General features: G+C 67.9%; 50 protein-coding genes, 1 tRNA gene and 1 pseudogene (2 of these 52 running past the window's edge). 23 read left to right on the top strand and 29 right to left on the bottom strand.

Annotated elements, in window-relative coordinates; genetic code table 11:
* Positions 1-391, bottom strand: partial view of a GntR family transcriptional regulator gene (locus tag CW348_RS09850; protein ID WP_011293465.1) — the 5' portion only. The gene continues 287 nt to the left of window position 1, outside the view; the window shows 391 of its 678 coding nt (coding positions 1-391); its start codon is at positions 389-391; its stop codon lies beyond the left edge, outside the window.
* 655 nt (positions 392-1,046) lie between these two features.
* Between CW348_RS09850 and CW348_RS09845 the strand changes: the two genes are divergently transcribed.
* On the top strand, positions 1,047-1,886 hold the full coding sequence (locus CW348_RS09845) for a phosphatase PAP2 family protein (RefSeq protein ID WP_016189432.1): 840 nt from the start codon (positions 1,047-1,049) through the stop codon (positions 1,884-1,886).
* Positions 1,887-2,049: 163 nt separating this feature from the next.
* Here CW348_RS09845 and CW348_RS09840 read toward each other — a convergent pair whose 3' ends face one another.
* The 5 genes from CW348_RS09840 to CW348_RS09820 form a co-directional block, all read right to left on the bottom strand.
* On the bottom strand, positions 2,050-3,768 hold the full coding sequence (locus CW348_RS09840) for a GAF domain-containing protein (RefSeq protein ID WP_011293463.1): 1,719 nt from the start codon (positions 3,766-3,768) through the stop codon (positions 2,050-2,052).
* 152 nt (positions 3,769-3,920) lie between these two features.
* Entirely contained in the window at positions 3,921-4,424 is a 504-nt protein-coding gene (locus tag CW348_RS09835; RefSeq protein WP_011293462.1) for a universal stress protein, read from the bottom strand.
* A gap of 81 nt (positions 4,425-4,505) precedes the next feature.
* Entirely contained in the window at positions 4,506-6,920 is a 2,415-nt protein-coding gene (locus CW348_RS09830; protein ID WP_104612692.1) for a glycoside hydrolase family 65 protein, read from the bottom strand.
* Complete coding sequence (locus tag CW348_RS09825; RefSeq protein WP_016189430.1) at positions 6,917-7,699, bottom strand: HAD family phosphatase; 783 nt, start codon at positions 7,697-7,699, stop codon at positions 6,917-6,919. Before CW348_RS09825 ends, CW348_RS09830 begins: the two co-directional genes overlap by 4 nt.
* Positions 7,700-7,831: 132 nt before the next feature.
* Positions 7,832-8,557, bottom strand: coding sequence for a CBS domain-containing protein (locus tag CW348_RS09820; protein WP_016189429.1), 726 nt, complete (start codon positions 8,555-8,557; stop codon positions 7,832-7,834).
* A gap of 316 nt (positions 8,558-8,873) precedes the next feature.
* Between CW348_RS09820 and CW348_RS09815 the strand changes: the two genes are divergently transcribed.
* The 4 genes from CW348_RS09815 (at position 8,874) to CW348_RS09800 (ending at position 13,543) form a co-directional block, all read left to right on the top strand.
* Entirely contained in the window at positions 8,874-9,725 is an 852-nt protein-coding gene (locus tag CW348_RS09815; RefSeq protein WP_016189428.1) for a universal stress protein, read from the top strand.
* Between the two features lie 54 nt (positions 9,726-9,779).
* The gene (locus CW348_RS09810) at positions 9,780-12,497 is read left to right on the top strand and encodes an HAD-IC family P-type ATPase (RefSeq protein WP_104612690.1); all 2,718 of its coding nucleotides are present in this window, start codon (positions 9,780-9,782) and stop codon (positions 12,495-12,497) included.
* 257 nt (positions 12,498-12,754) lie between these two features.
* Positions 12,755-13,108 carry a helix-turn-helix domain-containing protein gene (locus tag CW348_RS09805; RefSeq protein WP_011293456.1) on the top strand — a complete coding sequence of 118 codons (354 nt, stop codon included), beginning with the start codon at positions 12,755-12,757 and terminating at the stop codon, positions 13,106-13,108.
* A gap of 147 nt (positions 13,109-13,255) precedes the next feature.
* On the top strand, positions 13,256-13,543 hold the full coding sequence (locus tag CW348_RS09800; RefSeq protein ID WP_234351634.1) for a UTRA domain-containing protein: 288 nt from the start codon (positions 13,256-13,258) through the stop codon (positions 13,541-13,543).
* 629 nt (positions 13,544-14,172) lie between these two features.
* Here the strand turns inward: CW348_RS09800 and CW348_RS09795 are convergent.
* Genes CW348_RS09795 through CW348_RS09780 form a run of 4 tightly spaced genes read right to left on the bottom strand, consistent with a single transcriptional unit; the run spans position 14,173 to position 17,417 of the window.
* On the bottom strand, positions 14,173-15,063 hold the full coding sequence (locus tag CW348_RS09795) for a universal stress protein (RefSeq protein WP_011293453.1): 891 nt from the start codon (positions 15,061-15,063) through the stop codon (positions 14,173-14,175).
* 27 nt (positions 15,064-15,090) lie between these two features.
* Positions 15,091-15,762, bottom strand: a complete 672-nt coding sequence (locus CW348_RS09790; protein ID WP_011293452.1) for a response regulator transcription factor — start codon at positions 15,760-15,762, stop codon at positions 15,091-15,093.
* 36 nt (positions 15,763-15,798) lie between these two features.
* Positions 15,799-16,743, bottom strand: coding sequence for a universal stress protein (locus CW348_RS09785; protein ID WP_011293451.1), 945 nt, complete (start codon positions 16,741-16,743; stop codon positions 15,799-15,801).
* Positions 16,740-17,417 (bottom strand): pyridoxamine 5'-phosphate oxidase family protein, encoded by a 678-nt coding sequence (locus tag CW348_RS09780; protein WP_104612689.1) that lies wholly within the window; start codon positions 17,415-17,417, stop codon positions 16,740-16,742. Before CW348_RS09780 ends, CW348_RS09785 begins: the two co-directional genes overlap by 4 nt.
* Before the next feature lie 264 nt (positions 17,418-17,681).
* On the opposite strand from CW348_RS09780, the gene CW348_RS09775 reads away from it, so the two are divergent.
* Positions 17,682-18,605, top strand: a complete 924-nt coding sequence (locus tag CW348_RS09775) for a universal stress protein (protein WP_011293449.1) — start codon at positions 17,682-17,684, stop codon at positions 18,603-18,605.
* A gap of 28 nt (positions 18,606-18,633) precedes the next feature.
* On the opposite strand, the gene CW348_RS15950 is transcribed toward CW348_RS09775, so the two are convergent.
* Complete coding sequence (locus CW348_RS15950) at positions 18,634-20,307, bottom strand: LLM class flavin-dependent oxidoreductase (RefSeq protein ID WP_011293448.1); 1,674 nt, start codon at positions 20,305-20,307, stop codon at positions 18,634-18,636.
* A gap of 187 nt (positions 20,308-20,494) precedes the next feature.
* Between CW348_RS15950 and CW348_RS09760 the strand changes: the two genes are divergently transcribed.
* The 4 genes and pseudogenes from CW348_RS09760 to CW348_RS09745 all read left to right on the top strand — a co-directional run bounded on the left by CW348_RS09760 (position 20,495) and on the right by CW348_RS09745 (position 22,626).
* The gene (locus tag CW348_RS09760; RefSeq protein ID WP_016189423.1) at positions 20,495-20,902 is read left to right on the top strand and encodes a CrcB family protein; all 408 of its coding nucleotides are present in this window, start codon (positions 20,495-20,497) and stop codon (positions 20,900-20,902) included.
* Positions 20,902-21,263, top strand: a pseudogene (locus tag CW348_RS09755) (fluoride efflux transporter FluC). Before CW348_RS09760 ends, CW348_RS09755 begins: the two are co-directional and overlap by 1 nt.
* 46 nt (positions 21,264-21,309) lie before the next feature.
* Complete coding sequence (locus CW348_RS09750; RefSeq protein ID WP_011293445.1) at positions 21,310-21,828, top strand: MarR family winged helix-turn-helix transcriptional regulator; 519 nt, start codon at positions 21,310-21,312, stop codon at positions 21,826-21,828.
* A gap of 150 nt (positions 21,829-21,978) precedes the next feature.
* A complete protein-coding gene (locus CW348_RS09745; RefSeq protein ID WP_104612688.1) occupies positions 21,979-22,626 on the top strand; it encodes an NADPH-dependent F420 reductase in 648 nt (215 codons plus the stop codon).
* 147 nt (positions 22,627-22,773) lie between these two features.
* Here the strand turns inward: CW348_RS09745 and CW348_RS09740 are convergent, their stop codons facing one another.
* The 3 genes from CW348_RS09740 to CW348_RS09730 all read right to left on the bottom strand — a co-directional run bounded on the left by CW348_RS09740 (position 22,774) and on the right by CW348_RS09730 (position 25,151).
* Positions 22,774-23,172 carry a heme-binding protein gene (locus tag CW348_RS09740; protein WP_011293443.1) on the bottom strand — a complete coding sequence of 133 codons (399 nt, stop codon included), beginning with the start codon at positions 23,170-23,172 and terminating at the stop codon, positions 22,774-22,776.
* An 11-nt stretch (positions 23,173-23,183) separates the two neighbouring features.
* Positions 23,184-24,326, bottom strand: a complete 1,143-nt coding sequence (locus tag CW348_RS09735) for a glutathione-independent formaldehyde dehydrogenase (RefSeq protein ID WP_011293442.1) — start codon at positions 24,324-24,326, stop codon at positions 23,184-23,186.
* A 66-nt stretch (positions 24,327-24,392) separates the two neighbouring features.
* Complete coding sequence (locus tag CW348_RS09730; RefSeq protein WP_016189419.1) at positions 24,393-25,151, bottom strand: DUF4389 domain-containing protein; 759 nt, start codon at positions 25,149-25,151, stop codon at positions 24,393-24,395.
* A gap of 248 nt (positions 25,152-25,399) precedes the next feature.
* Here CW348_RS09730 and CW348_RS09725 point away from each other — a divergent pair, with 248 nt between their 5' ends.
* Positions 25,400-25,912, top strand: coding sequence for a flavodoxin domain-containing protein (locus CW348_RS09725; protein ID WP_011293440.1), 513 nt, complete (start codon positions 25,400-25,402; stop codon positions 25,910-25,912).
* A gap of 101 nt (positions 25,913-26,013) precedes the next feature.
* On the opposite strand, the gene CW348_RS09720 is transcribed toward CW348_RS09725, so the two are convergent.
* Together CW348_RS09720 and CW348_RS09715 are read right to left on the bottom strand one after the other, a co-directional pair.
* Positions 26,014-26,102: transfer RNA gene (locus CW348_RS09720), tRNA-Ser, on the bottom strand.
* A 182-nt stretch (positions 26,103-26,284) separates the two neighbouring features.
* Positions 26,285-26,812: a SigE family RNA polymerase sigma factor gene (locus tag CW348_RS09715; protein ID WP_011293439.1), complete on the bottom strand. Its 528-nt coding sequence runs from the start codon at positions 26,810-26,812 to the stop codon at positions 26,285-26,287.
* Positions 26,813-27,128: 316 nt separating this feature from the next.
* Here CW348_RS09715 and CW348_RS09710 point away from each other — a divergent pair, with 316 nt between their 5' ends.
* On the top strand, positions 27,129-28,100 hold the full coding sequence (locus CW348_RS09710; protein ID WP_081430439.1) for a hypothetical protein: 972 nt from the start codon (positions 27,129-27,131) through the stop codon (positions 28,098-28,100).
* On the top strand, positions 28,097-28,867 hold the full coding sequence (locus CW348_RS09705; RefSeq protein ID WP_104612687.1) for a MauE/DoxX family redox-associated membrane protein: 771 nt from the start codon (positions 28,097-28,099) through the stop codon (positions 28,865-28,867). The genes CW348_RS09710 and CW348_RS09705 overlap by 4 nt, the downstream gene beginning before the upstream one ends.
* A gap of 213 nt (positions 28,868-29,080) precedes the next feature.
* Here CW348_RS09705 and CW348_RS09700 read toward each other — a convergent pair whose 3' ends face one another.
* Positions 29,081-29,800 carry a hypothetical protein gene (locus tag CW348_RS09700; RefSeq protein WP_011293436.1) on the bottom strand — a complete coding sequence of 240 codons (720 nt, stop codon included), beginning with the start codon at positions 29,798-29,800 and terminating at the stop codon, positions 29,081-29,083.
* 188 nt (positions 29,801-29,988) lie between these two features.
* Here CW348_RS09700 and hisC point away from each other — a divergent pair, with 188 nt between their 5' ends.
* Positions 29,989-31,074 (top strand): histidinol-phosphate transaminase, encoded by a 1,086-nt coding sequence (gene hisC / locus CW348_RS09695; protein ID WP_016189417.1) that lies wholly within the window; start codon positions 29,989-29,991, stop codon positions 31,072-31,074.
* A gap of 49 nt (positions 31,075-31,123) precedes the next feature.
* Here the strand turns inward: hisC and CW348_RS09690 are convergent, their stop codons facing one another.
* The 8 genes from CW348_RS09690 to fbaA form a co-directional block, all read right to left on the bottom strand.
* The gene (locus CW348_RS09690) at positions 31,124-32,380 is read right to left on the bottom strand and encodes a hypothetical protein (RefSeq protein WP_049755095.1); all 1,257 of its coding nucleotides are present in this window, start codon (positions 32,378-32,380) and stop codon (positions 31,124-31,126) included.
* 264 nt (positions 32,381-32,644) lie between these two features.
* Positions 32,645-33,940 (bottom strand): UDP-N-acetylglucosamine 1-carboxyvinyltransferase, encoded by a 1,296-nt coding sequence (gene murA / locus CW348_RS09685; RefSeq protein WP_011293433.1) that lies wholly within the window; start codon positions 33,938-33,940, stop codon positions 32,645-32,647.
* A gap of 389 nt (positions 33,941-34,329) precedes the next feature.
* On the bottom strand, positions 34,330-35,253 hold the full coding sequence (locus CW348_RS09680; protein ID WP_011293432.1) for a phosphoribosylaminoimidazolesuccinocarboxamide synthase: 924 nt from the start codon (positions 35,251-35,253) through the stop codon (positions 34,330-34,332).
* A 75-nt stretch (positions 35,254-35,328) separates the two neighbouring features.
* Positions 35,329-36,636, bottom strand: a complete 1,308-nt coding sequence (gene purB, locus CW348_RS09675) for an adenylosuccinate lyase (RefSeq protein ID WP_011293431.1) — start codon at positions 36,634-36,636, stop codon at positions 35,329-35,331.
* A 288-nt stretch (positions 36,637-36,924) separates the two neighbouring features.
* Positions 36,925-38,199: a phosphoribosylamine--glycine ligase gene (purD, locus tag CW348_RS09670; RefSeq protein ID WP_016189415.1), complete on the bottom strand. Its 1,275-nt coding sequence runs from the start codon at positions 38,197-38,199 to the stop codon at positions 36,925-36,927.
* Positions 38,200-38,319: 120 nt separating this feature from the next.
* The gene (locus CW348_RS09665) at positions 38,320-39,603 is read right to left on the bottom strand and encodes an adenylosuccinate synthase (protein ID WP_011293429.1); all 1,284 of its coding nucleotides are present in this window, start codon (positions 39,601-39,603) and stop codon (positions 38,320-38,322) included.
* A gap of 175 nt (positions 39,604-39,778) precedes the next feature.
* Positions 39,779-40,195: a DUF3151 domain-containing protein gene (locus CW348_RS09660; RefSeq protein WP_011293428.1), complete on the bottom strand. Its 417-nt coding sequence runs from the start codon at positions 40,193-40,195 to the stop codon at positions 39,779-39,781.
* Between the two features lie 103 nt (positions 40,196-40,298).
* A complete protein-coding gene (gene fbaA, locus CW348_RS09655; RefSeq protein ID WP_011293427.1) occupies positions 40,299-41,321 on the bottom strand; it encodes a class II fructose-bisphosphate aldolase in 1,023 nt (340 codons plus the stop codon).
* A 360-nt stretch (positions 41,322-41,681) separates the two neighbouring features.
* Between fbaA and CW348_RS09650 the strand changes: the two genes are divergently transcribed.
* Positions 41,682-42,092 carry a DUF4115 domain-containing protein gene (locus CW348_RS09650; RefSeq protein ID WP_011293426.1) on the top strand — a complete coding sequence of 137 codons (411 nt, stop codon included), beginning with the start codon at positions 41,682-41,684 and terminating at the stop codon, positions 42,090-42,092.
* A 32-nt stretch (positions 42,093-42,124) separates the two neighbouring features.
* On the opposite strand, the gene pyrE is transcribed toward CW348_RS09650, so the two are convergent.
* Positions 42,125-42,658 (bottom strand): orotate phosphoribosyltransferase, encoded by a 534-nt coding sequence (gene pyrE / locus CW348_RS09645; RefSeq protein ID WP_011293425.1) that lies wholly within the window; start codon positions 42,656-42,658, stop codon positions 42,125-42,127.
* Positions 42,659-42,711: 53 nt separating this feature from the next.
* Between pyrE and cutA the strand changes: the two genes are divergently transcribed.
* The 5 genes from cutA to CW348_RS09620 all read left to right on the top strand — a co-directional run bounded on the left by cutA (position 42,712) and on the right by CW348_RS09620 (position 47,604).
* On the top strand, positions 42,712-43,056 hold the full coding sequence (gene cutA, locus CW348_RS09640; RefSeq protein ID WP_016189414.1) for a divalent-cation tolerance protein CutA: 345 nt from the start codon (positions 42,712-42,714) through the stop codon (positions 43,054-43,056).
* On the top strand, positions 43,053-43,649 hold the full coding sequence (locus CW348_RS09635; RefSeq protein ID WP_049754994.1) for a hypothetical protein: 597 nt from the start codon (positions 43,053-43,055) through the stop codon (positions 43,647-43,649). Before cutA ends, CW348_RS09635 begins: the two co-directional genes overlap by 4 nt.
* Before the next feature lie 139 nt (positions 43,650-43,788).
* The gene (locus CW348_RS09630) at positions 43,789-45,339 is read left to right on the top strand and encodes an NYN domain-containing protein (protein ID WP_104612686.1); all 1,551 of its coding nucleotides are present in this window, start codon (positions 43,789-43,791) and stop codon (positions 45,337-45,339) included.
* 33 nt (positions 45,340-45,372) lie between these two features.
* Positions 45,373-45,927 carry a hypothetical protein gene (locus CW348_RS09625; RefSeq protein ID WP_011293421.1) on the top strand — a complete coding sequence of 185 codons (555 nt, stop codon included), beginning with the start codon at positions 45,373-45,375 and terminating at the stop codon, positions 45,925-45,927.
* 624 nt (positions 45,928-46,551) lie between these two features.
* Positions 46,552-47,604 (top strand): methyltransferase domain-containing protein, encoded by a 1,053-nt coding sequence (locus CW348_RS09620; protein ID WP_258076858.1) that lies wholly within the window; start codon positions 46,552-46,554, stop codon positions 47,602-47,604.
* A gap of 90 nt (positions 47,605-47,694) precedes the next feature.
* Here CW348_RS09620 and CW348_RS09615 read toward each other — a convergent pair whose 3' ends face one another.
* Together CW348_RS09615 and CW348_RS09610 are read right to left on the bottom strand one after the other, a co-directional pair.
* Entirely contained in the window at positions 47,695-48,759 is a 1,065-nt protein-coding gene (locus CW348_RS09615) for a ribonucleotide-diphosphate reductase subunit beta (RefSeq protein WP_011293419.1), read from the bottom strand.
* A gap of 69 nt (positions 48,760-48,828) precedes the next feature.
* A complete protein-coding gene (locus CW348_RS09610; protein WP_011293418.1) occupies positions 48,829-51,294 on the bottom strand; it encodes a ribonucleoside-diphosphate reductase subunit alpha in 2,466 nt (821 codons plus the stop codon).
* Between the two features lie 943 nt (positions 51,295-52,237).
* On the opposite strand from CW348_RS09610, the gene CW348_RS09605 reads away from it, so the two are divergent.
* The 3 genes from CW348_RS09605 to CW348_RS09595 all read left to right on the top strand — a co-directional run bounded on the left by CW348_RS09605 (position 52,238) and on the right by CW348_RS09595 (position 54,988).
* Positions 52,238-53,113: an SPFH domain-containing protein gene (locus CW348_RS09605; protein WP_011293417.1), complete on the top strand. Its 876-nt coding sequence runs from the start codon at positions 52,238-52,240 to the stop codon at positions 53,111-53,113.
* A 349-nt stretch (positions 53,114-53,462) separates the two neighbouring features.
* Positions 53,463-54,035 (top strand): putative glycolipid-binding domain-containing protein, encoded by a 573-nt coding sequence (locus CW348_RS09600; RefSeq protein WP_011293416.1) that lies wholly within the window; start codon positions 53,463-53,465, stop codon positions 54,033-54,035.
* Positions 54,036-54,220: 185 nt separating this feature from the next.
* Positions 54,221-54,988: a maleylpyruvate isomerase family mycothiol-dependent enzyme gene (locus CW348_RS09595; RefSeq protein WP_104612684.1), complete on the top strand. Its 768-nt coding sequence runs from the start codon at positions 54,221-54,223 to the stop codon at positions 54,986-54,988.
* 58 nt (positions 54,989-55,046) lie between these two features.
* Here the strand turns inward: CW348_RS09595 and CW348_RS09590 are convergent, their stop codons facing one another.
* A protein-coding gene (locus tag CW348_RS09590) for an MMPL family transporter (protein ID WP_287463498.1) crosses the window boundary here: on the bottom strand, positions 55,047-57,334 show its 3' portion. The gene runs 46 nt beyond the window's last position; the window shows 2,288 of its 2,334 coding nt (coding positions 47-2,334); its start codon lies off the right edge, out of view — the gene reads right to left on this strand; it ends in the stop codon at positions 55,047-55,049.

Genomic DNA, 57,334 nt, shown 5'->3' with positions numbered 1-57,334 from the left:
CGGCGGTGGCTTCGCGCAGCGCTTCCACTTCGCGTTCCAGTGGCCGGATGTCTTCCGCGAGGCGGGGAGCGGCGAGGCGGGCCGCGACCAGTTCCAGTCCGGCACGCACCGGATAGATCTCGGCCATGTCCGCGACGCCGAAGTCTCGGACCCGGGCGCCCTTGTTGGGCACTGATTCGATCAACCGCAGTGCTTCGAGTTCGCGCAGGGCTTCACGGACCGGGGCCTGGCTCACGTTGAGCTCGGCTGCCACCCGGCGCTCCACAATCCGCTCTCCCGGCTTCCACCGGCCGGAGAGCAAGCCGTCGACTAGGACGCGGCGGATCTGTTCGCGGAGCGGATTGCGATCCAGACGGGAGGCGTCCCCCGGTTTCTGGGAAAGTTCGACCATCGACGGCCTTTCTCTGCTTTGCTGTGTAGACGACGGCCGGGCGGGCTGATCAAGCGTGCCATATCGAATTTCGGTCGCCTCCCGCATACCCCCGCGGCCCGCCGAATGCGTGCCTTGGGGCGCTGTTGCTTCACGAAACGCTCACACCTGGGTCTCGGCCCCGTGAACAGTGCCCTAGCAGAACCCTGCCGGACATGAAAACACGAGGTAGGAGCGATCGTAGCCAATGGGTATCAGAGTCTCTTGACAGAGTCGCCAGGTATGCTCATCTGTCGGACATGTTCTGATCACCGGCCGCTTTCGGGGCGGAACCCCGCGTCGAAAGCGGCCATGCCGGTGCGCTGCCGACAGTTGTGCCCCCCGCATCCGTCGGTGGCGGCACTGGACAGGACAGCCGTCAAGTGGCCGGTTCCCCCAACCGGTCCATGCGTCCACGAGTGAAGGGCGTGGACGCATCCCTGCGACCCTGAGGACCTTCAGTAGCCAGCTATCCCCTTGTCCAACCGTGCCGCAGGCTAGCCCACACCTGGGAGAGAGCACTGAGCACATGATGCATACATCGCGGATCCGACCAAGACCGCACTACCCCGACGGAAGGCCCGTATCTGTCCCCAAGCGACATAGCGTCGACCACGGTCCCCAAGAGGGGAGGGTGATGACCCGCCCGACGGAGCCGAGACGGTCCGAGGTCGTGGAATGGCCCAGTGCGAGCGAGATCGCCTGGGGGCTTGCGTCGGACAAGACCGCGATTCTGTTGGCTGTGGTCCTGGTCACGTTGACAGTCCTGTCTGCGGGCGCACTCCAGCCGATCGACGTCATGATCAACACGCTGCCGCGCCCGTTCGAAGATGAGATCAGGACGTTTCTCATCTTATGGCCTGACACGGTCGCTTCGCGAGCCGTGGCCCTACCAGTTTTGGCAGTAGTCGCCCTGCACTTGGCGTACTGGCACCGCTCCTGGCGGCCCATTGTGCTCGGAACCGGCGGCGTATTCGGGATGATCTGCCTGGTTGCGAGCATGAAGCTCATCCTGGGCCGGTCACACCCGCGCACCAACGACCCCTCTTTCTTCACGGAGGGCGGTGTCTCGTTCCCGTCGGGGCACGGGGCGAACGCCATTCTCATCTACGGCCTCGTGCTGTTCCTCATCGTGCGCTACCGGGCGGTACGGCCGCATATCGTGCCCCGGTTGGCCTACTGCATTGCAGGAATCGCGTTCCTGCAAGCCGTGGTCTCGATCTACCTGCACTTCCACTGGTTCAGTGACCTGGCGACCGGCATGGTCGCCGGCGCTTTCGCGCTGCGGCTGACCATCAAGCTGGACGAAATGATCCCCGAAGGGCGCACGGCGCAGTGGTGGCCGTTCCACGGCCGGTCCTGGCCGTTTCTGTTCCGGAGAATGGACGAAGCGGGCTCCGGCCGGCAGCTCCCTCGCGGTCCCGACCGGCGGACCACAGCCGACGACTGGGAACGACCCCCTGATCATCCCCGCTGAATACGCGCGGAGACTTCCTGGTTTCCCGTGGAACGGGGCGTTTCACGGTCAATTCTGCCACGCTGCTCGGCGTGGCAGGAACGCGGAATCAGTCCGGGAACCGGCGGACAAATCCGGCCTGTACTCGAGAAGACCGCGGCGCACCAGCCCCGGAGCAGCGGGGTTACTCCCGCGGCAGCGGCACCTGCCAGCGCAGCATGGTGCCCCCTTCAGGGCGACGCGCCGCTTCGAAGGAACCGCCTAGGGATTCGGCGCGTTCCGCGAGGTTCCGTAGCCCGCTACGGCGCCCCTGCTCGGGAAGCCCCACCCCGTCGTCGGTGACGGTCAGGGTCACGTGCGAGTCCACCTGCACGACGATGTCGGCCTGGGAGGCGCGGGCGTGCCGGGCGACATTGGACAGGGCTTCCCGCAGCACGGCGAGCACATGCTCGGCGATAGAGTCCGGCACCGCGCTGTCAATGGGGCCGTCCAGCCGCACCCCGGGGGAGAAGCCCAGCGACTCGGTGGCGGCACCGACCACGTCGAGAATCCGGCTCCGCAGCCAGGCCGGGCCCCCTTCCGTGTTGTGCTGCAACGCGAAGATCGTGGAGCGGATCTGGCGGATCGTGTCGTCGAGGTCGTCGACAGCCTGCTGGATCCGCTGCGCCACCGTGTCGTCTTCGATCCGCCGCACCGAGCTCATCAGCGACATCGCGATCGCAAACAGCCGTTGGATCACCACATCGTGCAGGTCCTTGGCGATACGGTCGCGGTCTTCCAGGACGATGAGCCGTTCCGCGTGGCGGCGCGCCTCAGCCAGCTCCAAGGTGACCGCGGCGTGCCCGGCGAACGCGTGCAGCATCTGCACAGTCGGCATCGGGAAGGGGAGGCGTCCGGCACGTTTGCCGAGGATCAGCACTCCCCGGCGGGAGTCGGGGGCACCGAACGGCACCAGCACTACCGGGCCGATGTCGAGCCCGTGCAACAGGGTCGGGGAGGTAGCGGACTCGCGGGCCAGTTCGGTGATGATCGGGTCCGCGCCACGGAAGGCACGCCCGGTCAGCGATCCTTCCACCGGGGTGGAGCGGCCGCGGACCACGGACGCGTCCGGGCCGTCGGCGATCCGTACCACGAGCTCTTCCTCGTCCCGGTCGGGGGTGGCGATGGCGACGAGGTCGGCGTCGGCCATGTGCCGGGCTTTCTTAGCGACCAGGTGCAGGACTTCGCGGGGCGCGGTTCCGGAGAGCAGGCGCGTAGTGATCTCGTCGGAGGCGTCCAGCCAGGTTTCGCGGCGGCGTGTCTCCTCGTACAGGCGGGCGTTTTCGATCGCGATCCCGGCCGCAGTGGCGAGGGCGGTGACGATCGCCTCGTCTTCCTCGTCGAAGACCGCGTTGTTCCGCTTCTCCGTCAGGTAGAGGTTGCCGAACACTTCGTTGCGCACCCGGATCGGCACACCGAGGAAGGTGCGCATCGGGGGGTGTCCTGGGGGGAAGCCCGCAGACTCGGGGTGCTCGGAGATGCACGACAGACGCAGGGTCTTCGGCTCTTTGATGAGGATGCCGAGCAGGCCGCGCCCTTCCGGCCAGTGTTCGACGGCGGCGATCTCCTCGTCGCTCATGCCGAGGGGGATGAACTGTTCCAGTTCTCCCCCGGGGCCGATGACCCCCATCGCCCCGTAGCGGGCGTCCACCAGGTCCATGGCGGTGGAGACGATGCGGCGTAGCGTGCTCTCCAGGTCGAGGCCGCTGCCGATGGAGACGACCGCGTCGAGGAGGGAACGCACACGGTCCCGGACGAGCATGACGGCGTTGATCCGAACCTGGAGTTCACTGAGCAGCTCGTCCAGGCGCATCTGGGGGACGAACACGCTGCCGCGCTCGCCGTTGGGGGTGTCGTCGGCCATGCCTGCCCTCACCTGTGGGTGTCCGCTCCGTTGCGGTAGACGATTCTTCGTCCTTGGGGCCAGTCTAGGCATGCCCCCAGAAAAGTGATCGTGAGGTAGCGATTGGTTGGCGACCTCACAAGACGCCCGGAACAGGACAGCCGGGCGGTGGTTCAGGATCCGACGGGGGTGGCGGGCAGGAGGGCGAGCGGGCTCCGCTCCCCCACTGCCGGTTCGGGCACGTGCGAGACGATCACGACGGGGCAGCGGGCTTCACGCACGCAGGCCGCGGCCGTGGAACTGAGCGTGGGAGTGTCCAGGGAGCGGTGTTCCGGGGTGCCCACGACGAGCAGGTCGGCTTCTGCTGCAGCGCGCAGCAGGGCGGGGGCGACGAGGCTGCCGCCGACCACGAACGGGACAATACGCGGCCATAGGCGTTCCGCTTCGCGCACGGCACGGCGCAGGTGCCGGACGAGCCGGGAATGGCGTTCTGCGGCGGAGGGAGGCGCGCCCGCGTAGCTGGGCCAGGTGACTTGTTCTTCTTCAAGGACGTGCACGACCCACAGTTCGGAGTCTCGGGAACGCGCTTCTTCAGTCGCCCATTTGAGGGCAGCGAGGGAAATCGCCGAACCGTCGAACCCCACAACGATCCGGTTTTTCCGCTGTGTCGGAATCATCGGAAGTCCCCCTGCGTGCGGTTTTCCCACCCACTACCCAACCAATCAGGCGGGGTGACACCCGTCTACGGGAGAAGGGGGTCACAGCGGGGGACCTTGGTCCTGGGAAGCGCCGCCTCCCAGGACGAACACGTGGTCGCAGCCGGCAGGCACGCGCGCGGTCTGCCCCGCCACGTGCACGGTAACGGGGGGAGCGGTGGAAGGCGGCACGCTGATGCGCACCTCGTTGCGGTGGAACGACAGCCGGATTCCCCAATGGCCTTGGTAGGGCAGGACGAAGGAGAGGGAGTCGATCTCGGAGGGCAGCTCCGGGTCGAGGTGCAGCACGCCGTGGCGGATCTCCAAGCCGGTGTAGCAGCGGGTGACCAGGTCGACGGTGCTCGCCATCGCCCCCAGATGGATGCCTTCCGCGGTGGTGCCGCCTTGCACGTCGGCGATGTCGGAGCGCAGCGCTTCCACGAAGAACTGCCATGAGGCCGTGTGCCGGGTGCGGGCCATGACCCAGGCGTGGACGGCGGCGCTCAGCGTCGACCCGTGGGAGGTGCGGGCCAGGTAGTAGTGGATGGTGCGCGGGATGAGGCCGGGATCGTACTCGTAGCCCAGGTCGGTGAGGATGTCGGCGAACTCGTCCGGGGACAGCAGGAAGAAGAGCATGAGCACGTCGGCTTGTTTAGACACCTTGTACCGGTCGCAGGTGTCCCCTTCTGCTTCCAGGATCCGGTCGAGCCTGCGGATGTCGCCGTACGTGTTCCGGTAGTGCTCCCAGTCGAGTTCGACGAGGTGCTCATAGCCCGCGAACTGGCTGATGACCCCTTCGTGGAAGGGCACGCGCATGCGGGTGCGCACGTCTTCGAACAGCGCTAGCTCGTCGAGCCCCATGCCGAGGCGTTCCATGAGTTCAGCCCGGCTGCCGTCGGGCAGGATCCGCAGGACGTCGAGGGCCCGCCGCAGTACCCACACGGCCATGATGTTGGTGTAGGCGTTGTCGTCGAGGCCGGGCTCGTCCCGGTCGGGGTAGCCCTCGTGGTATTCGTCCGGCCCCATGACTCCGCGGATCACATACCGGTTCTGGGACCGGTCGAATGTGGCGAGCGAAGCGAAGAACCGGGCGATGTCCACGAGCAGTTCGGCCCCGAAGTCGAGGAGGAAGTCCACGTCCTCGGTGACCTGGTAGTGCTGCCACACGTTGTAGGCGATGGCGAGACCCACGTGGCGTTGCAGGTGGGAGGCGTCGGGAATCCAATGCCCGGAGCGCGGGTTGAGGTGCAGGCGCTGGGTTTCCTCCCGGCCGTCCATGCCGCTCTGCCAGGGGAACATGGCGCCGCGGTAGCCGGCGGCCCGGGCGGCAGCGCGCGCGGCGGGCAGGCGCCGCCACCGGTAGCGCAGCAGGGAGCGCGCGATCTGCGGGAACCGGGTGTTGAGGAAGGGGAAGACGAAGAGTTCGTCCCAGAACACGTGCCCCCGGTAGGCCTCCCCGTGCAGGCCGCGCGCGGGCATGCCCACGTCGAGGTCGGCGGTGTGGGGGGACAGGGTCTGCAGGATGTGGAACAGGTGCAGGTGGAGCACCATGGTGTGCTCGGGGTTGCTGATGGTCACGTCGCAGTGGCGCCACAGGTGCCGCCACGCGGTGGCGTGGCGGTGGAGCAGGCCGGTGAAGTCGGCGGCGTGTTCGACGGCGGCACGGGCCGCTTCCCTGCGGTTGCTGACCGCGTGGTCGAGGGAAGAGTAGACGGCCACGATCTTCTCCACCGTGACCTGTTCCCCTTGGGCTGCGGGAATCTCCAGGGTCTGTTCCACTAGTTCGTCTTGGCAAGTCACCTGGGTTTTCTGGGGTGCTGGTCCCGTGGTGACCGTGGTGCGGGCCGCGAGGACGATTTCGATGTCGGAGGTGGAGGTCCGGCAGCGCAGCCACATGCGGCCTGCTTCATCGCCCTCGGTGCCGCCTGGGCGCAGGTGGTCGCTGTTGAGGTCCCGGTAGCGGGCAACCCCGCTGTTGGTGACTCGCCCGTCCAAGCCGACTCGGACAGTGAGCGGCCCGGCCCAGTTTTCTGGGATGAGGGTGGTTTCCAATGCGGCGAGGTGCCGGTCGTCCATGGAGACGAGGCGGCGTTGGACGAGCCGGGTGCGGCGGCCTTCCTTGTCGACCACGGTTCCGGTGCGGGTCAGCACTCCGCGCCGCATGTCGAGTTCGAGCTGCTGGTCGGTGAGCTCGGCGCCGTCGCCGAGCCATGACCCGTCGGCGGCGCGGAAGGTGAACGGCAGCCAGTTGGGGATGTTGACGAGGTCTTCGTTGGTGACTTCGTGGTCGGCGACGATGGAGGTGAGCCGGTTGTAGCAGCCGGCAAGGTAGGTGCCGGGATAGTGCACTCCGTCGGCTCGGGATTCGGGGGCTGCGCCCCGGGTGGCGAACACGCCGTTGCCGAGGGTGCACAGCGCTTCCCGGAGTCCTTCCGTGGCAGGGTCGAAACCGTCGTAGCGCAGCAGCCACGGGTTCATGGCGATACCTCCGCACCAGTGAGTTCCAGGCTCGCCAAGCTGGACACGACGATGTGCGCCCCTTTCTCGTAGAGTGCGGCGCGCTGATGCGCCCGGTCGACCCCGATGACCAGGGCAAAACCGCCGCGTCGGCCCGCTTCGACCCCGGATAGGGAGTCTTCGACGACCGCGGTGGTAGCGGGGGAGACGTCTAACCGGCGGGCCGCTTCCAGGAACAGGGCAGGGTCGGGTTTGCTGGGCAGACGCAGCCGGGCCGCGTCAACCCCGTCAACCCGGACGTCGAACAGGTCGCTGATTCCGGCAGCGCGCAGCACTGCGGCGCAGTTGCGGCTCGCGGAGACCACGGCGAGGCGGATGCCCCGCTCCCGCAGGCGGTGGATGAGCCGGACCGTGGCAGGGTAGGCGGTGACGCCGTACTGGTCGATGTAGTCCTTGAAGTAGCGGTCTTTGCGGTCGCCCAGCGTCGCCACGGTCATGGTTTCGGGCCGGTCGGGTGGCGCGGTGTCAGGCAGGGTGAGGCCGCGGGAGGCGAGAAAGTCGCGGATGCCTGCGGTCCGTGCCTTGCCGTCCACATGGCGGCGGTAGTCCTCGATGAGGTCGAACGGCCGGAACGGGGGCCCGCCACTGCGGGACAGGTCGAGGAGGAACTCGTCGAAGGTCCGTTTCCAGGCGGCCGCATGCACGGACGCGGTGTCTGTGATCACCCCGTCCATGTCGAAGAGCACCGCGGTGATCCGGTCGAGCGGAAGAACCTGCCTGGTTGTGTCGCGCACCGTCACTGTGTTTCCTTCACGTCGTTCGAACAAGGTTCGGGGCGGCTGCGGCGAAGGCCGCGTTCCGGTGTTCCAGCAGCGCCGGGTGACGCCGACACGGCTGGCACGGGGCGAGGACGGTGGGCGTGCGGCCGCCACTCACCAGGAACTGCCGCGCCAGTGCACGTACTCGGGGACGACGTCGTCGACCCGCCAGTCGAGTTCGCTGACGACGTCCACCACGCCTTCCACGTGGCTGGCCCGCCGCACCAGGGTTTGGGCGAGGCTGCGCCGTTCCACGGTGCCCCACAGGGTGACGATCCCGTCGTCCACGGACAGGGCAGGCGGTTCTCCTCCCACGGGCTGGAGGGCTGCCACCAGTTCGGTGTGGACTTCTCTGGCAAGGTCCTCATCGCTGCGCAGGAACACCATGAGCAGGTCGCGGCGGGTGACCATGCCCACCAGGTAGTCGCCTTCGGTCACCACCGGCAGTTGTTTCACCCCGTGCCGTTCCATCACCCGGGCAGCCCGGGCCACCGATGTTCCAGGGGAGACCGTGACCGCGGGGTGCGACATCAACTGGTCGGCGCGGTTGGCAGCGGCTTTCTCCGCACTGTTGGCCCCGCCCGCCCCACTCGCCCCACTGATCCGGGCGCGGAGCCGGGCGCGCAGCGGCGGTGAATAGTCGTCGCCGCCAATGAACTCTTCTTTGTGGAGGAGGTCTCCCTCCGACACCACGCCGACAACCCGGCCCGCTTCGTCGACGACGGGCAGTGCGCTGACCCGGTGGTTGATGAGGGTTCTGACGATGGTTTTGAAACTGGTGGAGGCGACTACCGATGGTGGTTCGGCTGTCATGACATCACGGACGACGGTGCTGTCCATCTGTTCACTCCCTTGGACTTCGCGGACTCACCCCCCGGTGGAAGGCAGCCCTTCCGTGCGTTGTTGAGGCGCATGTCGTGCCGTGGACCGGGTAGTCCGCTCCCATCGCCCTCTGCCCACCACTGTGCGACTCGCAACACCTTTTTCGGTAGTGCCTTAGGGCCTGGGTGATCAGACCTTGGTGTCGCGGATGTCGTGGGAGGACGACCGTCGAGTCCGCGACTTTCGGGACTGTGCCGCCGGGCCGGACGGTGTGAGGATGAAAGCAGGCGGACCGGTCGCGGGAGGGGTAGTAGGGCGGCAACCGGAGGTCGGCATGGAGAAAGCGATCCTGGTCGGGGTCGACGGGTCCGCGGAAGCGTTGGACGCGGTTGCCTGGGCCGCTGATGAGGCCGCACGGCGGCATTGTCGACTGCTCGTGGTGAACGCCTATGTGATGCCGCGGGCGGAGGCCGCGTTCGGATGGTCGCCGGAGGCGATCAAAGAGGACGCGGCCAGCGTGATTCGCGCTGCTCGGGAACGCGCCCAGGAGGTGGCTCCCGGGCTTGCGGTCGACGACGCGGTGATCGTGGATTCGCCCGTGTCCGCTCTGCTCCGCAAGGCCCGGGACGCGGCGATGGTGGTGGTGGGCCTGCGGGGCCGCGGCGGGTTCCCCGGGCTGCGGATCGGTTCCGTGTCCTACCGGCTGGCAGCGCATTCGCCGGTGCCGACCGTGGTAGTGCCGGGGGTGGTGCCGCTGGGTGACACCGAGGTCGTGGTGGGGGTGAGCGGAGACCACCGCGCCGCCCCTGTGCTGGCGGAAGCGTTCGCCGCCGCCGCTGCGAGCAGCAAACGGCTGCGTGCGGTGCGCGCGTGGTCGGAGCCGATCCTGCCGTCGCCGGAGATGCGGCCGCTGCTGTACGACCCGGACGAGGTGCGGGGGTCGCACGCCCGGGAGCTGGCGGAGGCCCTGCGGCCGTGGGAGGAACGCTACCCGGATGTCACCGTGGTCCGCGACGTAGTGGAAGGCCAGCCGTCGGTGGTGCTTGCCGAGGCCGGGCGCGCGGCCCGGCTCATCGTGGTGGGCGCGCGCGGCGGCCGGGGGATCACCCGGCTGGCGTTGGGCGGGGCCGCCCACGGTCTGCTGCATAACGCGTCCCGGCCGGTCATGGTTGTGCCGGTCCAATGACCGGGGCAGACCGGCGGGACGGGTCCTGTTCCAGGCGTGGAGGGACAAAACCGGATGACTGGACCAGCGGCTGTGGACCGGCAGTGGCACACTGTGGCCGCCCACGAAGTATTCCCGGCCTTGGAGACGTCCCCGGACGGGCTCACCGAGGAGGAGGCGCGTCGTCGTCTCGCCGAGTACGGGCCGAACCGGTTGGAGGAGGCCCCGCCTCCGTCAGCCGTGGCGGTGTTCCTCCGCCAGTTCGCCAGCCCGGTCATCGCGATCCTGCTGTTCGCTTTGCTCCTCACGGTTGTCCTCCGTGAATGGCTGGACGCCGCGGTGATCGCGGCAGCGCTGCTGGTGAACGCGGGTATCGGTTTCGTCCAGGAGCGCAAAGCCGAACAGGCGGTGCGGGCGCTGATGAATCTGAGTCAGCCTCGTGCCCGCGTGGTGCGGGACGGCCGCCGCCGCGAGGTGGAGAGCACCGATCTCGTGCCCGGGGACGTGGTGTTCATCGAGTCCGGCAGCCGTATCCCCGCTGACATCCGCCTGGTGGAGGCGCACGCCCTGGAGGTCGACGAGTCGCTGCTGACCGGGGAGTCGGAGCCGGTGGTGAAGTCCACGGCGACGGCGGCCGCCGACGCCGGGGTGGGGGACCGCAGCGGCGTCGCGTTTTCGGGGACGATGGTGGTCAGCGGGCGCGGCATGGGGGTGGTGTACGCCACCGGTAGGCGCACCGAGCTGGGCGCGATCGCTGGGCTGTTGAAGAGCGAACCGGAGACGGCGACTCCGCTCAAGGAGCGGATGACGCGGCTGTCCCGGGTGATTGTGGCCGCCACCCTGGTGTCTGCGCTGCTGGTCATGGCGATCGGTTTGGTGCGGGGCGGCGACCCGATGGAGCTGCTGCTGGTGGCGGTGGCGCTCGCGGTTGCCGCGGTGCCCGAAGGGCTGCCGATCGTGCTCACGGTGGCTTTGGCGGTCGGGGTGACCCGCATGGCCCGCCGCAACGCGATCGTGCGCCGCATGCTCGCGGTGGAAGCGCTGGGCAGCGCCACGGTGATCGGCTCGGATAAGACGGGCACGCTGACCGAGAACCGGATGACGGTGCGGCGGTTGTGGAGCCCGGCGGGCGGGGAGGCCGGCCCGGCAGCGGTCACCCCCTATTGGGGGAATATCACGGAGCTGCCTCTCGAACAGGTCGACCCGTATGTGCTGCTGGTGCTGTGCGGGGCGTTGACGAATGAGGCCACGATGGCTTCCGAGGAGGGGAGGGAAGCTTCCGGGGATCCGACCGAGGTGGCGCTGCTGGAAGCCGCGTACGACGCGGAACTGCTGCACACGGCACGGGATGTGCGGTTTCCGAAGACCGCGGAGGTGCATTTCGAACCGGCCCGCCGTTTTTCCGCGACGGCCCGCCGCTGGGGGAACCGGGAGGTCTTGTTCGTCAAGGGAGCCCCGGAACGGGTGGTGGAGATGTGCGACGCCCAAGTGGGCCGGGTGGAAGCGGGACGGTGGCAGCCCGCTGCGCTGCGGCCCGGGGAGCTGCACGCGGCCGGGGAGCGGATGGCCGCGGAAGGGCTGCGGCTGCTGGCTTTGGCGGTGAGCAGACCGTACGAGCCGGGAGCCGCATCCGTGGATCCGCACGACCCGTCGGGGCTAGTACTGCTCGGCCTGGTCGGCATCATGGATCCGCCGCGCCCCGGGGTGCGGGAGGCGGTTCAGGACTGCCGCGAGGCAGGGGTCCGGGTGGTGATGATCACCGGGGACCATGCGGTCACGGCCCGCGCGATCGCCGCAGAGCTGGGGATCTGCGAGCCGGATGCGCCGGTGCTCACCTACCAGCAGATTGCGGGGTTGGACGACGAGGAGTTGCGGGCCGCGGTCGCCCAGGTGAACGTCTACGCCAGGATTCCCCCGGAAGGCAAGCTGCGGCTGGTGCGGGCGTTGGAAGCCAACGGCGAAGTGGTGGCGGTGACCGGGGACGGGGTCAATGATGCGCCCGCGTTGAAAGCGGCATCGGTGGGTGTGGCGATGGGCCAGGAAGGCACCGATGTAGCGCGGGAGGCAGCCGAGATTGTGTTGGCTGACGACAACTTCACCACGATCGTGCACGCGGTGGAGGAGGGGCGGGTCACGTTCGACAACATTCGGCGCGCCGTGTTCTTCCTGGTGTCGATCGGCGCGGCCATGGTGGTGGCGTTGACCGTGTCCACGCTGCTGGGGTGGCCGCTGCTCATGGTGCCCGCCCAGTTGCTGTGGCTGAACCTGGTGACGAGCGGGGTGCAGGACATCGCTTTGGTGTTCGAACGCGCCGAACCGGGCCTGCTGCGGCGGCCGCCGCGCTCGGTGCACGAGGGCATTCTCTCGCGGCTGCTGTGGCAGCGGGTGGGGGTGACGGGTGTGGTGATGGCAGCGGGCACGCTCGCGATGTTCTGGTGGGAGTGGCAGCGCACCGCATCGTTGACGGCGGCGCAGACGATGGCGTTGACGACCATGGTGGTGTTCATGGCGTTCCAGGCGGGGAATGCCCGGTCCGACACCCGGTCGGTGCTGGGGATGCCGCTGCGGTACAACCCTTACCTGGTGGTGGCCGTGGCCGGCTCGTTCGCGCTGCACGTGGCAGCGTTGTATTTCCCGCCGACCCAGGTTTTGCTGCGGGTGGAGCCGTTGGACGCTGCCGCGTGGGCGCGGATCGCTGCGGTGGCGGTCAGTGTCGTGGTGGTGGTTGAGCTGGAGAAGATGGTGCGCCGCGCGTGGGCGCGGCACGGGGAGCCATCAGGGGCCCGGCAGTAGCCGCGTGCGGCTGGCCGCTGATCTGTAGCCACGGGAGGCCGCGGGTTTGTCGTCACCGACAATGTCGGCCGATTTTTCTAGGGACCAGGTGGGGAGGCTGGCAGTAGCTCGGAGACGAAATCCGCGCTGCCCATGATCGACCGCTGGTGAGTATTCCTGTCATTCTTTGAGCAGCCGAATGCGTTGCGGTGTGCGCGTGTCCGCCTACCGCCTTTTTTACGGGGGATGAACATTCGTGAGCGGACAACCGACAGGGGATGATCAACGTGGACGTCAGGACGCTGCACGACATCGCAGCTCTACCCGATCCGCTTGACCAGGCCCGCGCCGCCTCAAACGCCATGGCAACGCTGCAGGGACAGTCGATTGAACTGTCTCGGATTCGCTGCCAGGCGATTGTCGAAGCCCAGCAGGTCGGGATGCGGCAGGAGGAGATTGCTCGCCAGCTTGGGGTGACACCGGGGCGGATTTCGCAGATGAAGAAAGCAGGAATGGAAAAGGACGCACACCGTCCCCCTGTCGCGGGGCTACCGGGCCCAAGCCGCGGGTTTTGGTGGAGCGTGCCCTGTCTACACCGCCGCGGGTGCGTGGTTCTCAAAACCTGTGCTTGACCGAGACAGAACAGCAAGGACTGGCGGCGGAACGGAAGATGCTCTATGTCGGCCGGGAACCCGCCAGTGAGCATGTTGCTGCCGGGCTGCGGATTGATCCCGGCGACGATGTCATCGCCCGCCGCAAAATGTTTTGTCCGTACCGACGTGGCAGAAGGCACCCGGCTTGCCGAAGACGGGTTCGTCCTCCCCAGCCTGCAAGCAGCGATCGAAGAGCTGGGACACCGGTTTTCTCGCGCTACGGAGACGCTGGTTGCGCGCCCGCCCACTCTGTACGAGGCGGACTTGTTGGAGGTGCCCGGCGAGTGGGTGGTGCAGATCCTGCGGGTGAGCGTGTCTACCGACGATGTGCCGATCCACGCTTTGGAGACAGTGTGCGCTGCGTCCCGCCATGTCTTCACTATCGGCCAGGTTGCTGGCTCCGACCAGTTCTAGACCCGCAGTGAAGCGTGGACACCAGGACTTTTTGTGGTGATCACCGAGGTGTTCTCCCAGGTTTCCTGACCGGTGGGGTTCACGGGGTTTTCTGGAACAGGGACACCAGTCGGCGAGGAATTCCTTACCAATGCCTGCCCAGGGATTCCTCGTTCGACGGGTGACTCAGGAACCGGCTCCCTGCAAGCGGATGTGCTCAGGCGTCGCATTTCTTGGCGTAAGGAGGAGAGGCTGTTCCCCGGATCCGAAGTCCGGGGAACAGCCTTCGTCTATTGCAAGGAAGTGCTAGAGCTGCTTCCTCATTGACCTCAGGGCTGGCTGTTGTCCCAGGTGAGGTGGGTGTAGACGCCGTGGTGTCGGGGCGAGGGTGCCCCATGTGGTGGCGAGCTGCTCCACCAGATACAAACCACGCTCGTGCTCGGCCAGCAGGTCCTCAGGTTTGGTCGCGTGGGGGAGGGTGCCCTGGGTGCGGGGCTCGGTATGCATCCCGCGGGTGTCCATGTTCACCGTCACATGGAATCCGCAACCACCCGCGCCTGGGGACGAGAATGAAGCATCCCATGCGCTGCGGGGGAAGGCGCCTCGCCGCCCCGAGACTGCCCCGGCAGGAATCCGGATTCCTTTGCCGGTCAACGCTTCTCGGCGTGCACCACCATGACCGGGCACCACGCGTGGGTCAGCACGGTCTGACTGACCGAGCCCAGCAGCATGCCGGTGAAACCGCCGCGGCCCCGGGACCCCACCACCACTAGATCCGCGTGCTGCGACTCGGTGACCAGTACCTCGGCGGGATGCCCGACGACCACTTCTTCTTCCACGGGCACGTCCGGGTAGCGTTCCCGGTGCCCGGCCAGCGACTCGGAGAGGAACCGGCGGGCCTCCGCCAAAGCTGCACCCTGCTCCGGAGTGCCCTCGGCGTCAGGGGTTTCCAGCGCGGCGAACACCCCGTGGGAGGCACGGGATGCTACCGCAACCGTCCGCACGGTCGCCTGTCGGGCCGCCGCCTCCGCGAACGCCCGTTCCGCCGCGGCCCACGCCGCTGGGGAACCGTCCACCCCCACCACGACACGGTTCGTCAGCGTCCGCTCCTCGCGGTCCGGCACGATGACCGCCGGACACTCCGCGAGCGCCGCAAGCTGGATGCCGACCGAGCCGAGCAGGACGGCGCGCAGCCCGGCAAGCCCGCGGGACCCCGCCACGATCACGTGCGCCCCCTCGGACTGCTGGACCAGTGTGGGACCGGGGGCGCCCACCACGTGCAAAGCATCCACTTCGACGTCGGGTTCCCGCTTCCGCACCCGCTCCACGGCCTCGTGTACGAGCTGCCGGGCGTGGCTTTCCGCGGTCCCCCCTTCAGCGTCGCGGGACGCCCGCTTCCGGAACGGATGGTCGACAACGTGCACCACCCGCAGCTTCCGGCCCCACAGGCGCGCCTCCTGCGCCGCCCAGTCGAGTGCGCGGAGGCTCCCCTCCGACTCGTCGACTGCCGCCACGATCAGGCCGCTGCTGGGTGTGGACATGGTGCTCCTTCGAAGGACCGGCGGGCGCTACTCGATGTGGCGGCGCGCCGCTTCCGCTTTCAACTGGGCCGCATAGGCGGCAGCCTGGGTGCGGCGCTGCATGTCCAGCTTGGCGAGGATGCTGGACACGTAGTTTTTCACCGTCTTCTCCGCCAAGAACACGCGCTCGCCGATCTCCCGGTTGGTGAGCCCTTCACCGATGAGTTCGAAAATGCGGCGCTCCTGTTCCGTCAGTTTGGCGAGCGGGTCCTCGCGTCGTTCCCGTTCGCGGAGGCGTTCCATGATGCGGGCCGTGCTCTGCGGGTCCAGCAGGGAGCCGCCGCCCGCCACTGTGCGGACTGCGCCCACCAGGTCCGAGCCGTGGATCTGCTTGAGCACATACCCGGAGGCCCCCGCCATCACCGCCTGGTAGAGGGCTTCGTCGTCGGAGTAGGAGGTGAGCATCAAGCAGGCCAGCTCCGGGAGCCGGGAGCGGACCTCGCGGCAGACCTCCACCCCACTGCCGTCGGGAAGCCGCACGTCGAGGACTGCCACATCTGGGCGCACCGCGGGGATCCGGGCGATCGCGTCGGCCGCGGTCGCCGCTTCACCGACGACTTCGATGTCGCCTTCGGACTCCAGAAAGGCGGTGATGCCACGGCGCACCACGTCGTGGTCGTCGACGAGGAAGACCCGGATGGGGTCCGCGGTTTCCGCCATCGGCTTGTCCTTCCCTCGTGTGGCCTGCTCCTGCCTTCACGCGGAGTGCGCAGCAGCCGGTGAACTCGCGGATGTGCTCGTCCACCGCTGGGGGACGACCGCCACCGGGCAGCGCGCGTAACGTAACACTCCGCAACTCACCGATCCCAATTCCTGAAGCACTTCCATGATGCCGTGCCCGCGTCCGTGCGAACCCACCACGAGAAGGTCCGCTTGGTCACTTTCGGCAACCAGCACCGGAATCGCTGCGCCCGGGACGACATCCCACTCCAGTGCCACATCCGGGTATTCGTCCTGCAAAGCGGTGAGAAAACCGGAGATGCGGGTGCGGGCCTGCTCGGGGGATGGGGTCTGCTCGGCGGGCCACGAGGGGTCCTCTTCGGTGAGCCAGGCGAACGCTGACGGATCCCACGCCAAGACGACACGCAACCGGGCCTGCCACGTGCGGGACAGGGTGAACGCCAGGTCGACAGCGGCACGCGACTGCTGTGAGGCATCGGTGCCCGCCACCACGCGGGAGAGGCTTGTGCGGGACGCTCCTTCCGGAACCACGACCACCGGGCAAGAGGCGCGGAGCACGAGCCGAGTCGTGGCTGACCCGGTCACCAGCGACTCCACGGTTCCGCTGAGACCGCGAGAGCCCACCACCATCAGCTCGGCCCGGCGGCTCTCCTGCTCCAAGCAGGCATCGCGCGGCCCCGACACCACCTCCCCGACGACGTCGAGGGCTGCGTCGGCTGCGCGAGCGCGCGCCACCCGGGAGTCCACGAGCTCTTGGGCGAGTTGGCGGGCCGCCTGCTCGCCGGCTCTTCGGCGCGCAGGGAACAGGCGGGCTAGCAGACTCGGCTCGGGCACGTGCACGATACGCAGCGGCCGCTGCGCCCGGATCGCGTGGCGGACGGCCCAGTCGAGGGCACGGTCCCCGTTGGCTGAACCGTCCACCCCCACCACGATCGGCAGAGACTGCGGTTGCGCGGTCATGGCATCGACTCGTGCTCGATGCGCCGCCCGGTGACCTGCTTGGGGATGATGGTGATGAACAAGTCCCGGTCCCCGGCCGCCCACGGCTGGACCGGCGCGGTCTTCCGCAGCCGCTCCAGTTCGACGGGGTCGCGGACTGGGCGGGCAAGTCCCACGACCAGCACGCTCCATCCTTCGTTGGTTATCCCGTCCAAGCGGTCGACTTCGAAGGAGATGTACTGGTTGGACGCGTGTTCGGCGATGATTCCGTGCCCTGAGGTGCGGAAGATGATGGTTTCGTTGCGGACGAGGAAGTTGACGGGAAGCACAGTCGGCGCGGCTTCACCGGGCATGGTGAAGGCGATACGCCCCACCCCGCCGGCTTTGATCAGCTCCATGCATTCCTGCGAGTCGATCTCCTGGAGCTTGGGTTTGGGAACCCGGGTGACGTGGGCTCCTTCGGGTTCGTCGAAGCCCATGCCGAGGAGTGCTTCCGGGGTGGTCTGAAGCGCGTCGGCGAGGCGGGAGAGCGCGCCCGGGCTCAGATTGGGCGGGTTGCGTTCCAGATAGTCGATGTACCCTGCGGCCATGCCCGCGCGTTCGGCCACTTCCTCCTGGGAAAGGCCCAGTTCGGCACGGCGGTAGGCAACCCGACGTCCGAGATCACCCCGGGCCCGTTGGTCCTTGATGTTCACGACATCCTCCCAGTTGTTGGTGCCTCACCTGCGCGACTAACCCCTTTCCCCTCGATCATGCTCGGCGCGCTCAGACCTGTAGCGGGCCGTTCGGGCCAAGTGGCCGAGACAGAAGTCCCTTCCCTCGGCGCCTAACGTTCCCCAGCCAGGAGAAATGGAAGGACGAACGTCCTGAATTGTCCGCTCCGATGGGCACTGTCAGCGGTAGGGCCGTTCGGGATAACACAGTGTGCGGAGGGAAAAACCGGGAGATGGAGGGGCCACGTGGCGACGAAAAGCGCGGAGCAGGGGGTGGAGCAGCACGGCGGGCGCACCCGGTTCGGAGTCGTCGTGGGAGTGGACGGTTCCGAAGAGAGCTGGCGGGCACTGGACTGGGCGGCCCGGGCCGCGGTGGAGCGCGGCACCGGGCTGGAGATCGTGTACGCCCTCGTCGACCCCCTGGCCGCGGACGCCGACGACACCCTCAACCAGGCCAGTGCACTCCTGGCCCGAGCGGAAAGCCAGGCGCGTGCCGCGTACCCGAGGCTGGCCGTGCAGACCACGATGGTCCCGGGAGGGGCAGTCAGCACGCTGAGCACCGCCTCGCAGACCGCGGAACTGCTGGTGGTGGGAACGCGCGGGCACGGGGCGCTCGCCTCGCTGCTGCTGGGGTCGACGAGTGTGGGGGTGAGTGCCCGGGCGTCCTGCCCGGTAGTGGTGGTTCCGCCCGGTGCCGAGGTGGATTACCGGTACGGCTGCCAGGTCGTGGTGGGTGTGGACGGCTCGGATGTGTCCACGGAAGCGCTGCGGTTCGCGCTTCGGGAGACAGCTCGGCTGGACGGTTCGCTCACCGTGGTGCACGGCTGGCAGTTGCCCGCACCCCTCGACCCCATGGCGTTGTCTGCCGCCGGGTACACCATGAACTTCACCGTGTTCGAGGAGCGCACCCGGAAATACATCGACGAGCTGGTTGAGCAGGCCAGGGCTGACGAGGCTGTGGACGTGCCCGTGGGGGTGCGGATCGTCTACGAGCACCCCGTGCAGGCACTGCTCGATGCCAGCCGGTACGCCGACCTGGTGGTGGTGGGCTCGCACGGGCGGGGGAGCGTGGCCGGGCTGTTTCTCGGCTCGGTGAGCCAGTCGGTGCTGCACCGTTCTGCTGCACCGGTCGCGGTGGTGCGGCACCGGAACGACGACTGGGAGGAGTGAGCAGCCGCCGCGCAGCGCCGCTCTCGTATCACCGGGGGGAGCGGCGCAGTGAGCGGACTTGCCCTTCGTAGAACCCGTAGCGGGCCAGCGGTTCCACGAGTTCCCGCTCTTCATAGGAGAGGTGGGACAGCAGCACGTCGGTGAGGACGTCGACGGCTTCCTGCAGCGGAGCGAAGTCGTCCGGCTGGGAGATGAACTCGACGAGGGCCCGGTCCACGTCGTTGAGGACCCGGTGGATGACCTGGTGCTCCTCGGTGAGCCGGTCGATGACGGGTTCCAGTGCCTCCTCTTGGGCGCGCAGGTGCGGGAAGACGGAGTCGTCTTCCAGGGTGTGGTGCTGGGTGACGACCCGGCAGTAGGAGGCGCAGTAGGCGCCCAGGCTCCAGTTGTGCTGGCGCAGGGTCATCTGGTTGATCGCGGAGCGGGCTTCCCCGGCGCTCAGCGTCCCCACGCGGACCTGGTCGATGAGTTCCCGTAGGCGGCGGAGTTCGGCGCGCAAGTGGTCGTGCACGTCGATGAGGTGCTGGCCGAGGGCACGGGAGACGTCGTCGTAGGCGACGTCGGGACCGGATTCGGGACGGCTGGGCCGCGTGTCTTCGTCGAGCAGTTCCCGGCTGCGCGGGTGGAGGCGCGTGCCGTCGTCGGGGGTGGGGGCCACGCCGAGGCGTTCGTATTGGCCCTGCTCGGAGGCGGCCGGTGCCTGGCTGGAAGCCGGTTCGGCGGCGGAAGGCTCGGTGACGAGGGCGGCACCCGGTGCGTCCGCGGGACGCGGGCGGGACCGTTCCGCGGCGACGAGTTCCCGGACCGCGGGGGCGACCTCGTGGGCGAACCGCTGGATTGCCTCCGGGTGGTCGGTGCCGAGCAGGAACACGCTGATCCCTTCGGTGAGGGCGAGTTCGGCGAGCTCCTCCACCCACTGGTCCACGGGCCCGTTGAGGAAGCCGTTGTTGGACCGGGCGAACACGCCGTTGATGTTGAGCAGGCGGCGGATCGCGGCGGGGTCGCGGCCTGCTTCCGCGGCGGCCTCGTCGATGATCGCGTTGCCGCGGGCGAGGTCGCCCAGGCTGGAGAGGTAGGGCACGCTAGGCAGCCAGCCGTCCGCGGCGCGGCCTACCAGGCGGAGCATGCGCGGCTTGTAGGCGCCCAGCCAGATTTCGATGGGATGGGCGGGGGCGGGGCCGCGTTTTGCGCCCGCCACCCGGTAGTGCTCGCCGTTGATGCGCAGGGCGCGCCGCTCCTCGGTGTTCCAGATCCCGCGGATGATCTCTATGGCTTCGGTGAGCGCCTGGACACTCTGGCCGGGGGTGAGGCGGCGGCCGCCCATGGCTTCGATCGCGTCCCAGAAAGCGCCCGCGCCCAAGCCCAGTTCGATACGGCCGCCGCTGAGCAGGTCGAGGCTGGCTACGCTGCGGGCCAGCACGGCGGGCTGGCGCAGCGGCAGGTTGAGCACGTTGCCTGCCAGGGTGATCCGCTCGGTGCGGGCGGCGAGGTAGGACAGCAGGGTCCAGGTGTCGAAGAACGCGGACTGGTAGGGGTGGTCCTGGAAGGTGGCGAGGTCCAGCCCGGACTGCTCGGTGAGCTGGGTGAGGCCGACTACCCGTTCGGGATTCTGGTTGCTTGGCGTGAGGAAGGTGCCGAAACGCAGTTCGTGGCCGTAGTCGGTCAAGAGCGGTCCCCCGAGGAAGCGGCCGGGGCGTCGCATGCCCCGACACCGTCGTCCATATCGTTGATTAATCAACCTTATCCGACGTGGGTGATCTATCAACCTAGGGTGGGTGTGGTGCCAGGCACCGGCACGCCCGCGACAACCCGCGGAAAGGAAACCCATGGCTGACCGGGGTCAAACCTCGCCTGCCGCCCCCGCCACGCCCAGACCCGGGCAGACCGCGATGTCCTGGCCGGTGCTGGCGGCTGTGGCCGCAGGCGGCGCACTGGGCGCACTCGCCCGCGCAGGGCTCCTCGCCGCCACCCCGCAGCATCCGGCCACCGCGGACTGGGGAACAGTCCTGGTCAACGTGCTCGGATGCGCGCTGATCGGCGTGCTCATGGAGACCCTTACCCGCCGCCCGAACCCCCATCCGCTGCTCCGCCCCTTTCTTGGCGTAGGCGTCCTCGGCGGTTTCACCACGTTTTCCGCTGCCATAACCGACGCCACGGACGCTTTCGCTGCCCACCAGCCAGGAGAGGCGCTGCTCGCCATCGCCGCCAACCTGATCGGCGCCCTCCTCGCCGTCAGTGCCGCGGCGGGCGCAACCGCGACGCTCCTCGACCGGGCCGCGCAACGGAAGAAGACGTGATGACAGCGCTGCTCACCGCAGTAGGAGCGGCTTTCGGCGCCCTACTGCGCTACTGCCTCAACTGTGCCGCAGCAGCCCGCGGCACCACCGGTTTTCCCTGGGGCACGTGGTGTGTCAACACTCTCGGCTGCCTGCTCGCCGGGGCGCTGGCCGCGCTGCCGCTGCCTGCAGCGGTAGCGGCTCTGGCGGGTCCCGGGCTGTGCGGGGACTCACCACCTACTCCACGTTCAGCTACGAAACGGTGCGGCTGCTCGCCGAGAGGAAGTGGACGCACGCGCTGGGCAACATCGGGGCGAACCTCGCCGCAGGGGTTGGCGCGGCAGTGCTCGGTATGGCTGCGGTCGGCTGGTTCCTGCGGTGACCGCGCAGCCCCAGGCACTGGATGATCTGTCAACTATTCTGGGGGCATGGGCGACAGCACCCCCCTCCGACCGCGGGAACTCCGCGCGTGGACCAGCTACCAGCGCATGAGCGCCGCGCTGTACGCGCACCTGCAGCAGACCCTCCACCGGGACACAGGACTGTCCTGGGCCGACTACGAAGTGCTGCGCGCCCTGCACTCCAGCCCGGAGGGCCGACTCCCGGCCCTGGACCTGCGCTGCGCTCTCGGCTGGGAGAAGAGCCGCCTCTCCCACCAGGTCCGCCGTATGGCCGAACGCGGACTGCTGTGCCGGGAACCCAACCCCGCCGACGCGCGCAGCGCCGTCGTCTGCCTGCTCGACAAAGGCCGCCGAGCCATCGAGAAAGCCACCCCCGAATATCTGGCGCGGCTCCGCGCCGACTTCCTCGACCTGCTCACCCCCGCACAGCTCGACGCGCTCACCGAGATCAGCGAGACCGTGCTCGCCCACCTGGTGTGCCGAGACCAGGAACCCCCTCGGGAGGCTGCGTCCGGCACCGGCCAGCCGAGCCGAGACAGCCGCTGAGCCCTGCTGCACAGCCGCGGCCGCCGTTACCGGACTGCCTTCCCGGGTAGTCGGCAGTCACGGCCGCGCGGTTCCCACGCCCAGCGCCCGTGCTGGGCGCTGTCGAACCGCAGGCCCTGTCCCTGTCACCTTGCGCGAGGAAGGCCAACCATGACCGGTATCACGATCATCGGCGCTGGCAGTATGGGCCGGGCAATCGGCACCCGTGCTGTCGCGGCGGGCCGCAGAATCCAACTCCTCGACCGGGACCCGGACAAGGCGCGGAGCCTCGCCGTCCAGCTAGGAGGAGACATCCTCACCGGAGCTGTCGGCGACGCCCCCGACGGGGACATCGTCGTGCTGGCGGTGCCCTTCGAATCAGCGAAAGCCGTGGTGCGCTCCTACGGGGACGCCCTGGCCGGACGGACCATCGTGGACATCTCCAACCCCGTCGACTTCGCCACGTTCGACTCGCTGGTCGTCCCACCGGGCACTTCCGCAGCCGAAATCATTGCCGACCTCGCCCCCGACAGTGCTTCCGTCGTCAAAGCGTTCAACACCACGTTCGCCGAGACCCTGACCGAAGGGAAAGTGGCGGGCCAGCCGCTCGACGTCTTCATCGCGGGGGATGACGCAGAAGCCAAACGCGCGGTCGCGAACCTGGTCGAGGAGATGGGGCTGCGACCCATCGACGTGGGACCGCTGCGCCGCGCCCAGGAGCTGGAAGGGTTCCAGTTCCTGATGATGACGCTCCAAGCCGATCTGGCGAAACAGGACTTCAACTGGAACACCGGGTTGAAAATCCTCACCCCCATCTGAGCAGCGCTCGGACACCCCGCAGCCGGAGGCGCTGCCTGCCGAGAAGCAGCGGGTGGGACGCGTGAGGGCAGGCAGCAGCCTCCCAGCCGACAGCAGAGGGCGCCCCACCCGGCGGGGCGCCCTCGTCGGCCTCAGGTGCGGCAGCGGTCAGAACGCGGCTGCGGCGGCCTCCGCCACCGCCTGGTCCTGCTCCCCGGTTCCGCCGCTCACCCCGACCGCACCCACGACCGTGCCGTTGCGCCGCAGCGGGACCCCGCCCGCGAAGATCATCACGCGGCCCCCGTTGGAGGCGTGGATGCCGAAGAACTGCCCTCCGCTCTGAGAGTGCTCGGCCAGCTCCTTGGTGGAGATGTCGAACGCTCGCGACGTGTACGCCTTGTTGATCGAAATGTCGATACTGCCGATCCACGCGCCGTCCATCCGGACATGCGCCACCAGGTTGCCGCCCGCGTCCACGACCGCGATGTTCATCGGCTGCCCGATCTCGGCTGCCTTGGCCTCGCCAGCTTCGATGACCCGGCGGGCCTCCGCCAACGTCACACTCACCGTACTCCCCCTCAGCTCTCCTGCTGCGGTTTGAGCAGGACCTTCGTCCAGCCTTCCTCCCGCTTGTCGAACTTCTCGTAGGCTTCGGGAGCCCGCTGGAGCGGGATCCGCTGCGAAACCACGAAGCTCGGCTTGGCCCGCCCAGCGATGATCAGGTCGCGCAACTGCCGGTTGTAGGCCTTGACGTTGGCCTGCCCGGTGCCCATCCGCTGGCCTTTCTCGAACAGCTTGCCCATCGCGAACAGCAGCTCGCCCTGCTTCGCGCTCTCCGACGGGGCGCCCGGGTCCTCGGTGACGTACAGGCCCACCACCCCGAGAGCGCCCGTGGGACGGACCGTGTCGACCAGCGTGTTGAGGACGAGCGCGGGCTGCTCTTCGCCTTCCGGGGCCGTCGCCTGGTAGCCAACCGCGTCGATGCCTTTGTCCGTGCCCTCGCCGTTGGTGTGCTCCTTGATCTGGGCGACCGGGTCCCCCTTGGAGTAGTCGATGGGGATGGCTCCGATCCGCTCGGCCAAAGACAGCCTGCTCGGCACCCGGTCCACCACGAACACGCGGGAAGCGCCGCGCAGGATCGCGGAGTAGGCCGCCATGAGCCCCACCGGTCCCGCACCGAACACGCTCACCGTCTCCCCCGGGCTGACCTGCGCCAACTCTGTGGCGTGGTAGCCGGTGGGGAAGATGTCGGCCAGCAGCGCGAAATCGTCTTCGAACTCGGTGCCCGGCGGCAGCTTCAGGCAGTTGAAGTCCGCGAACGGCACCCGCAGGTATTCGGACTGGCCGCCTTGGTAGGGGCCCATCGCCACGTAGCCGTACGCGCCGCCCGCGAAGCCCGGGTTGACGGTGAGGCAGAACCCGGTCTTGCCCGCAAGGCAGTTCTTGCAGAACCCGCACGCCACGTTGAACGGGAGAACCACCCGGTCGCCTTTGCGGATGCTCGCCACCCCGGAGCCGACCTCTTCGACGATCCCCATGTTCTCGTGACCGAACACCATGCCGGGGGTGGCGCCGGTGCGCCCCTCGTACATGTGCAGGTCGGAGCCGCAGATCGCGGACGTGGTCACGCGGATGATCACGTCGTTGGGATCCTCGATCCGCGGATCGGCCACCTCTTCCACTGCGACAGTGAACGGCTCCTTGTACACGACCGCTTTCACAGTTCCTCCTCACGCCGTTGCCGGTTGGGGGCCGGCTACCCGCGGTCGCTGCCCCCTATGCCCCGGTCACGTGGCTTGCCGGGTAGGTTGCGGTCCGGTGTTCGAGGTCGGGTCCGGGCCGCCCTGGTCGAGGCGGAACGGCGGATACTGGTCGGTCATCAGCGCGGCGTAGGCGACGACCCGCAGCGCCCAGCGGTGCAGGCCCAGCAGGAAGTTGAAGATGCCGCGCGGGTATCCGCCGGTGAACAGCAGCGCGAGCGCGGCGATCAGGACGAGCAGGCTCATCAGGCTGGGCATGAACCAGCCCTGCATCATCCACTGGCCGTTCTCCGACACGGTGGTGGTGCTGTCGCTGAACCAGTCCATGCCTCCGGACTTCCGGAACCCGCCGGAAGAGAACGCTGAGACCACCAGGTAGTGCGGGATCGCCAGCAGCCACCACTTGACGAGGACCAGCCCTCGGGACAGCCGCTGGGGATAGGCCACATCCAGTTGTGCTGGATAGTCCACGTCGGCGGAGAGCGAGAACGGCGGATAGCGGTCGGTGCCCAGTACCCCGTAGGCGTAGAACGTGACCCGCCAGCTCCAGCGCAGCACGCCCACGTTGAAGTCGAAGATGCCGCGCGGATAGCGGCCGGTGAACAGGATCGCGAAGAAAGCGACCACGGTCAGGACAGCGAACGCGATCCACAGGAAGAACAGCACGATGTAGTGCGGGATCGCCAGCAGCCATTTGACAAGCCACAGCCACCGGCTGACCCCGGGGTCGAGAGTGCCGCTGACATGGAGCGGATAGTGCCGGGTAGGAACCGCGAACTCGGACACCTCGCCACCTCCTCGAGGTTGTGCGGTAGGCACGCGGCTACCCAGCCGGATGACAACGATTCACCACTCCCGGTCCGCGCAGTCCAAGCAAGCAGCCAACACTCCGGAAAGCAGGCGCTGGGCGGGGCGCGGCAAAGAGCGGGTGCGCGAGCCCACTGGCGCGGTCGGCCTGTCCCGTGCCGTCGTACCAGGTCACAACCGGCCGACGCCGGGTAGGGGACACCGGACACGGTTTCGGGAGGCACGACATGCTGGTGATGATCGGATACGCGAGCGTGCACGGTTCCACGGAGGGGATTGCGCGGCGGTTAGCCGACCGTCTCCGCGCCTACGGCCACAGCGTGGACGTCCGGCCGTTGGACAAGCCCATGGATGCGCTCGTCCTCTACGACGCGTTCATCCTGGGCAGTGCCGTGCACGGCGGGTCGTGGCTGCGGCAGGCCACCGGCTTTGCTGAGCGGGAGGCGGAGATCCTGTCGCGGCGGCCCGTGTGGCTGTTCAGTGTCGGATTGGCGCGGGTCCTCGGCGGCCGGTTCGCTTCCGCCGGGGACGTGCCTAAAGGAGTGCCGGAGGTGATCCGCGACACCGGGGCGCGCGACCACCACTTGTTCGCGGGGGCGATCCAGCCCAGCCATCTGCCGGTGTTCGGCCGCTTCCTCTACAAGGCGATGGGGGGACGTTACGGCGACTTCCGGGACTGGGCAGAGGTGGACGACTGGGCGGAGAGCATCGCTGCCCAGTTGACCATGGTCACCAGGTAAGCCGGGGCGGGCCTGTGCCAGGGGGTCGGCTTGACCCGGGTGAGGCAAAGAGCGGGAAAAGCAGTGAGCCGGGACCTCGTGTCGAGGTCCCGGCTCTGTCGCGGAGGATCGGGGATTTGAACCCCGGAAGGGCTTACGCCCTAACCGCATTAGCAGTGCGGCGCCATAGACCGGACTAGGCGAATCCTCCTGGCTGGGACAAGGGTACAGAGAGAAGGGGCCAAGGTGCAAAACAAAACTGAGCACCCGTCCACCTACTGATACTTTAGCGGGGTTCTGCGGTTGGGGACAGTGGGACGGGAGACGGCTCCTGTGGCCGGGAACGCGCAGGTTGCTGGGGTGGGGCGGGGCCCAGCGGGGGCAGGCGTAGCGTCAGCCGGATCGTGGGCGGGAGGGCTGTTCCCGCACCAGGTCGGCGTCGTGCCGCAGCTTCGCCACGGCGCGGGAGACCGTGCTTTTCACCGTGCCCACGCTGATTCCCAGCACTGAGGCGATCTCTGCTTCGGACATGTCCTCGTAGTAGCGCAGGATCACGGCGAGGCGCTGCCGGTGCGGCAGCCGGTTGATGGCGCGGCTGACCGTGTCGGTCAGGTCGGTGCGCCAGCTCGGATCGTCGACCCGCTGCTCGGGGATCTCGTCGGTGGGGTAGACGTCGAGACGGCGGCGTCGCCACTCGGAGATCTGCGTGTTGACCATCGCGCGGCGCACATACTGGTCCCTGGCGTTCGGGCTCGTGATGCGGTCCCAGGCGAAAAACGTTTTGAGTAGCGCGTTCTGGAGGAGGTCTTCGGCGTCAGCGTGGTTGCCCACGAGCGACTGCGCCATGCGCCGCAGGGCAGGGCCACGGCGCCGCACGTATTCGGCGAACTCGTCGTGCGTGGCCTGCGTCGCTCTGTCCACATGACCACCGATCCCTGGGGAGAGTGTTTTCCGTCACATAGCCATAGTGTTCTCACTGTGGCATGGACGATGTCCGTGTTTTCCCTGCTCAGGGGCATTCTTTGGTAAAAAGGGAGGATATGCGCCCCATGGTCCGAAGCTGCCGAGATGAGGACATTGGTTCGGTATGTCAGGGCTGGACGGGCTCGCGTGGCGGCGCACGCCTCGAGAACAGCCGCCGTGCCGTTGCTGGGCACGGCACTAGGGGACAATGGGAGGGCTTTTCCCCAGCGTGTGGACAGCGGGACGCGCTGGTCCCCAGTGGAAAGGACACACGGTGGCAGCGGACCGGACAGGGTACATTCACGACCGTCGTCGGCTGACCGCTGCCCTCCTCGGCCCGGAGGCAGCCCCCGACCCCCATCCGGCCCCCGCCCACGTCGTCCGGGGGACGCTCACGGACATCAGCCCGCACATGCTCGGCCTCGCCACCCCCGAAGGCGAGCGGCGTTTCATCCTCACCCCGCAGACCACCTTCTGGTACGGGGGCGAATGCGCGCCCCGTGAACTGCGCCCCGGACAGGACGTCCTCCTCCGCTGCACTCCAGGGGCCGAACTCGTCGTGGAACGGGTCTGGGCGGACCTCGCCCGGGCCACCGGGGTGATCACCGCGGTCGACGGCGACACGGTGACCGTCGCCACGGGACACGACCGTGCCCCGGTCACCGCGGTCATCCCCTACCGGGCATCCGGGCGGATGCGGGTCCGGCACCCCCGCCTGGAACCGGGATACCTGTTCGACGCGGTGGGCGTGCGCGACGGGGACACGGTCCGGGCCCTCATCCCCGCCACCACCCAGCCGCCCTACCCCGTAGTGGAGACTCCGCGGCGGCCCCCGCAGCACCGCTCCAGCGCGCAGGTGGCAGGAATCGCCTCCTGGTACGACCCGGTGCGTGGACAGGACACGGACACCGACCCGGACGGCATGCTCATGGGGGTGGCCTACCCGGCCCTGGACCGGACGGGCGACTGCGGCCCTGCCTGCGACCGGGCAACCCCGTGCGCACCGCTGCCGCTGCTGTCCCTCGGGGCGACAGTCCGCGTGGTCAACGAGTGCACGCGTGTTTTCGCGGTCCTGCCTGTCGTGGCCTGCGGGGCGGCAGCCAGCCACTTCTGTGACCGCTGCACGGTGTGCGACGCCCCGGCCAGCGGTCGGATCGCGGAACTGACCCTTGCCGCCTTCGTGGCGTTGGGGGGACAGCCGGAATCCGGCTGCTGGAGCGCGACCCTGACCGTAGGTGGACTGTGAGCGAAACCCTCCAAGACGTCCAGTTGTGGATCCTGACCGCTGTCCTGCTGCTCGGCGCAGGAACCAAGGCGGTGGACCGCACCGCCCAAGGACCGGCAGTGCTGCTCCCGGTCTCGCTGCGGCGGCCGTTCACCGTGGCTCACGCGGCCGTTGAAGCGGGTTTAGCGGCGGGGCTGCTCTTCTGCTCCGGGGGCGCGGCATATGCCGTCAGAGGGGCGACTGCGGTTCTTTTCGCGGTCGGCCTGGTGGCGCTCGTCCGGTTGCGGCAGCGCGACCCGGAGATGGGGTGCGGCTGTTTCGGCGGGTTGAGCACGGAGCCCATCGGCTGGCGGGCACTGACCCGCAGCGGGCTGTTCCTTGCGGCAGCGGTCGCCACGTTCGGCCTGCCGCACTCCGGATGGGCGGCCCTCGTCCATGCCACGCCCTGGCATGGGGTGCTGTGCGCTGCAGAAGTCGCTGTCGTGGCGGTGCTCTCCCCGGAACTGCGGGAAGCCGTAGTCCGGTTGCGCTCCCCGGTCCCGTGCGAGCTGCGCGAAGTGTCCCGAAAGCAGATGGTGCGGCGGCTGCACGCCAGCCGGGAGTGGCACAAGCAGCGTCCCCTCTTGGCCTCCCCGGAGCCCGTGGACACGTGGCGGCACGGCTGCTGGTGGTTCGCCCGCTTCGCCGGTCAGGAAGGGGATCGGGAGTTCTCCGTGGTTTTCGCGGTTGAGGTGGGGCGGCGCCGCCCCGACGTGCGGTCCCTGGTCGTGGAACCTCCGGCGGAATAGGGGGTGCTGATAGTGGCGGCCCGCGGACGGTTGTGGGAGGCGAGGGGGCGGGGGCGGAGACGGCCCTGCCGTAGCGGACCGGGCGGCTGCCCGACCCGCCACGGCCTGCACGACCGGCCGGTGTCCGTCCCCCGCCGCTGGGGAACCTCCGCTCGCCTCACCACCGATGAGGGTGGAACGCGACAGTGGGGGCTACGTGAAGGGGGCGGTGCCTTACCCCAGGACCTGGTGCTGGTGCTCCAGGGCGGCGATGGCGAACTCGGTGAGCCGCTGCTCTGTCTCCGGGCCCCCGATCATGGACACCGACCCCAGACGCCCGTCCTCCCGGTAGAGGAGGCTGTAGAGCGCTATCGGAGCCCCTTCCGCGGACTCCATTTCGACGACCACGCCGCGGGACTGGTCGCCGACCGTCTCCACGTGGAACTGGCGCACCCGGTACGAGTGGGAGGAGCCGTCCTCCGTGGTCGCCTCGTAGGTCGCGCACTCGTCCGAGGGAACGGTCTCGACCGCTTGAATGGCCAGGTCTTCGGGGAGTTCCAGCAGCACGTGGGTGAGCGCGCCCTCCGCGCCGCGGAAGAGGGCCAGCGAAGCCGGCGCCTCCTGCACGTCGGGAAGCTGCTCCCACTCGTTCACGGCGTCCGCGCACTGCGGCTTGTCCAGCGTCAATGCCTCGCGCTCTTCCGCGGCTTGGCGCACCACGTCGAGCTCGCTGTAGATGCCGGTGCGGCTCTCCTCTTCGACGCGTTCGAAGCCTTGGAACTCGCTCAACTGGGCTTCGTGCAGCCGAGCCGCGGCTTCCTCAGCGGACAGGGAGTGGCTGTTGGAGGCCTCCGATGCGGTCTCCGACTCGCTTCCGCAGCCCGCCAGTCCGCAGACCAGCGCGGCGGCTCCCACGACTGCAACGGCAGTAGACAGCTTTTGGGGAAAGTTCATGAAACGTCATTCCTGTTCTGGTGTTCCGCCGGAGGCGGTACCGGGCAGCGACCGCGACGGGGTGTGCGGACCCCGAGAACGGACGCCCATGCGGTTTGCTCAGTGAAATGAGGGCGGTGTTCCTCCCCTGGGAGGCAAACACTGGTCATTAAGAGTAATCAAATGATTGCACAAAGTATTGAGAGAGGATGACGGTGTCGGAGCGGAAACCCCCTTACCTGAGGTCAGCGCTCGACTCGATCCCGCCCTACCGGCCGGGACGCAAGGTCGTCGGGCCGGACGGTCGGTCAGCGAAACTCTCCTCCAACGAGAGCCCGTTCGGTCCGCTGCCCTCGGTGCGCCAGGCCATCGCGGACGCCGCGGCAGACCTCAACCGCTACCCCGATCCCGCGGCAGCCGAGCTGACCGCTGCCCTCGCCCGCCGCTTCCACGTCCCCGAAGAGCACGTGGCGCTCGGCGCAGGATCCGTGGGCCTCCTCCAGCAGCTGCTGGAAGCCACCGCCGAGCCGGGGGCGGAAGTCGTCTACGCCTGGCGGTCCTTCGAGGCGTACCCGCTGCTGACCGGTCTTGCCGGGGCGACCCCGATCCACGTCCCGCTGCGCGAGGAGACCCACGACCTGGAGGCGCTCGCCGCGGCAGTCACCGACCGCACCCGCATGGTGTTCGTCTGCAACCCGAACAACCCCACCGGCACCGCGGTGCGGGAGACCGAACTCGCCGAGTTCCTCGACACGGTCCCCGAGCACGTGCTGGTGGTTCTCGACGAGGCCTACCGCGAATACGTCCAAGACCCCCGGGTGCCCGACGGGGTGCAGCTCTACCGGGACCGGCCTAACGTCGCCGTGCTCCGCACCTTCTCCAAGGCCTACGGGCTTGCTGCACTGCGGGTGGGTTTCCTCATCGGCCATCCACAGGTTGTGGACGCAGTCCGCAAAACCCTCGTGCCTTTTGCGGTCAACCACCTCGCCCAAGCCGCGGCTGTCGCGTCGCTCGCGGCCGAACAGGAACTCTTGGAGCGGGTGGCTGTCACCGTCAAGGAACGCGAGAGGGTCCGCGCCGCGCTGCTCGCCGACGGATGGACCGTGCCGGAAACCGAAGCCAACTTCGTCTGGCTGCGGCTCGGCGAGGACACGCTCGACTTCGCGGCCGCGTGTGAACAAGCCGGGATCGCGGTCCGCCCGTTCGCCGGGGAAGGCGTCCGCGTCAGCATCGGCCTTCCCGACGACAACGATGCTTTCCTGACGGTGGCCCGGACCTATCCGAAACGGAACTAGCCTCCGGGCTGTGGCAGGCCAGCCGCCGGAGCTGACGGCCGTCCGGCGGCTACCTGTTGTCTGCCCTGTCCCGGTCCAGCTTCTCCACAATGAGCCGGTACAACTGGCGGGGCCGTCCCGGCTGCAGGGTGCGATTGGGGGGAAGCGGCCAGGCCAAGCCCTCCTCCACCAGGGTGCGCAGCAGCCGCCTGGCAGTACGCGGGGTCACCCCCAGCATGCGGCCCGCGGTCTCCGCGTCCACCACCAGCGGAGCGTTCTCTTCGGCGATCTTCTCCGCCAGCCGAGCCAGGGTCTCCCGGCCCTTGGTCCGCAGCGGCTCGCTCTGCTGGCGCTGCGGGGCTCGCTGCGCGGGCACCAGAGAGCGGCCCTCCCGGTCCACCGCGAAGCTCTGCCGGGTCGTGGCCTGGGAGCGGGTCAGCGCCGCCCGCGCGTGCGTCTCCGCGTCCTGGGTGGTGCGACCCATGCCGATACCGACTTCGATGGTGATTCCCAGTTCCGCCTTGGCCCGCTCCACGAACGGCGGCTTGCGGAAGCCTTCGGTGGCGGCCACCAGCGATCCCCGCGTCGCGGTGATCATGAAGGTGTGGTCGTCGATCTGATGCGCGGTAGCGTTCATCCGATGCGCCTCCTGCGTGAGGAGCCGGTACAGCGACAGCCGCAGCTCCTCCCGCCAGTAGCGCGGAGTGGACCGGCGGCTGGAATCCCGCAGTGTGGGCACATCCACGATCACCACGCCGAGCTGGGCCTCCTCCAAGCGGTGGTGGGCGCCCAGCAGACCCGCGGTCTGCAGCGCGCTCCGCACCCCCGCCGTGGTCGGACGCAGCCGCAGATTCGGCACGCCGATGGCGTCCAGCCGTTCCGCGACACCCCGCACACAGGTGATGGCCATCTTGGTGATCTTGCGCCGCCACAGGCCTTCGTGGAAGGCCGTGAGCGCCGCCGTCCCTGCCAGCTCCTCGTGCACGTGGAGCCCGTCAACCGGAAGGTCCACTTCGGAGTACGCCTCAACCACGTCCGCGCGGCTGAGGACGTCTAAACTCGCCCGAGTGGGGTCGAACCGCTCGTCGAGGGTGGCGCGGAGCAGCGCTTCGTGCAGGCTCGCGCCGTTGAGCGGGACGTAGGTTGCCGGCATCGTGAGCACACCGGCTTTCCGGGCGAACTCGTAGGGCACAGGGCTCGCAAACAGGTATGCGTCGATAGCCGACCCTAGGCGGAGTACCTTCTCGGCGGCCTCCTGCTCGTCCCGATAGGCAGCCGCAATGAGTCTGGCGTTCAAAGGGCCGGTCGATCCCGGGCCCATCAACATGACTCGCTCGACAACCTCGTGCGGCCCGATGACACCGATCGTCAAATCGCCAGTACGCTGCGCACTCACCTCGGGTTGCTCCCCGCTACCGTCTCACGCCTTGTACTTTGTGCGCCCACCGGTCCCGACCCATGTTCTTTCCATCGCAGCATTGCCGCGATCGTACCCATTGTTGAAAGCCAGTGAAGATCGTTTTCTCCAGAACGTCAAAATACGCGGGCGGGAAGACGTTCTTCCCGCCCGCAGCGAATCCGACTTTTCGGACTAGGAGACTTCTTCCCTGACAACATCGGCGCCCAGAGCCGACAAGCGGGTCGCGAAGTGGGAATGGCCGCGGTCCACTTGGTAGGCGGGGCTCACGATCGTCTCGCCTTTGGCAACCAGGCCCGCCATGATCGCCCCTGCACCGCAGCGCAGGTCGTGGGCGGTGACCTTGGTGCCGTGCAGTTCGCTGGGACCGTGCACGATCGCCCGGTTACCCTCGACCTCGATCTTGGCGCCCATCTTGTTCAGCTCGTCGGCGAGGGCGAACCGGCCGTCGAAGATGGCCTCGCGGATGTAGCTCTCCCCCTCGGCCAGGGTGGCCAACGCCATCAGCGGAGGCTGCAGGTCCGTGGCGAAACCGGGGAAGGGCGAAGTGACGGCGTTGATAGGCCGCAGCGGGACGTTCGGGTCGCGGCGTACCCGCAGTACAGCGCCCTGCTGGGTGAACTGGACGCCCATCTGCTCCAGTTTCCAGCGGGCCACGCCCAGGTGGTCCAGGTTCGCGCCGACGAGGCTCACGTCACCGCCGGTCGCGGCCGTCATCATCGCGAACACGCCCGTGTCGATACGGTCCGGCATCACCGTGTGCTCCACCGCGGTGAGCTCGGAGACGCCTTCGACCTTGATGAACCCGGTGCCGCCGCCGCTGATCTTGGCGCCCATGCTGCCCAAGAACTCGATGACGTCCAGCACTTCGGGCTCGAGGGCCGCGTGCTCGATCACCGTGGTGCCCGGGGTGAGGGCCGCGGCCATGATCAGGTTCTCGGTTCCCGTGTGCGACGGGGTGTCCAGGTAGAGGCGTCCGCCCTTGAGATTGTCCGCCTTCACGTTGATGTGCTTGCGCTCCGGGTCCTCGGTGACCTCGGCGCCCAGCCGCGCAAAACCCCGGTAGTGGAAGTCAAGGTTGCGGCTGCCGAGGTTGCATCCGCCCACCCCCTCGATCCGGGCGCGGCCCATACGGTGCATGAGCGCGGGGATGAACAGCACGGAGCCGCGGAAGCGGGAGGCGATGGAGGCGGGCAGCACCGCCCGGTTGGGATCGTTCAGCCCGGTGGCATCAATGACGATGGTCCGCTCCGCTTCGTGGAACTCGACTTTGGCCCCCACGTACTCGGCGAGCTCCAAAGCGCGACGGACATCTTCGATCACGGGGACGTTCCGCAGAACGGTCCTGCCCTTGGATGCGAGCAGGGCCGCTCCGATCATCGGCAAGACAGCGTTTTTCGCACCTTGGATGAACGCGGTTCCGTGCAAGGCATGACCGCCGCGGACGCGGTAGCGAACCTCCTGGCCCATGCTCCTTGGCTCCTTCGTGAGGCAGAAAATTCAAGGGTGGTCTTCTCGGTGTGACCTAGTCCGAGATATCTGATGAGGAAAGTACGCGGCAAGTTCCGGCAAGAAAGCGGGCAGATCTCAGCCGTTTTCCGCGGTATGACAGAGAGCAGCGCACTCTCCTGGCCGCGAACACTACGGTGATCACAGGCTTAACGGCATGGTCACACCACCTGTGGCCGATTTCTGGTTGTGAGTTACTCTGCAGGTTTCCTGACGCCGCGTCAGAAACTTTGCACCTGTTCAGGGTGCTTGGGCGCCGTGCACCACTTTACGTCGCACCGGTGCGAAACGGGCACAACCTCAGTGGGGCGGCGTTGCGCGATTAACCACACAAGCGCGCCCCACCTGCGTCAACTCCGTGAAATCCCGACAAAATCGGCGGTCTGTCCCGTCAGCCGCTCAAATACTTCGATGTATCGGGCGCGGGTGTGTTCCACCACAGTGTCCGGCAGTGGAGGAGGAGGCGTCTCTGAGGTACGATCCCACCCCGATTCCGCAGATGACAGCCAGTCCCGGATGATCTGCTTGTCGAATGACGGCTGCGGCCGGCCCGGGCGCCATTCCTCCTTCGGCCAGAACCGCGAAGAATCCGGAGTGAGCACTTCGTCCGCAAGGACCAGCGAACCGTCGGAGTCCCACCCGAACTCGAATTTGGTGTCGGCGAGCAGGATGCCGCGCTCCTCCGCAATCTCCCGGCCCCGCTCGTACAGCGCCAGCGTCACCTCCCGCAGGCGCTCCGCCAACGCTGGACCGTGCCGCTCCGCCACGGTCTCCAGCGAGACGTTCTCGTCATGCTCCCCCACCTCGGCCTTGGTCGCCGGGGTGAAGATCGGCGGATCGAGCCGGGACCCGTCCACCAGCCCTTCCGGCAGCCGAACCCCGCACACCGCGCCCGTGGCGGTGTACTCGGCCAGCCCGGACCCCGTCAGATAGCCGCGGGCTACGCACTCCACCGGCACCATGTCGAGCCGGCGGCAGACGAGAGTGCGGCCCGCCCAGTCGTCCGGAGCACCCGGAGGAGGTGTGTCCGATATCACATGGTTGTCGATGATGTCGGACAACTGGTCGAACCACCACAGCGACAACTGAGTAAGCAGCCGCCCCTTGTCCGGAATCTCTGTGGGAAGGACCCAGTCGAAAGCCGAGACGCGATCACTGGCCACCATGACCAGCTCTCCCGACTCGGTGGCATACAGGTCCCGCACCTTGCCGGTGTGCAGGTGGGTGAGGCCCGGCACCTCGACAGGCACCGGCTTGTCGACAAAACCGCTCATGGTGGCTTTCCGATCTGCGTGGGAACGTGCTGCCGGCGGCCCACCGCCGACAGCACGAACCGGACGGGAAACGACTCAGCTCAGGTTCTTCAACCGGTCAAACACCCGGTCCAGGCGGCTGACAAACCGCTCCGGGCGGCACACCTCGTCCAACCGGGCTTCGTCCAGCTCCACACCGTGCTCAGCGGCCTGCTCCCGCAGGGTCTGTCGGAACGCCACACCCGTCTCCCACGTGCGCATCGCCGCCGCCTGCACCAGCGCGTAGACGTCCTCCCGGGACATGCCCGTCTCGATCAGCTCGGAGACCACCGTGGAGGAGTAGATCAAGCCGTTGGTGGACTCCAGGTTCTGCCGCATCCGCTCGGCGTCCACCACCAGTCCCCGCATCAGCCGAGTCGTCAAATGGAGCAGGTAGTCCGTGGCGATAGCCGCGTCCGGCAGCGCGATCCGCTCGGTGGAAGAGTGCGAGATGTCCCGCTCATGCCACAGCGGGATCCCCTCCATGACCGGCACGATCTGGGCGCGCACGATCCGCGCCAGACCGCAGATGCGCTCCGAGAGGATCGGGTTCTTCTTGTGCGGCATAGCGCTGGAGCCCTTCTGCCCCTTGCCGAACGGCTCCCACAGCTCCCGCACCTCGGTGCGCTGGCCGTGCCGGATCTCCAGCGCGATCGCTTCGCACACCGTGGCGATGACCGCCAGCGTGCTGACCCACTCGGCGATCCCGTCGCGCAGCACCACCTGGGTGGACACGTCTGCAGGGCGCAGCCCCAGCTTCTCGGCGACGTAGTCCTCCACCGCCGGGTCGATGTTCGAATAGGTGCCCACCGGACCGGAGATCGCCATCACACCCACAGCCTCGCGGGCGCGGCGCAGCCGGTCCCGGGACCGCGCCATAGCGAACGCGAAGTCCGCCACCCGGTGGCCCCACACGTCAGGTTCGGCGTGGATGCCGTGCGTCCGGCCCACCCGCAGCGTCCCCCGGTGCTCCAGAGCGTGGTCGCGCAGCACCGCCACCAGTTCGTCCGCCTTGGCCAGCAGAACGTCGGTGGCCTCCACCAGCTGCTTTGCCAGCGCCGTGTCCAGCAGGTCGGACGAGGTCATGCCGAAGTGCACCCACTTGGCCGCCTCGCGAGGCGTCGTGTTGTCGGCCCACGCGGTGAGGAACGCGATGACGTCGTGCTGGGTCACCGCTTCGATCTCGGCCACCTGCTCCGGTGTCGGCGGAGGAGCCTGGCGGACCGGCTCCACCGCGTCGGCGGGAATCGTCCCGGCCGCCGCATGGGCTTCCATCACCAGGGTTTCCACCTGGCACCAGAGTTCGTACTTGTGGGCGTCGCTGAAGATGCGGCCCATTTCCGGAAGGGTGTAGCGCTCGATCACCCTCCCATTGTCTCAGGGCGCAGGAAAACCGTTCAGACAGCGACGCACTCGGCACGCTCGGGACCACGCCCCGCCCGGGACACCGCGTATTCCGTACAGTGATCCGAGCGCTCTGCCCGCCTTGTCAGACCAGTCCGCTGCCCCGGGCACCCGACCGTTCCCGCGCACCAACCCGAGGAAGGCCCAGACTGCCCGGGGCGACCCGCCCGACAGCATCCCGGAGTGCACCGTGGCACCCCGAGACCGGCAGGCAGCCGCCCCGCATCCGAGCCGAGCGCGCCTCCGGGCCTACTGGGCGGGCCGCTCCCAGGAGACCTGGCCGAGCACCGCTTTCTCCGCGATGTCCGTGCGGTAGAACGAGCCGCGCAGCTTAATCCGGCTCGCCGCTTCGTAGGCGCGCTGCCGCGCCTCCGCCAAGTCGGCGCCCGAGCCCACCACGCTCAGCACCCGGCCGCCGTTGGCCTTCACATCGTTGATGCCGGTCCACGCGGTGCCCGCGTGGAGCACGTAGGCGCCTTCCACGGCGTTGGCCTCCGCCAGGCCGCTGATCAGGTCGCCCTTCACCGGGTCCTCCGGGTAGCCTTCCGCGGCGATCACCACGGTGACAGCAGCCCCCGGACGCCACTCCAGCGAGGTCACCCCGCCCAGGTTCCCGGTGTCGGTGGCCTGCAGCAGCGCCCCCAGCGGCGTAGCCAGGCGGTCCAGCACCACTTGGGTCTCCGGGTCGCCGAAGCGAGCGTTGAACTCCACCACCCGGACTCCGCGCGAGGTGAGCGCCAGCCCCGCGTACAAGAGCCCCTGGTAGGGGGTGCCGCGCCGGGCGAGCTCCGCGATCGTGGGCCGCACCACGGTCTCCATGACCTCGTCCACCAGGTCGGACGGCGCCCACGGCAGCGGCGCGTACGCTCCCATACCGCCGGTGTTGGGGCCCTGGTCGCCGTCGTAGGCGCGTTTGAAGTCCTGCGCGGGAAGCAGCGGCACGGCGTTGCGGCCGTCGCTCAGCGCGAAAAGCGACACCTCGGGGCCGTCCAAGTACTCCTCAATGACGACCCGCCCGCACGCCTGGGCGTGCCGTTCCGCCACCGCCCGGTCCTCGGTGACCACCACGCCCTTGCCCGCGGCCAGTCCGTCGTCCTTCACCACGTAGGGCGGGCCGAACAAGTCCAAGGCCTGGGAGACCTGGGAGGCGGAGCGGCAGACCCGCGCCTCCGCCGTGGGGACGCCCGCCGCGGCCATGACCTCTTTAGCGAACGCTTTGGATCCTTCGATCCGCGCCGCCGCCTGGTCCGGGCCGAACACGGGGATACCGCGTCGCCGCAGTTCGTCGGCGACACCGGCAACCAGCGGGGCTTCCGGGCCGATGACCACCAGTTCCGCGCCGATCCGCGCGGCGAGCTCAGTGACCGCCAGGCCGTCAGTGATGTTGATGACGTGGTTCTCCGCCAGTTCAGCGGTTCCAGCGTTGCCGGGGGCACAGTGCAGGCTGGTCACGCCGGGGTCGAGGGATAGCGCGCGTACCAGCGCATGTTCGCGGCCTCCGCCGCCGATCACGAGGGCTTTCACAGCAATGGACCCTAATAGGTTTCGATGGGAGGACAGGGACAACGGCACAGTTGTGCACAGGGTTTTACGGCCCTGCACCGCTCCGTGGAACGGGCGCCGCACCCGTCCCACGGCAGACGGCTACACGAGAGGACGCAGCTCCAGGGTCTGCTCCCGGCCCGGGCCGACACCGATCGCTGAAATCGGCGCCCCGGACATCTCCTCGATCGCCCGCACATACGCCTGCGCGTTCTTCGGCAGGTCGTCGAAGGAGCGCGCCTGGCTGATGTCCTCGTTCCAGCCGTCCAAGTACTCGTAGATCGGTGTGGCGTGGTGGAACTCCGTCTGGGTCATGGGGATCTCGTCGTGCCGCACCCCGTCGATGTCGTAGGCGACACAGACCGGGATGCGCTCCAGCCCGGACAGCACGTCCAGCTTGGTGAGGAAGAAGTCGGTGATGCCGTTGATCCGGGTGGCGTAGCGGGCGATCGGCGCGTCGAACCAGCCGCAGCGGCGGTTGCGGCCCGTGGTAGTGCCGTACTCGTGGCCCCGGGAGCGCAGCCACTCCCCCCACTCGTCTTCCAGCTCGGTGGGGAACGGTCCCGAACCGACCCGGGTGGTGTAGGCCTTGAGGATGCCGATGACCTTGGTGATACGGGTGGGGCCGATCCCGGAACCCGAGCAGGCGCCACCCGCGGTAGGAGACGAGGAGGTGACGAAAGGGTAAGTGCCGTGGTCGATGTCCAGCAGGGTGCCCTGCGACCCCTCCAAGAACACGGTCTTGCCTTCGTCGAGCGCCCGGTTCAACACCAGGGAAGTGTCCACCACGTAAGGCCGGATCTTCTCGGCGTAGCCCAAGTATTCGTCGAGGATCCGATCCACTTCCAGGGCGCGCCGGTTGTACACCTTGGTGAGGATCTGGTTCTTGTCGTTGAGCGCCAGCTCCAGCTTCTTACGCAGGATCTTGGGGTCGAACATGTCCTGGACCCGCACCCCGGCACGGGCGGTCTTGTCAGCGTAGGTCGGGCCGATGCCGCGACCGGTGGTCCCGATCCGGCCCTTGCCCAAGAAGCGTTCGCTGACCTTGTCCAGAGCCCGGTGGTAGGGCATGATCAGGTGCGCGTTGGCGGAGATCAGCAGGCGTGACACGTCGACGCCGCGCGCGGTGAGCGCGTCGAGCTCTTCGAACAGCACCGCCGGGTCGATGACCACGCCATTGGCGATCACCGGAATGACACCGGGGGTGAGGATGCCCGACGGCAGAAGGTGCAGGGCGTACTCCTGGTCGCCGATGACGACCGTGTGCCCCGCGTTGTTGCCGCCCTGGTAACGGACCACGTAATCGACGCGGTCACCGACAAGGTCGGTTGCCTTCCCCTTCCCCTCATCACCCCACTGAGCCCCAACGAGCGCGATCGCCGGCATCGCCGTCTACCTCTTCATTCCTCGAAATCTGGACCACAATCTGTCCCGAACGTGCCGAAGCCCCTGGCGCAAGAAGCGGCAGGGGCTCTTGCACAACGAGGTTACATGACCGACTCCTGCCGGTTGAGGGCCGAAGCGGCCGTCGTGCCCAGTGGGAGGGGTGCCCACCCAGCGGTCAGCCCTCGAGTTCCCGGGCCGCGGTCTCGCTGCTCTCCCGCAGGAATGCGGCGCACCGCTGCGCTTCGTCGGCCTCCTCGATCGCTTCGGCCGCTTTGCCAAGGTAGTACAGCGAACGCAGGAAACCGCGGTTGGGCTCGTGCTCCCACGGAATCGGGCCGTGCCCCTTCCACCCGTTGCGGCGCAACTGGTCCAGGCCCCGGTGGTAGCCGGTGCGCGCGTAGGCGTAGGCGGCGATGTCGTCCCCCGCGTTGTAGGCGCGTTCGGCGAGTGCGGCCCAGGCAGCCGAATACGCGGGGAAACGCGCCGCGACCTCGGCCGGGTCGGTGCCCGAAGCCAGGGCTTCGCGCGCTTCAGGCAGGTCGGGCAGCTTGGTGGGCGGCGGGTCGCCCAACAGGTTCTGATGCAGCTCCATACCTCCCATCCTGCCAGGGTGGTGCGGGGATGACCGGTATGAACACTTGGGCCCCCGGGAAAACCGGGGGCCCAAGGAGCGTAGAACGCCGCTTGGCTGTCGCTTACTTGAGCTTCTTGCCAGCGGACTTGAGCTGCTGGGCAGCCTCGACGACCCGGGCGGCCATGCCGGCTTCGGCGGCCTTTCCGTAGGAGCGCGGGTCGTAGGCCTTCTTGTTGCCGACGTCGCCGTCGACCTTCAGCACACCGTCGTAGTTCTTCATGATGTGGTCGACGATGGGCCGGGTGAAGGCGTACTGGGTGTCGGTGTCGATGTTCATCTTCACGACACCGTAGGAGATCGCCTCGTGGATCTCCTCGAGGCTGGAGCCCGAGCCGCCGTGGAAGACCAGGTCGAACGGCTTCTCCTTGCCGTACTTGGCGCCCACCACGTCCTGGATCTCCTTGAGCACGGAGGGGCGCAGCTTCACGTGGCCCGGCTTGTACACGCCGTGCACGTTACCGAAGGTCAGGGCGGCGATGTAGTAGCCCTTCTCGCCGAGGCCGAGCACTTCAGCGGTGCGCAGGCCGTCTTCCGGGGTGGTGTACAGCTTCTCGTTGATCTCGCCGACGATGCCGTCCTCTTCACCGCCGACCACGCCGACCTCGATCTCGAGGATGGTGCGGGCCTCCTTGGACTCCTTCAGCAGCTCCTCGGCGATCTGCAGGTTCTCCTCGAGCTCCACGGCGGAGCCGTCCCACATGTGGGACTGGAATAGCGGCTCCTGCCCCTTGGCGACACGCTCCTTGGAGATCGCCAGCAGCGGACGCACGAAGGTGTCGAGCTTCTCCTTGGGGCAGTGGTCGGTGTGCAGCGCGATGTTCACCGGGTACTTCTCGGCGACGACCCGGGCGTACTCGGCGAAAGCCACCGCACCGGTGACCATGTCCTTGATGGTGGTACCGGACAGGAACTCGGCGCCGCCGGTGGAGATCTGCACGATGCCGTCGCTTTCAGCCTCGGCGAAACCGCGCAGGGCCGCGTGCAGGGTCTGGCTGGACGTGACGTTGATAGCCGGGTAGGCGAAGCCCTCAGACTTCGCGCGGCCCAGCATCTCTGCGTAGACCTCAGGCGTTGCGATAGGCATAGTGTTGACTCCCCTGATTGGCCTGGAGTGGTGCCGGAACACTCTCGGTCAAGAAGTTCCGCCACCTTGATTTTTCCATGACGGTTTTCCGACGGTCACCGACATGGTGCTCCGGCGGGTGTGTCCGCCGCGAGGGTCTAAAGGTCTAGACCACAATGCCGGTAACGTCCTTCTTGCGCAACAGCGAGCCGAACCGATGCGGAGAGTGTTGGTACGCTCAGCGGTAGCACTACCCCCACACCCAACATCCCACCAGGCAGGAAGGAAGAAGCACCTCCCTGTCGATTGTTATGGGTGATTCGCGCTACATTCAGCACCGTGGGACGACACCGCAGTGATCCGAGAGGTATAGGCCAGGCATTGGCGATCGCCGGAGCGATCGCGCTACTGGTCATCCTCGTCGTGTTGGGCGGATATTTCTTCTACCGCTCTCTTCCGGGCAACAGCGAAGTCTTGGTGCCCAACGAATCCGGCGGCTCCCTCTCCGCCCCGCAGCAGCTCGATGCTTCCGCGACAGAGAAGCAGAAGGCGCTGTACATCCGGGTCGTTGGGGAGTCCAGCGACGTTCTCGTCCGGGTCCCTGGCGGGGAAGTACTCATCGACACGACCATGACCCAGGGCGAGTACGTCTCCTATGACAAACCCCGAATGGACGTGACCTTGGGAGACCCCTCCGCAGTCGAGGTGTACGTCAACGGAGAACCGAAGGACGTCAGCAACGAGGAACCTGGATACACCTTCACTGTTGAATCCGAGTCTGAATCTGAGTAGGCCCCGCCGGCCCGGCAGGGCACGGCGGGCCTTCAGATTTCCAGATCGTCGAGTGTGTAGGCGGCCCGATAGGTCAGCCCTTCACTGACGATCCGGTCCCGGGCGCCCCGGTCCACAATCACGGCCACGCCCACGACGTCAGCACCGGCTTCGCGCAGCGCGGAGACTGCGGTCAGCACCGACCCCCCGGTGGTTGACGTGTCTTCCACCGCGAGGACGCGACGGCCGCGGACGTCGGGGCCTTCGATCCGGCGCTGCAAGCCGTGCGTCTTGCTCTCCTTGCGCACCACGAACGCGTCCAGGCGCCGCCCTTGCGCCGCTGCCGCGTGCATCATGGCTGTGGCCACCGGGTCCGCACCCAGGGTCAATCCGCCCACCGCCTCGTAGTCCAGGTCGGCGGTCAAGTCCAGCATCACGCGTCCCACCAGCGGTGCGCTCTGCCCGTCCAGGGTGATTTTCCGCAGGTCCACGTAGTAGTCCGCCTCGGCTCCGGAGGAGAGGATCACCCTGCCGCGGACAACGGCCTTATCGTTGATCTGTCGGAGAAGATCGTCGCGGTCGCTCATGGGTGAAGAGCCTAGAGCGTCCCGGACACCGCCAGGCAGCCAAGGGAGCGCGTATGACGCACGTCGACAGTGCTGTTGGTCATGTGCGGGTGGAGATCACCGCAGGAAGCAGTGAGGAAGCCCGGAGGCTGGCCGACGCCGCGGTCGAGGCCCGTCTGGCGGCGTGCGCTCAGATCAGCGGCCCCATCACCAGCGTCTACCACTGGCAGGGCAGCATCCAGGCCGATGAAGAGTGGCGGGTCGTGTTCAAAACCGCGGACGACCGGCTGGCGGAGCTGACCGAACTCCTCATCGACCGGCACTCTTACGAAGTCCCCGAGATCATCGCGGTCCCCATCGAGGGCGGCAACCCCGAGTACCTCGATTGGGTCACCGAGTCCACACGGCCCGCGCAGTGACCGCGCTAGCACAGTTCTGCGTGGTGCTCCTGCACAGCCCGCTGGGCACGGTCGCAGACTGGGGGAGCCTGCCCGACGACCTGGCCGACCGCGGAGTCGAGACCGTGGCCGTCACGGTCACCGACGACGACCGGCCCCCGTACGCCGCCCGCTACGTCGCCCGCGCTGCACTGGAGGTCGCAGCCGCCGCCCCGCAGCGGCCCCTGCTGCTCGTCGCAGCCGGTGCGGCCGGACCTCTGGTGCCCGCAGTCGCTGCCGCCCAGCGCGCCGCGCACCGCCAGGTCGCCGGATACCTCTTGGTCGACGCGCTGCTCCCGCAGTCCGGCACCCCGACCCGGGCCGAGCTCGCCGCCGCGCAGCAGCACGAGGATCCGCCGGTGCGGCCGCCCGACTTCTTCACCGAACCGCTGCCCATGACCGCGGACTGGCCGGACGCGCCGTGCGGCTACCTGCGGACCGGGGACGCCTACGCCCACCCCGCCCGCCTGGCAGAGCTGCGGTCGTGGCCGGTCTGCCACATCACCGATATGCCGCTCGTCGATGCGTTGACAGTGCTGGTCACCCAGGTGTGGCCGGAGAGCAGCCAAGCCTAGGATCCAGAGTCGCCACACAACGCACCCAGACTTGGCTAGGCTTTGCCCTGGTCCCTATCCGGCATAAACCGATGTTTGGACCAGTTCGGTCGCGCTTACGCGTCCGAAGCCACAAAAACCAAGGAAGGGACGGTGTCACGTGGATCGCTGCGCGCTGTTCGTCGACGCCGGCTACCTCCTGGCCGAGGGCGCGATGGCGGTGCACGGAACACGCGACCGCGACTCGGTGTCATGGGACTATGCGGCACTCGTGCAGCTCCTCAACGAGGTCGCCCGCGACCGCACGGGACTCCCACCGCTTCGCTGCTACTGGTATGAGGCGGTGACTGACAGCCGCCGCTCCCAAGAGCAGGAAGGTATCGCGGAAATCCCCGGTGTGAAGTTCCGTGCCGCCCGCATCCGCCCAGGCCGGAGGGAAGGCGTCGAGAACTACGTCCAAAAAGACCTGATCCCCCTAGCCCGCAACCGCGCTATCTGCGACGCCGTGCTCGTCTGCGGCGACGAGGACATGGCTCCGGTGATCGCGGAGGCCCAGGAATACGGGGTCCGGGTCACCGTGGTCCATATTTCGATCGAAGGGAATTGGACGGTCTCGCGTGCCCTCCGCCACGAGTGCGACGACCTGATCGAGATCGGTGCGGGCCACCTGCGGCCGCACGTCAACCTGCTGGAGGCCGGCGCCGGGTCGGCTGACGACACTATTCCTTCCGGGCAGTCCGGTCCGCTCGCGAACGGTCAAGCGCGCCCCTCCACCGGGTCCACGGTCCGCCAGCCCGCGGCCGCCCACCCGGGCTCGTCACGGGTGGAACCCGAGGGGGCCCTAGACACGGTGTTCGCGGCGACAGGAGCACAGCAGGCGGTCCCGGGAAGCGCGATGGAACAGTTGCGCGCGATGCGGCAGAGCCTCGCTCAGCAGCGCGGCGACCACCTGGTAGCCCAGGACACCGCCGCCATGGAACCCCGCACCGACGGGCAGCCCTCCCTGCGACAGGCCCAGACCGGGGGCTATCCGGCCCAGCACGCCACGGGGGCCCACCCCGGGATGGCGGGCCTGGTCGGCAACGCTCCTACCGGTGCGCACCCGGCCATGCACCACCAGGGCTATCCCACCCCGGGCCAGGGCCAACCCCCGCAACAGCCTCCAGCCCAGCCTCGAGAACAGACGGCCATGGGCAGCGCCTATGAACGGGAAGCCTCACCACCACCACGGGAAGCTCCCCCTGAGCCACGGTTCGGAAGCAACACCGGCGAGAATCCGGGATATGGGGGTAATACCAGCGCAAACCCTACTTTTGGGGCCAGTACGGGAGCTGACTCTCGACACCAGAGCGCTCAACGAGCCCGCCACGGGTTCGGATCCGCTACTGGCCCCCGCCTCCAGCACAACGAGGTACCGCACCACGCCGGTCCCGCACCACGCCTCGGCCACCAGCAGCCCGGCGGTCGTACCATTGAAGAAGCCGTCAGCATTGCCCACAAGGAGGGCAACGACTTCGCCGAATCGATCGCCCGAGATGCTCCCGCACTGTGGCTTGAAGCGGTGCTGGCACGTAAACCCCGCATGCCCTCCGACCTGGAAGCCCGTCTGCTCCAGGGTTCCACGCTGCCAGTCGACTACCTGCTCCGAGACGAAGTCAGGCACGCGTTACGCCAAGGCTTCTGGGATGCTTTGGAACGTTCCCGCACATAACCACCGGGGCCGCGAGCAGCAGGAAGGACCGCGATGACCCGTGTGACGACAGCCGACCTCGACCGGTTGGAATTCCAAGCAGTGCAGTCAGGGGACCACAGTGCGGTCGCCGAGCAGCTGCTTGACCTGGCCAACCGAGTGGAAGCCGACAGTGAGGTCTGTCGGGCGGAGCTGTTCGTGCGTGCGGGCGAACAGTGGGAGATGGCCCAGGACGCGGAACGGGCAGCACGCGCCTACCAGCGGGCGATCGACGACGGCGGTGAGACCATCATCGACGCCCGCGCGCTGCTCGCTGGAGCGCTGTTAGAACTCAACCGGGTCGACGAGGCCTACGCCTACCTGGAACGTCTCAAAGCGGTGGGGGTCCGCAACCTCCCCACCTATATCCACGTCACGGAAACCCTGATGGCCCACTCCGACCTGGAGAACGCGCTCGCCTGGGCGACCCGGGGCGTGGAGTGCTTCCAGCACCAAGACGTCTCCCCCTACATGCACGACCTGCTGCTCGAACTGCTGCGTATCCGCTACCGCATCCGCGTCGACCTGGGACTGGACGAAGACCACTTGGACAAGCTGCTCGACGCATAACCCCCAGCGTCGGGAACCTCCCGCAGACCCCGAGAAGACCAGCGACTTCCCCGGTCAGCCGTTGCACGGCTGGCCGGTGCGTGTCGGCGCCGAGCGGGCGGACGGGACGCGTACGCCTGCCGCGACGGAAGTGGCCTTGTGTGCTGTCCAGAACGCGGCGACCGTAGCCCGCTCTGTGGTTTTCCTGCCCGTGGGCGCCGCGATTTTCTACCGTGCCCAGCGGTGACACGCGCCGCGGCTGACCGCTCGCAGACAGCTACAGCACAGCGGAGAAGCCCAGCAGGCGCGGCATACCCGGAAGAACCAGTCCCGATCCCACTGCCCATCGGCCACAGTGCAGCCGCCCCACTCCTCCTTCCGCCGCCCCGAAAAGAACGAATCCCGCCTAGCGGTGACCGCACGGAGTCTGAGGGAACTGGGTGAACAGCATCCCTAAGGCACCGAAGGAGGGCGGATGACCTGGGGAAAGAAAGACAGCAGCCCCGGCAGCGGAAAGGGACAACAGCCCTGCGGGGCCTGCCACGGCAAGGGAGGTACGTGGGTGACCCAGGACGGTGCGTCGCCAGGCAAGAACCTCGTGCGCTGGGTGGCGTGTCAGGCATGCAACGGAACAGGAGAACAGCGGTGACCGAAACTCTCGTCTCCACCGTGGTCGAACAGGTTCCCCGCCACCGGTTCATCCCCGACCGGATCTGGGACGGTACCGAACCGGTGGACCGCACCCAGACCCCGGACCGGTGGTGGCAGCTGGTCGACGCGGACACCGCGGTCGTCACCCAGATCGACGAGGGACGCGTCGGGGGGATGGGCGTGCCCACCTCCTCATCGAGCGCCCCCAGTGTGGTGGCCGCCATGCTGGACGCGCTCGACGTGCAGCCCGGCCAGCAGGTGTTGGAGATCGGCACCGGAACCGGGTGGAACGCCGCACTTTTGTGTGAACTGGTGGGGGACGCAGACCGGGTCACCACCATCGAAGTTGACCCGGTGGTCGCCGCGCAGGCCCGCAAAGCCCTGGGCGCCGCGGGGTACGAGGTCCGGGTGGTTGTTGGCGACGGTGCTGAAGGATTCCCCGCGCTCGCCCCCTACGACCGGATCATCGCCACCTGCGCGGTATGGGAAGTGCCGCACGCGTGGCTCACCCAGGTGCGGGACGGCGGGATTATCGTCACCCCGTGGTCGCCGCAGCGGTTCGGGCCGCACGGGGCCCTGGCCCGCCTCCAGGTGCGGGACGGTGCCGCAGAAGGACGGTTCCTCCAAGAGGCGGCGTTCATGTGGCTGCGCTCCCAACGCTGGTCAGGGGGCCCGCCGCACGATCTAGAAGCGGACCCCGAGGAGACCCGGATGGTCGACGGTGGGCAGGAGCTGCTCGCCGACACCACGGTCATGCTGCCGTTGACGCTGATGGTCCCGCACTGGAACTACGGCTTGCGGAGCAGCGCGGACGGCCTGGTGATGTTGCTGTCAGCCACGGATTCGCCCTCCTGGGCGCGCGTCTACCCAGACCGCGTCGAGCAGGGCGGCCCTCGCAGGCTGTGGGAGGAACTCGAGCAGGCCCACGCCTGGTGGGTCCAGCGTGGCCGCCCGGAAGTGTCAGAGTTCGGGCTGACGGTGGGACCGCAGGGCCATGTGGTGTGGCTCGAATCCCCCGACGGCCCCTCATGGCAGCACGTAGTCTGACCTCCGCGAAGACAGCGGGACTGCCGCGGCCTGCCCCGGCAGCGCAGGGATTCTCCCCTCGCGAGGGGAGAATCCCTGCCAAGCGCTACGTCAGTCCCAGGAAAGACCGCTCCCCGTCTGGTATTCGATGACCCGCGTCTCGAAGAAGTTCTTCTCCTTCTTCAGGTCCATCATTTCCGACATCCAGGGGAAGGGGTTTTCCGTCTCTCCGAAAATCGGTGCCAGCCCGAGCTGCTCGGCGCGGCGGTCGGTGATGAACCGCATGTACTGTTCGCAGAGCTTGGCGTTGAGGCCGAGGATGCCGCGCGGCATGGTCTCGCGCCCGTAAGCGGCTTCAAGCTCGCACGCCTCGATGAGCATGGTCCGCACCTCGTCTTGGAACTCCTCGGTCCACAGGTGCGGGTTTTCGATCTTGATCTGGTTGATGACGTCGATGCCGAAGTTCAGGTGGATGCTTTCGTCGCGCAGGATGTACTGGTACTGCTCGGCGATCCCCACCATCTTGTTGCGCCGCCCCAGCGACAGGATCTGCGCGAACCCGGTGTAGAACCACATCCCTTCGAGCACGACGTAGAACGCGACAAGGTCCCGCAGGAACGCCTGGTCGGCTTCTGGGGTGCCGGTCGTGAAGTTCGGGTTCTCCAGGTTGCGGGTGTAGCGCAGCGCCCACGCGTCCTTCGCGGTGATCGACGGCACCTCCCGGTACATGTTGAACAGCTCGCCCTCGTCCAAGCCGAGGCTTTCGCAGATGTACTGGAAGGTGTGCGTGTGCACGGCCTCCTCGAACGCCTGCCGCAGCAGGTACTGCCGGCATTCCGGGTTGGTCAGGTGCCGGTAGACCGCGAGCACGATGTTGTTCGCTACCAGAGACTCCGCGGTGGCGAAGAAACCGAGGTTGCGTTTGACCATCAGCCGCTCGTCCTCGGTGAGCCCGTCCTTGGACTTCCACAGGGCGATGTCGGCCTGCATGCTGACCTCGGTCGGCATCCAGTGGTTGTTGCAGGCAGCCAAGTACTTTTCCCACGCCCAGCGGTATTTGAGTGGCAGCAGCTGGTTGACGTCGGCGCGAGAGTTGATCATCCGCTTGTCTTCGACGTCGACGCGGGCAGCTCCGCTCTGGATTTCGCCAAGACCGGTGGTGTTGACGGTGGTCATGAATTCCTTTCCCTGTGTGGTGGGCGAGGTCGCGCCCGCTCTCGCGGACGCGACCGGAAAAGAGGGCGGCTACTGGCAGGCTTCGCACTCGGGGTCGTCCACCGCGCAGAACGCGGCAGCCTCGGCGGTGAGGTCCGGAGCCGGTCCGGCGGCGGACCGCGGCGGTGCAGCCGCCGGGCGTGGGGCAGGGGTCGGCGAAGGGCTGGGAGCGGAGACCGCCACCGGGGTGACCGCGTTGAGCCTGCCGTCCGTGCCCCGCAGCGTGCTCTTCTCCACGTGCGTCGCCCCCTGCGACCGCAGGTAGTAGGTGGTCTTCAAGCCTTTGCGCCAGGCCCGCCGGTACAGCTCGTCGAGCTTGCGGCCGCTCGGCTCAGCCATGTAGAGGTTCAACGACTGCGCCTGGTCGATCCACTTCTGCCGCCGGGATGCGGCGTCGACCAGCCAGATCGGGTCGATTTCGAAAGCGGTGGCGTACAGGTTCTTCAAGTCCTCGGGCACCCGGTCGATCGGGCCGAGGCTGCCGTCGTGGAGCTTCAACGCCGTCACCATCTCCTCGTCCCACAGGCCGCGCTCTTTCAGGTCGCGCACCAGGGAAGGGTTGACGACGGTGAAGTCGCCGGACATGTTCGCTTTGACGTAGAGGTTGCGGTAGAGCGGCTCGATCGACGGGTTGACTCCGACGATGTTGGCGATGGTGGCGGTGGGCGCGATCGCCATCACGTTGGAGTTGCGCATCCCCGTGGTGCGCACCTTCTCCCGCAGCGTGTCCCAGTCCAGCCGCTGGGTGCGGTCCACATCCAGGTCGCCGCGGCGCGCCTCAGCGAGCAGCTCCAGCGAGTCGATCGGCAGGATGCCTCTGCTCCACAACGACCCTTCAAACGAGGAGTAGCTGCCGCGTTCCGCCGCCAGGTCCGCGGACGCTTCGATGGCGTAGTAGCTGAGCAGCTCCATGCTCTCATCCGCGAACTCCACGGCCTCGGGGGAGGCGACGGGCAGCCGCAGCGTGAACAGCGCGTCCTGGTAGCCCATCAGCCCCAGGCCGATCGGGCGGTGCCGCATGTTGGCGCGTTCCGCCTCGGGGATGGTGTACAGGTTCACGTCGATGACGTTGTCGAGCATGCGCACCGCGGTGCGCACGGTGCGGCGCAGCCGTTCCGCGTCCAACCCGTCGGGGCCGACGTGGTTGGCCAGGTTCACCGAGCCCAAGTTGCAGACAGCGACCTCGTCGAGGCTGGTGTTGAGGGTGATCTCGGTGCACAGGTTGGACGAGTGGACGACCCCGGCGTGCTGCTGCGGGGACCGCAGGTTGCACGGGTCTTTGAAGGTGATCCACGGGTGCCCGGTCTCGAACAGCATGGTGAGCATGCGCCGCCACAAGTCCACGGCGCGCACCCGGCGAAACACGCGGATCTCCCCTCGGTCCGCGGCACGCTCATAGGCGACGTAGGCGCGGGCGAAGTCCTCGCCGTAGCGGTCGTGCAGGTCCGGCACTTCGTCGGGGGAGAACAGGGTCCACTGGGCGTCGCTCTCCACCCGTTCGAGGAACAGGTCGGGCACCCAGTTGGCGGTGTTCATGTCGTGGGTGCGGCGGCGCTCGTCACCGGTGTTCTTCCGCAGGTCGAGGAATTCCTCGATGTCGATGTGCCAGGTCTCCAGGTAGGCGCAGACCGCTCCTTTGCGTTTGCCGCCCTGGTTCACCGCCACCGCTGTGTCGTTGGCGATCTTGAGGAACGGGACGACGCCCTGGCTTTTGCCGTTGGTGCCTTTGATGTGGGCGCCTAGGCCGCGCACCGGGGTCCAGTCGTTGCCGAGACCGCCCGAGTACTTGGACAGCAGGGCGTTGTTGCTGATGGCGCGGAAGATCTCCGCGAGGTCGTCGCCGACAGTGGTGAGGAAGCAGGAGGAGAGCTGCGGACGCCGGGTGCCTGCGTTGAACAGGGTGGGCGTGGAGCACATGAAGTCGAACGACGACAGCAGTTCATAGAACTCGATGGCCCGCGCGTTCCGGTCGTCTTCGTGGAGCGCCACGCCCATAGCGACCCGCATGAGGAACGCCTGCGGCAGTTCGTAGCGGGTGCCTTCGTGGTGCAGGAAGTAGCGGTCGTAGAGGGTCTGCAGGCCCAGGTAGGTGAAGTTCAGGTCGCGTTCGGGGCGGAGCGCGGCACCGAGCCGGTCCAGGTCGAAGTCGGCGAGCTCGGGCGTGAGGTGCTCCAGTTCGATACCGCGCGTGATGAAGGCGCGCAGGTATTCGGGGTAGCGCCGAGCCATGTCGGCGTGGGTGGCCTCATCCGGGTGTCCGCTGAGGAACGTCAGGGCTTCCCGGCGCAGCTTGTCCAACAGGAGCCGGGCGCTGACATAGGAGTAGTCGGGGTCGGTTTCAACGAACGTGCGCGCCGCCATGATCAGGGCGAGTTCAAGCTCAGCGGGGGTGATGCCCGGGTAGAACCCGCGCGTGGCTTCCGCGATCACCGTCTCTGCTGACGCGCCGGGCAGCCCTTGGCACGCCTCGGCTACCACCTTTCTGATCCGCTCCATGGGGATGCTGGCCGGGATTGCGGCGGAATCGACGTCCGTGTCGATGGTCAAGGCGGCTCCAACCTGCTAGGTGACAACCGGTCGGGGTGGGAAAACCGCGCACGCCAACAGAACGCAGGGCATGCGACTGTCGGGATGCTGCTGCGCGACGGTTTCCGCGCCCCTGGATGGGCGTGGGCGCATACCGACGGCGGACCGGGACGTAGTGCTCCCCGGGGCGTGGGGTGTGGTGCTGACGTGGTCCTGGCGGGGGCTTTCTGCCCACAACTTTGGCAGCCCAAAACACGCTGTTCCCCCGCTGCCGCGGCCATGGATTTCCGCGGCGAACCGTCGGCGGGGCATGACTTTACACCACATCATCTAGTGGTGGTTGTCCATTCTAGCCACAACATGATGGTGTGTTGTGGGGTTGGCGGCCGTAGAATGCCCTCGGCAGGCCGGGGTGTTTCCCGGTGATCGTGCTGACCAGAGCCGGTGTGTGCGCTCGCCTGGCAGGGCTGGGCGGTCCCGCTTGGCAGTGCGGCGTCGTGTTCTTCACACCGCGCCGCCCAGGCCCGGCCGTCGAGCCCGCTGGGCCCGGGCGGCAGGAGGACAGGAGGGGCAGGAGGATCCGGATGGCGGGACAGAACCGTGCGGCGTGTCAGGAGGCGGTCCGAGCCCTGGCGGACTGCAGGCCGCGTCGGGCTTTCCGGCTGCGTCCGCTGCCGGAGACTCCGGTCGGTTATCCGCGTGGCGGACGGGGACAAAGAGAAAAAATTTGTGATGAGGGAACCACAGCGGCGGTCCAGGACTCACAAAGAACGGAACCGTACAACTGGTTGGTGGTTGTCCCGCACGGTTTGTAGTCAATCTGTGATTATCTGTGAGATTGCTGCTCTCGGTGCTCAATGTTTCCCGGTGGGACACCACCGTCGGAAGAGATCACCAGGGAGATGGACAGTTCGTGAAAACCCCCCGCATTGCTGCCGCAGCCCTGCTCGTCCTCGGACTCACCGCTTGCTCGGTGTCGACCGGACCGGACCAGATCGGATTGGAGTACGACGCCGGTCCGTTCTCCTCCACCACGTTCGACAACTGCATCGGCCCGGGGCAACGCGAGTACTACGGGCCGGGTGACCTGGTCTACATCTACCCGGGAGGCCAGCGCACGCTCACCTTCAGCTCTGCGGAGCACGCGGAGATGTCCCAAGCTGTGGTGGTGTCCAACGACGACCTGGAGCTGACGGTCGAGGGAGTGGTCACCTTCACCCTCAACCCGACCTGCGAGGTCCTGCGCGAATGGCATGAGCGCATCGGCCTGAAGTACGAGGCCGACACCCCGGAAGGGTGGGTGGAGATGCTGGTCACCTACATCGGCCAGCCGCTCAACCGTGCCCTCGACGACGCCACGAAAGAGTACTCCTGGCGCGACCTCTACACCTCGGCGGAAGCGAAAGCCGAGTGGGAGCAGAAGGTCGGGGAGCTGCTCTCGGTCTACATCGCGGAGCAGAGCGGCGGCGGTGACTTCTTCTGCGCCCCCAACTACACGGGGGCGGAAGACCAGGAATGCGGCACCCCGCAGTTGACGATCCAGCAGCCGATTCCGCCGGAAGACGTGCGTCAAGCCCTTACCCGGGCGCAGACGGCGATTGAGGAGACCGCTGCCCAAGAGGAGGAGAACAAGCGGGTCGAAATGGAGCTGGAAGCGATCAAGCAGCTCGTCGACGTGCTCGGCCCCGAGGGCTACATCCTCTACGAGGCGTTGAAGGACGGGAAGATCGAAGTGGTGCCCGTGCCGCAGGGAGGCGCGGTCAACATCACTCCGCGTCGCGGAGAGTGACCGTTTCCGTGCGGGTTCCCCGGTCAGCGAGGAAAACGCGGGCGAGACAGGGGTTGATCGGGGGCCCGCAGTCGACCACTATGTGACGTAGATTACTTTTCTCTCGGTGAGTGGTGTCTGCCTGCGGTGATGGCAGCCGCGGTGTCGGACTACGCGGGTCCTCCCCGATGCCGCGGTCGTCCACTCCACGGCGAATGCCGATGTGGCGGTCGGTTGAAAGCGGGCCAGGACGGACGGGGCAAGCCTCCGCACGTCCTGGCCCGCACCACTCTCCGCATTCCTCTCGCAACACCGCGAACGGGGCGCCGGGTATGGCGGTCAAGCGGGAAATACCGGTAGAACGGTCGATATGAGCCCCACGAACACGCTCCCTGTCGTCTGGTCCCGGCTTGACGTCGCCGAGGGGCTCTGTGTTGGCACCCTGATCACCGAACGGTGCGGATTCCGGCTGGAAGCCGGCGAAGTCGTCGCGGGCGCCCGGGAACGCTACTCGTGCCGGTTCAGTGTCTCCACCGACCTGGCATGGCACACGCGCACCGCCCGGGTAGACGTCATCGACGCGCAAGGAGCACGCGTCCTCGAACTGGTGAACCGCTCCGGACAGTGGACGGTCAACGGTGAGGCAGCCCCCGAACTGGACGGCTGCGTCGACGTCGACGTGGCTGCCGCACCGCTCACCAACACGCTTCCCATCCGCCGCCTGGGCCTGGCCCCCGGAGAACACCGCGACATCCACGTCGCCTGGGTGGACGTGCCCACGTTGAAAGTGATCCGCATGCGGCAGCGCTACACGCGCCTCCCCTCCGCGGAAGGCCTGGACCGCTACCAGTACCGCGACTCCGGCTACGGGACCTTCGACCTGACCGTGGACCGCAACGGGATCGTCGTCGACTACGAGCACCTGGTCCGCAGGATCGCCTGACCGTTGTCCGCCCGAACCGCCCTCGGCCGCAGCCACCACCCGGCATCCGCTCCTACCCCTGGGACAGCAGCCGCCCCAGCCGTGCCACCCGGATACGGGGCCGTCCACGATAGGTCAATCCCCTGATGCGCGCGTGACCGCCGTGTGGTTGCCTGGAAAAGATTCCCCTCTGGAGGTGAGCAACGGTGAGGACACGACGGGATGACCATGTCCGCTGGCTTCGCGTGGAAGGCGCACGGATGGCGGAGGCTGCCGCGGCGGCGGGCATGGACGCGAAGGTCCCCACCTGCCCTGACTGGCGGGTGCGCGACCTCCTCCAGCACACGGGCAAAGTCCACCGTTTCGCTGCGCTCGTGGTCAGCGAGCAACTACCCCAGCGCCCGCGGGGAGAACAATACGCGGCGCAGATCTGGAACTGGCCGGACAGCGACGACGAACTCCTCGACTGGTTCCGGGAAGGGCACGCGCGGCTCGTCGACGTGCTGAAGAACGCGGACCCGGCCACCCAGTGCTGGACTTTTCACCCCGCACCCTCCCCAGTGGAGTTCTGGGCGCGCCGCCAAGCCCACGAAACCACCATCCACCGCATCGACGCTGAGACAGCGAACCGCGCCCCCACCCCCGTCTCCGCAGGGCTCGCTGCTGACGGGATCGACGAGATCCTCCGCAACTTCTTCACGTCCCGCAACCCGGTCGTCACCGCGGAACCGCCGCGGACTCTCGCCGTCCGCGCCGTAGACACCGGGGACGCATGGCTGGCCACCATCGGACCAGAAGGAGTGTCGACCGTGCGCGGCTACGGCACAGCCGACTGCACGGTCACCGGTAACGCCAGCGACCTGTACGCCCTGCTGTGGAACCGGCGCGACCCCCACGGGCTCACCGTGGCGGGGGACGTCTCAGTGCTGGGCCTGTGGCGCAGCCAGGCACACGTGGTCTGGCCGTGGGAGTGACCCGTGGCCCCCACCAGTGGTGCGGACCACGGGCCCGGTACTCCGCTCGCTGCGGCGGCTAGTGCGCGCCGCGGGCCAGGCGGCTCGGCCACCACATCGCCCGGCCCACGTCGATGCTGAGCGCGGGCACCAGGAGGGACCGTACGATCAGCGCGTCCAAGAGCACGCCGAACGCCACCAGGAACGCCAACTGCAGCAGGAAGAGCAGCGGCACCACGGTCAACGCGGCGAAGGTAGCGGCCAGCACCACACCGGCCGAGGTGATGACCCCGCCGGTGACGGTGAGACCGCGCAACACCCCTTCCCGGTGGCCGAAGTTGACCGCCTCTTCCCGCACCCGGGTGACGAGGAAGATGTTGTAGTCGATGCCCAAAGCCACCAGGAACGCGAAGGCGAACAGCGGCACCCCGGGGTCGGCGCCCGGCAGGTCCAGCAGGTGGTTGAAGACGAGCGCGCCCACCCCCAGGGCCGAGCCGAACGACACCACCGTGGTGATGATGAGGAGCACCGGGGCGACCAGCGACCGCAGCAGCACGATCAGCACCAGCAGCACGACGGCCAGCACCAGCGGCACCACGACGTAGAGGTCCCGGGTCGCCGTGTCCAAGGTGTCGAGGGACTCCGCGGACGGGCCGCCCACGAGAGCGTTGGCGCCGTCCACCGCGTGCACGGCGTCCCGCAGCTCCCGGGTGATCTCCACGGCTTCAGTGGATTCAGCAGGCTCGCTCAGCGACGCTTCGAGCAGCACCCGGCCGTCCACAACCTTCGGCTCGGCTGCTGTGTCCTGCCCGCCTGCGACCCCGGGCGGGGGACCGTCCGCGCCGCCCTCCGAACCGCCTGCAACTCCTGGGGGCGGCCCACCCTGGGCCCCGTCCTCACCGGCAGGCGGCCCGCCCGGAGCACCGTCTTCCCCGGCGGGCGGTCCGCCCGGCATCTCTGGTGCTTCGGTGAGCGGCGTCACCTCGGTCACCCCGTCCACGCCCTCCGCGGCTTTGATGACCTCGTCCATGTGGTCGGCGTCTGCGATGATCACCGCGGGCTGGGCGGTCACCGCGTGCCCGAACCCGTCTTCCAGCACTTCCTGCCCGACCACCGAATCCACTTCGGTGCGGAAGATGTCGAAGTCCGATGTGCCTTCGGCACGGAACTGCGGCACGAACGCGGCCGCGGCCAGCAGAGCAACCGCCGTCGCCACCCAGTAGCGGCGAGGGTGGCGCGACACCGAAGTCGCGATCGCACCCCACAGCCGGTGGCGACGCAGCACCGTCTCCGTAGGCTCCGTGTCTTCGCTCGCCTCCCCTTCGAACACGGGACGGAACGGCCAGAACGCGACCCGACCCAGCAGGAGAAGCACCGCCGGCAGGAAGGTGAGCGCCGCGATCAGCGCGGCGGCGATCCCGATCGCAGCCACCGGTCCCAGTCCACGGTTGGATGCCAAGTCGCTGGCGAGCAGGCACAGCACCCCGAGGATGACCGTGCCGCCGGAGGCGAGGATCGGTTCCACCGTCCCGCGCACAGCCGTGCGGATCGCCTCCAACGGGCGGGCGTTCTCCTGCAGGGTTTCCCGGTAGCGGGAGACCAGCAGCAGCGCATAGTCCGTGCACGCCCCTACGACCAGGATGAACAGGATGCCTTGGCTCTGCCCGTTGAGCTGCACCCACTCCTCTGCCGCAGCGACGTAGACGAGCGCCGCGGCCAGCACCAGGGCAAGCATCGCGGTGAGGATGACCACGATCGGCAGGATCGGGGACCGGTAGACGGTGATGAGGATGATGAGCACCGCGCCGAGCGCCACGAACAGCAGGGTGCTGTCGATCCCCCCGAACGCAGCAGACAGATCGGCGACAAGCCCGGCGGGGCCGGCCACGTAGACGTCCACCCCGTCGATGGGCTGCTCGGCGAGGAGCTCCCGCAGCTCTTCGACCGCGTCCCCGACGTCCGCGTCCTCGCGCAACGGGACGACGACCTGGGCGACAGAGTCGTCTTCGGTGCCCACCATCGGGCCGATCGCCGCGCCGTCGGAGATCTCCGGGTGGTCTTGGATCACCGCGATGTGCTCGCCGATGGCAGCCAACTGCTCGTCGGTCAGCGTGCGGTCAGCAGAGTAGGCGATGATCGCTGGAACCCGCTGCTCTTGGGCGAACTCCTCTTGGATCCGGCTGACCTCGGTGGACTCGGCGCTGACCGGGAGGAAAGAGGATTCGTCGTTGGTCTGCACTTCGGTGAGCCGACCCATGAAGGCGCCTAGCGGGCCCGCGCCGAACAACCAGACCAGGATGAGCAGAATTGCCGCGCCATACCAGGCGCGGCGGCGTAACAGTGAACGCTGCCCGGAAGCAGCAGGCC

The organism is Thermobifida sp. (assembly GCF_017577275.1).
Taxonomy (GTDB): Bacteria; Actinomycetota; Actinomycetes; order Streptosporangiales; family Streptosporangiaceae; genus Thermobifida; species Thermobifida fusca.
This window is presented reverse-complemented; position numbering and strand designations above follow the sequence as displayed.

Excerpts from the sequence above, each read along its gene's own strand:
- CW348_RS09795 (WP_011293453.1), bottom strand. The coding sequence starts at position 15,063 with ATGTCCACACCCAGCAGCGGCCTGATCGTGGCGGCAGTCGACGAGTCG.
- CW348_RS09810 (WP_104612690.1), top strand. The coding sequence starts at position 9,780 with ATGACTGGACCAGCGGCTGTGGACCGGCAGTGGCACACTGTGGCCGCC.
- CW348_RS09700 (WP_011293436.1), bottom strand. The coding sequence starts at position 29,800 with ATGAACTTTCCCCAAAAGCTGTCTACTGCCGTTGCAGTCGTGGGAGCC.
- fbaA (WP_011293427.1), bottom strand. The coding sequence starts at position 41,321 with ATGCCTATCGCAACGCCTGAGGTCTACGCAGAGATGCTGGGCCGCGCG.
- murA (WP_011293433.1), bottom strand. The coding sequence starts at position 33,940 with ATGGGCCAGGAGGTTCGCTACCGCGTCCGCGGCGGTCATGCCTTGCAC.
- CW348_RS09615 (WP_011293419.1), bottom strand. The coding sequence starts at position 48,759 with ATGACCACCGTCAACACCACCGGTCTTGGCGAAATCCAGAGCGGAGCT.
- CW348_RS09665 (WP_011293429.1), bottom strand. The coding sequence starts at position 39,603 with ATGCCGGCGATCGCGCTCGTTGGGGCTCAGTGGGGTGATGAGGGGAAG.
- pyrE (WP_011293425.1), bottom strand. The coding sequence starts at position 42,658 with ATGAGCGACCGCGACGATCTTCTCCGACAGATCAACGATAAGGCCGTT.
- hisC (WP_016189417.1), top strand. The coding sequence starts at position 29,989 with ATGACGGTGTCGGAGCGGAAACCCCCTTACCTGAGGTCAGCGCTCGAC.
- CW348_RS09840 (WP_011293463.1), bottom strand. The coding sequence starts at position 3,768 with ATGGCCGACGACACCCCCAACGGCGAGCGCGGCAGCGTGTTCGTCCCC.
- CW348_RS09750 (WP_011293445.1), top strand. The coding sequence starts at position 21,310 with ATGGGCGACAGCACCCCCCTCCGACCGCGGGAACTCCGCGCGTGGACC.
- CW348_RS09680 (WP_011293432.1), bottom strand. The coding sequence starts at position 35,253 with ATGAGCGGTTTTGTCGACAAGCCGGTGCCTGTCGAGGTGCCGGGCCTC.
- CW348_RS09600 (WP_011293416.1), top strand. The coding sequence starts at position 53,463 with ATGAGCCCCACGAACACGCTCCCTGTCGTCTGGTCCCGGCTTGACGTC.
- CW348_RS09610 (WP_011293418.1), bottom strand. The coding sequence starts at position 51,294 with ATGGAGCGGATCAGAAAGGTGGTAGCCGAGGCGTGCCAAGGGCTGCCC.
- CW348_RS09815 (WP_016189428.1), top strand. The coding sequence starts at position 8,874 with ATGGAGAAAGCGATCCTGGTCGGGGTCGACGGGTCCGCGGAAGCGTTG.
- CW348_RS09805 (WP_011293456.1), top strand. The coding sequence starts at position 12,755 with ATGATCAACGTGGACGTCAGGACGCTGCACGACATCGCAGCTCTACCC.
- CW348_RS09835 (WP_011293462.1), bottom strand. The coding sequence starts at position 4,424 with ATGATTCCGACACAGCGGAAAAACCGGATCGTTGTGGGGTTCGACGGT.
- cutA (WP_016189414.1), top strand. The coding sequence starts at position 42,712 with ATGACGCACGTCGACAGTGCTGTTGGTCATGTGCGGGTGGAGATCACC.
- CW348_RS09820 (WP_016189429.1), bottom strand. The coding sequence starts at position 8,557 with ATGGACAGCACCGTCGTCCGTGATGTCATGACAGCCGAACCACCATCG.
- CW348_RS09725 (WP_011293440.1), top strand. The coding sequence starts at position 25,400 with ATGCTGGTGATGATCGGATACGCGAGCGTGCACGGTTCCACGGAGGGG.
- CW348_RS09790 (WP_011293452.1), bottom strand. The coding sequence starts at position 15,762 with ATGGCGGAAACCGCGGACCCCATCCGGGTCTTCCTCGTCGACGACCAC.
- CW348_RS09745 (WP_104612688.1), top strand. The coding sequence starts at position 21,979 with ATGACCGGTATCACGATCATCGGCGCTGGCAGTATGGGCCGGGCAATC.
- CW348_RS09760 (WP_016189423.1), top strand. The coding sequence starts at position 20,495 with ATGTCCTGGCCGGTGCTGGCGGCTGTGGCCGCAGGCGGCGCACTGGGC.
- CW348_RS09785 (WP_011293451.1), bottom strand. The coding sequence starts at position 16,743 with ATGACCGCGCAACCGCAGTCTCTGCCGATCGTGGTGGGGGTGGACGGT.
- CW348_RS09830 (WP_104612692.1), bottom strand. The coding sequence starts at position 6,920 with ATGAACCCGTGGCTGCTGCGCTACGACGGTTTCGACCCTGCCACGGAA.
- CW348_RS15950 (WP_011293448.1), bottom strand. The coding sequence starts at position 20,307 with ATGCGACGCCCCGGCCGCTTCCTCGGGGGACCGCTCTTGACCGACTAC.
- CW348_RS09625 (WP_011293421.1), top strand. The coding sequence starts at position 45,373 with ATGACCCGTGTGACGACAGCCGACCTCGACCGGTTGGAATTCCAAGCA.
- CW348_RS09845 (WP_016189432.1), top strand. The coding sequence starts at position 1,047 with ATGACCCGCCCGACGGAGCCGAGACGGTCCGAGGTCGTGGAATGGCCC.
- CW348_RS09690 (WP_049755095.1), bottom strand. The coding sequence starts at position 32,380 with ATGTTGATGGGCCCGGGATCGACCGGCCCTTTGAACGCCAGACTCATT.
- CW348_RS09660 (WP_011293428.1), bottom strand. The coding sequence starts at position 40,195 with ATGGAGCTGCATCAGAACCTGTTGGGCGACCCGCCGCCCACCAAGCTG.